Below are 57,671 nucleotides of genomic sequence, written 5' to 3' on the forward strand. Positions count from 1 at the left end.
GATTCAGAAAGCGATCACCTTCGCATTTCTGCGTCAGCTGCCGTCTTTCTCTCCGGTCAACTTAAAAAAGGATAAATAAAAAAAGTACCTAGCGACGTCCTACTTTCGCAGGGGGAGAGCCCCCAACTATCATTGGCGCTGGTGAGCTTAACTTCCGTGTTCGGCATGGGAACGGGTGTGACCTCACCGCTATCGTCACTAGGTTATTTGGTTCTGTCTTGTTAGGACATTTTGTATATTACTATACATTATGGTTACTTGGCAAGGGGTTCAGCGAATTTTTTCAAAAAAATTTTTTGAACGGATAAATTTCTCCCTTATCTTCTCCCAGCAATTCCATTATTGTATTTTAAAGATGCGCTGATCCAAATAAAAAAGTCCTGAAATACATTTGTTTTCAGGACTTTTTTTCACCTGGCTTTTTTTCTGCTTTTTGTTTCCTGCGTTTTACGCGTTATCTGCTTGTTTCTCTCTTGATCCTGCAGCACTGTCGGCTGGCGTCCATTCGGCTGTGCGTGCAGTCGGTGGAGTACTAGTATCTGCCATGTGTTCGCTACAAGAAGCGGTACGATTGCATTGATTAAAAATGTAAAATCATTTTCGCTTAAAGCTGGAACCCATTCAATCGTAGTTACTACAACCATAAAAAACAGCGTAGGAACGAAAGCAGTGAAGTTTGTGTCCTTTGACTTAATGTAGGCCACAATCAGGCCATAGGTCAGCAGCAGCAGCGGCATCCATGCGTAACCAAGCATGGACTCTCCTTCTTCTGCAAACAGAAGATGACGGAAAAACATAAGATCAAATAAAGCGAATGCAATAATAACGACCTGCACTTTATTCCATAAAGATGCCGTTTTGAAAATCCCCAGCCCGAAACGATGGATAGTTAAATACGCAAAAAAGCCCATTTGAGCAATAACTGTCCATATTCCAGCTGTTATTGCTATCATCGCAATACCACCAAAACGCAGGTTGCTGATATCATTTATATGTGTCTGAAAATCAAGAATAAATCCTATGAGAAATCCAAAGGTTGTTCCGATTAACAGCGTGGAATTAAATAAAAATACTACTTTTCTTGTATTCACGCTTGCTCCTCCTATCACGGATGTATCCAGCGTCTATTGTAGCAGAAGCACCCCATTCTATCTACTGTTTTCACTGCCTTGTCACATCTCCATTTGATCCATTGCTTCTCCAGGCTTCATTTTAAAAAGCTGCCCTGACAGTGTTATTGATTGTCAGAGCAGCTTCTTCATCTTATTTGCCTGTTTTGTTAATTACCTGTGCAGCGAGTTCCTTGTATAGCTGTCCAATTTGATGCGTCTCATCATAAATAGAAGGCGCAAACACTTCTTCATTATGATCCGGCTGACCAAGCGGCACCTGTGCCAGAACGCTTGTCTTCAATTCTTCGGCAAGCTTGTCGCCGCCGCCCTGGCCAAATACATATTCCTTTTCACCAGTTACCTTACTTTCAAAGTAAGCCATATTTTCTACTACTCCAAGAATTTCATGCTCTGTTTTTATCGCCATTGCACCTGCACGCGCTGCAACAAAGGCTGCTGTAGCGTGCGGCGTAGTAACGATAATTTCTTTCGACTGTGGAAGCATAGAATGGATATCAAGAGCCACATCCCCTGTACCCGGCGGAAGATCCAGAATGAGAAAATCTAAATCGTCCCACTCTACCTCGTTGAAAAAGTTATTGAGCATTTTCCCGAGCATCGGACCGCGCCAGATAATCGGTGAATTATCTTCTACGAAAAAGCCCATAGAAATCACTTGTACACCAAAACGGTCTACCGGGTGAATTCTTTCTCCGACTACTTTAGGACGCTCTTCAATTCCCATCATATCCGGAACACTGAAGCCGTAAATATCTGCATCAATAATACCAACTTTTTTCCCCTGACGAGCAAGGGAAACCGCTAAGTTTACAGAAACTGTGGATTTACCTACTCCCCCTTTACCACTTGTAACAGAAATAAAGGTGGTTTTATCTGTGCTGTCCAGCAGTGACTTGCTTTCTTCTTCGCCTGCTGATCCGTATTGTGCAATTACTTCGTCCGGCAGCTTTTCAAAACGCAGGCCTACAGACTCAGCCCCAGCTTCTTTTAAAGCGGTTACTACTTCCTGCTGCAGCTGCATTTGTTCTGCCGTTCCCGGCTGAGCAATTGCAAGTTTCAGACTTAACAGCTTTTCTTTTACTTTAATTTCTTTAATTGCATCAAGTTCAGTCAATGATGTATGCAAATGAGGATCCTGGACGCCCTCCAACACTTTACGTACCTGTTCTTCTGTGATCATGCGGACACCTTCCTTTATCGTGTGAGTTCGTTTACACCACTTGATATTATAACATATTCACTACTTCAATTAATCCTGTAAGACCTATACATTTACAGAAAACCTTCCACAGCCGCAAAAGAAAACCGCCAGCTGAATGATTCAAGCCGGCGGTTCTTAATTAATTCGTTATTTGTGCATTAGAGAAAGGGTAGAATACAACTGCAGAACGGCCGACAATATCCTCTTCCTGAATATGGCCAAGACCATTCCGGCTGTCCAGACTGTTATTTCTATTATCTCCCATTACAAAGTACTCGTCTTCCGGGAGCGTTACTTCTTCGATCGATTCTTCATACTGAGTCAAATCTTCGAGGTATTCCTCTTCAATTTCTTCTCCTTCTACATAAAGAGAACCTTCCTGCATTTCCAAAGTTTCTCCGGGTAAGGCAATTACTCTTTTAATATAATGGCGGTTATTTTCGCCTTCAATAATTATTACATCTCCCCGCTCGAATTCCCCGAGCCAGGTTGTAGTTTTGTTTACTAAAATTCGATCGCGATCATATAGAGATGGCTCCATCGAGGCTCCCTCTACTACATACGGCGCAATAAAAAATGAGCGCACCAGCAAAGCGACAGCTACCGCTACAATAATCGGCATCAGCCAGGAACCTTTTTTCTTTTCTTCAGCCACTTCGGCATCCTCCTTTGTTCATTTAGAACAAATAAATTTTACTACGTCATCATAGCATATTTTCTTTTGAAAGGCATAGGGAAAACCTCACACATGCAAATATTGACACTGCCTTCTTCTAGTTCTTTTCACAGAAGAAATCGGCCGCTTAAAACTTATTCTGCCGTATCATCGAAAATCCAGACGCAGGACAGCGTACAGATCAGGAAACGCTCCTGGAGCCGTCGCTGTCTGTTACTTCATTAAGTTATGTATTAAATCAACCTGCCCCATTTAATTGCAAATTCCTGATGATTAAAAAAAGAGCCTCCCTGCAAAATTAACCACTGCAGCAAGACTCTCCAGATATAGAAATATTTAAAATAAGTTCATGATGTCGGATTAAAGAAGGCTGATAATTAAGCTAATAACCACGAGCGCGCCAATAACCATAAGTATAGTACGTAACATAGTAGAATTCCTCCTTATAAGTAATTGTGTTTCTATACCACTTATAATTAAAGAATAAACCTGGCTGCATTAAAATTTATATTTGCTTTTTGAAAAAATTTCTACTTTTTATTTAGTTCCTGTGTCCTCTTCGTATAATATGTTTTTACAGCCTGGAATCTATTTACTCAACAATAATTTAATGACCTCTTCAGAATTTTTTCTGAAGAGGTCATTAATCAATTAATGCTTATTTACGTTTCATCCGCAGCAATTCGGGTCCCTGTCCTCTTAAACCATTGGCTTACAATTAGATTCGCAGCCGCTCTTTTTTTATATGTGGAGGAAGCAAACACGTCATCGGGAGGTTGAAACTCCGATTTGATTTTTTGATGGATCATTGCCGGGAATAAACTTCTTGTGGAAGCTTCCAAAAATAATTGTTCAGTTTCCTTCAGCCTCTTTGATACGGCATTGCCTCCGCCCGCCGCGATTCTTGCTTCAGTTACATCTCCGCTGCTGTTCATTCCTACATATCCGGAGACTGTTACTTGAGAAGGGATAAAGGTTTCTCTTCTCCCTGTTTTCATATAAAACTGCAGCGTATCATGCATAGTTATCAGCAATGGAATTTTTATTTGAACAAGAATTCTTGTTTCTTTATTTCTGCTCTCCAGCCACTCGTCCAGTGGTTCTGTGCAATACCCCAATCCGTCATACCAGCAGAGCTTCGCTTCGTAAATTAGCAGAACAGGCAGCGTATCCCCAAGTTTTGTTAAAATGTTTCCGCCCAAGGTTGCCTGATTTCTCACAGAAGGAGCTGCAATCCTTGCACAAGCCTGCGCCAGCAGAGGAAGTTCTTTACGCACTGTTACATTTTTCATTAATAAAGACAAACGTGCCAAGGAGCTGATGACAACTTCATTTTCACGAAGTTCAATTCCGGTTTTTAATTCAGCTATTTCATCCAGCGAAATTAACTGCGGCGGCTCTTCAGCCACAGCAGCTTCCCACTGCGTCCGCAGCCAAGTTCCACCTGCGACAAAACAACATTCTTCCTTGAATTTGTTTGAAAGCATCCATGCTTCCGGGACAGTTGCCGGCTTCCATACATGTTTTGTCTTTATCATCGCGTGAATCCTCCTTTTTATTTTTACAGTAAATGAATATAAACTTATGTAGGAAATAATATACAATGAAATAGTCAGAATTAATATATTTTTGTAAGTAAATCTTACTTACTTTTTATCTGTTTATTAATTCTATTCTCAGTAAGTGTAGTTTGGGGCAGGTTTTATACGCTGCTGCGCTCACAGCTAACTTTTCCTCTTTTTGCAAGGTCTTCTGCCCTATCATTTCCTTCTTTTTCCTTAGAAGCTTTTCACAAAAAGTTAACAAACGCTAATCCCATTTACTTATTTTGCCGGCGGAAGGTTTTAGGTTGCTCTTGTCAGGAAATATTACCTTCAATACAGTAAATAAGCTTTTGAAGGGAGGCGCTATTTTGGATACCACGGAAATTATTGAGAAATCCATGCATGAAAACCATGGATACACAGTAAAAGAGTATACGAACGATATTGATAAAATTATAAAAGTAGAACAAAAACGCAATAAAAGTTATGAGCAATCAAAACAAATTGCGAATGAATTCAGTCCGAAGATGGGTTAAATTCTTTCCTGCAGTGCAGGAAATGGTTTACGCATCCAGGCTGTTAATCATACATCTATATTTCTTTAAAGCTCTGTTCTTCCTAATATCAGGAAGAGCAGGGCTTTTTGGCTTTTTAATATTAGCTTTCTTCACGTTCAGAGATGACAGGAAAAAACTTCGCTGTCGCCGGCAGGCTAAAAGCGAAGGTATTAATTTTCTGTAAAATCACCCTGATGAAATTGATTCTGTTATAAAAATTTCGTTAGGGCTTCCTCTCTCCTTCAACATCTCTTCTAAATATTCGTTATTACAGTCCTCACCTTCATATCGAGATTAATTTATTATTTTACTTTGTTGGAAAATACCGTTTTGCGCGCTACAGCGGGAAGTCTCCCTGCCAGTAAACCGAACCGCAGCGAAATTTTATTGTAGTTATAATAACCTTTTAAAGCCATGAAAATAAATAAAGATTTTTACAGTTGCTGCTCCTGGAAGATGCAGCGCTGGTACTGTCCTTAATACAGGGAATTGATCGATTACAGCCCTCACAGTTCTTTAATTATTTTTCCACTGCATAAGAATGCATTTTTTTGAAATATATATGTTTTATCGAACGTCTTAGAAGGTATGGACTAGTATCTTATAGAATGAGGAGGTACGTTAAATGAATGATGTAGGTAATGAGTTTCAAAGTCTACTCGGAAATTTGATTAGCGGACTTGGCAACGTCGTCGTAGCTTTACTTCTCTTACTGCTTGCCTGGGTAATTGCAGTAGTGGCGAAAAAAGCTATCAGTAAGGGGCTTATCAAAGCCGGAGCTGATAAAGGGCTCGCAAAAACACCACTTGTGCAGAGTGAGGAACAGGGAGCGAACATTTTAAAGTCTATTGCAAATGTAGTTTATTTCTTAGTGTTCCTTTTATTCCTTCCAAGTATTCTTGACGCGTTAAACATGGAAGCAGTTTCCGGACCTATTACAAACATGATGGAAACGTTCCTGGCATTCCTGCCGAACATTTTTGCTGCAGCTATTATTCTTATTGTAGGTTATTTTGTAGCACGATTAGTAAAGGATCTTATATTTAATCTGTTAGAAAGTCTTAAACTGGATCACTGGTTTAATAAATTTACAAATGCAGATGGAAAAGAAAGTGCAAAAGGTTCCAGCCTGAAGCTTTCTTCTATCCTTGCGAATATTGTCTTTATCTTAATTTTAATCCCAGTTATTACAGTGGCGCTGGAAGCATTGAACATAGAAATGATTTCGGAACCGATTAATAACGTATTCAATATGATTCTCAGCATGATTCCAAACGTATTTGTAGCGATTGCGCTCGTACTGATCGGGTACTATATTGCAAAATTTATTGGCGATCTGCTTACAAGCCTGCTTGCCCGCACAGGAGTAAATCAGGTATTCAGCTTTTTCCAAATTGATGGACCGAAGAATAATTCTCTTCAGCCGTCCAACATACTTGGACAGACAGTAAAAGTATTAATTATTTTATTCTTTACTGTAGAAGCGTTAAGCGTTCTTCAGCTTTCTGTCTTAAATAATATTGGGGAAGCAATACTCGCGTTCCTTCCATTACTGATAAGTGCGTTAATTATTTTACTGCTTGGACTGTTTGGTGGACACTACCTTGGTTCTCTGGTCAGAAAATATGCAGACAGTGGATTTTATGCCGGACTTGTGAAATATACAGTAATCGTTTTTGCAGCATTCATGGCGTTTGATCAGCTTGAATTTGCTTCTTCGATCGTTAACAGTGCCTTCCTTCTTATTCTTGGGGCACTTGCTGTGGCATTCGCGATTGCCTTTGGTGTTGGCGGCCGTGAATTTGCAAAAGTAAAACTTCAGGAATTAGATAGTAAAATGAAGAAAGAAAGCAAAAAACCCGGCGATCCAAATGCCGTCCCTGAAGCTCCGAGTAAAAGCTCTGAACAGCCTTCCAACCCTACCGAGCCTGGAAAAGCTGATTCAACTCTCAGTGACTCCGGTATTCCGAGCGAAGACGAACGCGGTCCGGAATTCCCTGGACAAGATCCTAGCGATCCTACACCACCGCGTGAATAACACTTATTAAATATTTATAAATAGACACAACCACTGTCTCACTGGCAGTGGTTGTTTTTGTTTTCATTTTATAAAAATGCGCAGATGAATACGTGATTTACTTCGAAACTAAAAATATTTTTCCTCTGAGGACAGAGATGTCATGACTTTTGAATCGTGTAAATATACCTTACAGAAATTAGATTTTCCACTTGATGAGGACTTATATTTTATACTTATATATTACGCAACTCTAAGTATTTAAAAGATTCACTCGAGATTTTCAGCTTTCCTATTGTGAATATTACACTGCAGCATACATGTGACTTTCTTCTATTTTGCTTCTTAACCGGCGTTTCCGTGCTTAAATCAGGAGTATTTTCTTATTTCTGAAAATTCAATAGATTTATTTTGATAGAATATGTAAAATTCTAAATATTGAAAGTAAAATTTTCCAAAGGAGGATGGAGGTTACTATGTTTGCATAATTCATTTCAAATACATAATAAAGGGGAGAACCATGATATGAGAAGCAAAATTCGTTCTATGCTTGTATTTACTTTAATTCTGCTGCTTTCATTATCCGGCTTCAGCGGTATCGGTTTAGCTGAAAGTGCTGACAGTTCCGCCACTGCACATCTTGATATTGATCAATCCTCCGAAAAATCCGTTACAGTAATTGTTGAGTTAGAGGAAGTCTCTGTATTAGAAGCAAAGCAGCAAGGACAAAACCAATCCAAACAACAGCTCGAGAGTGAGCGGGAAAGAGTAATTGCTGCAGTAGAACAAGCTGCTGCTTCCAGTGAAGTAAATCAGGAATATGACCACGTATTCTCTGGATTTTCATTGGAAGTACAGCAAAATGAACTTCCAGCGGTGCTGGATGTTGAAGGGATTAAAGCAGTTTATCCCAACGAAACATATGAAGCTGAAAATCAGGCAGAGCTTTTAGACCCTGAATCTTTCAGTCCTGCAATGATGGACAGTGCGCCATTTATCGGTGCAGATGAAGCATGGGAAAGCGGATATACAGGAGAAGGGATTACCGTAGCTGTCCTTGATACTGGTGTTGACTATACGCATCCTGACCTTGCACATGCTTTTAGAGATTATAAGGGATGGGACTTCGTTGATAACGACAACGACCCGCAGGAAACTCCTGTAGGTGACCCGCGCGGCGGCTCTACGAACCATGGGACGCATGTGGCTGGTACTATTGCTGCAAATGGCCAGATTAAAGGGGTAGCTCCTGATGCTTCCCTTCTTGCTTACCGTGTACTTGGTCCAGGCGGCAGCGGAACTACGCAGAATGTAATCGCAGGGATTGAACGTGCCGTAGAAGACGGTGCAGATATTATGAATCTTTCTTTGGGTAATACAACGAATAATCCTGATTTCGCGACGAGCATCGCGCTTGATAATGCGATGGCAGATGGCGTCGTAGCAGTTTCTTCCAACGGAAACAGTGGTCCTGATAACTGGACAGTTGGTTCCCCGGGTACATCACGGGAGGCAATTTCTGTAGGAGCTACACAGCTTCCTTATGATTTATACAATGCAGACATTTTCACTTCTGAAGGTGTAAGCTATCCTTCTGCCAAGGTAATGGGCTTCCCTGATGCAGAAGATCTTCTTGCTTTAAATGAAGGAGAGTTTGAATTTGCGCATGCAGGACTTGGTGCTCCTGCTGATTTTGAAGGAACAGATTTCGAAGGGAAAATTGCACTTATCAGCCGTGGTGAATTTGCCTTTGCAGACAAAGCAGTAAATGCTGCTGCAGCTGGGGCTGTTGGCGTAGTAATGTACAATAACGTTGCTGGTGAAATCCCTGAAATTCCAGGAATGGCACTTCCAACGATTAGAACGACACAGGCTGACGGTGCAGTATTGCTTTCAGAACTGGAAGCTGGCAACAATACTATTTCTTTTAACATTGAATTTGACCGTGCTGTCGGTGAAACTATGGCAAGCTTTTCTTCCCGTGGTCCAGCAATGGACACGTGGATGATCAAGCCGGATGTTTCCGCGCCTGGTGTATCTATTGTGAGTACAATTCCGACTCATAATGCGGCCGCTCCGCATGGTTACGCATCCAATTCTGGAACAAGCATGTCGGCACCTCACGTAGCTGGTGCTGCAGCTCTGATTCTGGAAGCAAATCCTGACTGGAGCGTAGACTTTGTAAAAGCAGCATTAATGAATACAGCAGAAAATCTATACGATGCCGATGGCAATTTATATCCGCATAACTCACAGGGCACAGGCAGTATTCGTGTGCTTGATGCAATCAATGCAGAAGTGCTTGTAACACCAGGCAGCCATTCTTTCGGGATTTTCGAGAAAGATAACGGCCGGGAAGTAGAACGCCAATCGTTTACAGTGAACAATCTTTCCAATGAAAGAAAGCGTTATTCCATTGAATTCACTGGTCACCAAGGTATCAAAGTACAGACGAGCAACAACCTTCAAGTACAGCCAGGGAAAACGCAGAAGCTTAACTTCGGTGTACAGGTTGACACGAGCAATCTCGAGCCAGGGTACTACGAAGGTACTTTCCTTTTGAGCGATGGTGCACAGACAATTGAAGTCCCTACGATTCTTTTCGTACAGCAGCCGGATTACCCGCTTCTTAATTCTTTATCATTAGGATTAGCAGGTGGAAATCTAGTCGGCACGGTGCAGGTTCCTGGAGGTGCAGATACTTTTAATCTGCGCATTCGTGATGCAGCAACTGGGGAACTTTTAACTGAAACTGCCTTTGCCGAAAATCTGTCACCCGGCATGCACAGCTTCAGCTGGGATATGACAATTGATGGCGCTCCGCTTACTCCCCGCGGCTATCAGATTAATGCTTATGCGACATCTGGAGACACTGAGTTCGAACTGCCAGGCGGAGTTTTAACAATAACTCCTGAATAAAATAAAAGGCATTCCCGTTATGAAAATGGGAATGCCTTTTATTATGCTCTTACTTCATAAAAAATGCCCGGCGGAAATCCACCGGGCAAAAGTATTGATTAAAGCATCTGACTAATAGACTTTGGAAGCATATACTGCAGCAGATAATCAGGTCCGCCTGCTTTCGAGTCTGTACCAGAAAGCTTGAAACCGCCGAATGGGTGGTATCCAACAATCGCTCCTGTACAGTTACGGTTGAAGTAGAGGTTACCAACATGGAAGTTTTTCTTCGCATATTCCAGGTTCTCTACGTTATTGGAAATAACCGCTCCAGTGAGACCGTATTCTGTGTTGTTCGCAATATCAATTGCTTCTTCATAGCTCTTCGATTTGCAAAGAGCCAGTACCGGACCGAAAATTTCCTCTTTCATAATGCGTGCATCCGGCTTAACATCACCGAAGATGGTCGGTTTGATAAAGTAGCCTGTGCTGTCATCAGACTCATCACCAGTAAGAAGCTTGCCTTCTTTTTTACCAACTTTAATATAGCTTGTCACTTTATCATACGCTTTCTGGTTAATTACCGGACCGAGGTAATTATTATAGTTCTCTGTATCTCCGAGCGTCAGTTTTTCTGTTTCTTCAACTACCCGCTTTGAAATTTCATCGTACAGGCTTTCGTGAATGACTGCGCGGGAACCGGCAGAACATTTCTGGCCGGAGAAGTTAAACGCTCCAGTGACAATCGCGCTTACCGCTGTTTCTACATCTGCACCTTCATCAACAACGACCGTATCTTTACCGCCCATTTCTGCAAGAACACGCTTTAAGTGCTGCTGCCCTTCCTGTACTTTTGCTGCTCTTTCAAGAATACGGAGACCCGTAGCTTTAGAACCAGTGAAAGTAATGATAGAAGTATCTTTGTGATCAACAAGGTAGTCACCGATTTCGTGCGGCTCTCCCGGCACAAAGTTCAGTACGCCGTCCGGTACGCCTGCTTCACGCATAATGTCTACGAATTTCGCAGCAATAATCGGCGTTGGCTCTGCCGGCTTCAGCAGTACAGTATTTCCTGTTACAAGCGGTGCTACTGTCGTACCCATCATAATTGCAGCAGAGAAGTTCCATGGCGGAATCGTTACAGCTACCCCCGCTGACATATAAAGATACTGATTGCTCTCTCCATCCCGGCTCTCAATCTGCTTGCCGTCTTTCATTTCGATCATCTGACGGCCGTAGTATTCCAGGAAGTCGATACCTTCTGCTACTTCAATATCTGCCTCCACCCATGGCTTCCCTGCTTCTTTTACTACTGTCGCAGAAAGTTCATGCTTGCGGCGGCGCATAATTGCTGCTGCGCGGAAAAGAAGTTCTGCACGTGCAATATGGCTTGTCTGGCTCCACTTAGGGAACGCTGCTTTTGCTGCTTCAAAAGCTTTATCAATTTCTTTTGGAGTAGCTTTTGATACACTGCCGATCACTTCAGAAGTATCACACGGGTTCGTGCTTACAAGCTTATCCTTTGTAGTGATTTCTTCGCCTCCGATTACAAGCGGATATTCTTTCCCAATATCTTTTTTTACAACCGCTAATGCCTCGAGAAACTCTTTTTGGTTTTCTTCGTTCGTGAAATCTGTAAATGGCTCATGAGAATATACTGTATACATCAAACATCTCTCCTTTTTTTTAATAAATTATTTTGCAAGTGTCGTTTCAATGCGCTCCAGCGCCCAGTCAAGATCTTCTTCTGATATTACAAGCGGCGGCGCAAAGCGAATTACATTTTCGCGCGTTTCTTTGCATAAGAGTCCGGCCTGCTTCAATTCTTCGCAGTAGGATCTTGCCGGCACGGTAAGTTCTACACCGATAAATAAACCTTTTCCTCTTATTTCTTTTATCTTATCATTATCTATTTTCCGCAGACGATCCCGAAAATACTCTCCCAGCCGTCGCGAACGTTCCGCGAGCTTTTCATTTTCCAATACGTCCAGTGCGGCAATTGCGACTGCTGCCCCCAGGGGATTCCCGCCAAACGTAGATCCGTGGGAGCCCGGGTCAAAAACGCCGAGTACTTCTTCATTGGCTGCAACACAGGAGATAGGAAATACCCCACCGCCAAGTGCCTTGCCAAGAATATACATATCCGGCTCTACTTCTTCCCAGTCGCATGCAAACGTCTGGCCGGTTCTGCAGAGTCCTGTTTGAATTTCATCTGCAATAAATAAAACATTATGTTCTTTACATAAAGCCTGCGCTTCCCGCAGGAATCCTTCAGGTGGAATAACGACTCCGCCTTCGCCCTGAATCGGTTCTACGAGAAATGCCGCTGTGTTAGGTGTGATTGCTTCTTTCAATGAATCCAGATCTCCGTAAGGAATCGTCTTAATGCCGGGAAGCATCGGTCCAAAACCTGACGTATCATTCGCTTCTGCAGCGAGAGAAACCGCTGTCATTGTCCTGCCATGAAAATTACCGTGGCATCCAATTATTTCTGCCTGGTCTTTTTCGATCCCTTTTTGATGATAGCCCCAGCGGCGGGCTGCTTTTATTGCAGTCTCTACCGCTTCTGCCCCCGTATTCATGGGAAGTACAAGCTCTTTTCCTGTTAACGCACTTACTTTATCGTAAAATAAGCCGAGCTGGTCGTTATGAAAAGCGCGGGAAGTCAATGTTACTTTGTCCGCCTGATCTTTCAACGCCTGGATAATTTTGGGGTGTCGATGTCCCTGGTTCAGTGCAGAATAAGCACTCAGCATATCGATATAACGATTGCCTTCCGGGTCCTCTACCCACACGCCTTCAGCTTGAGAGATAACAATCGGAAGGGGATGATAATTTCTTGCTCCGTGTTTCTCTGTCTGCTCAATAATTTCTGAAGTACTTGTAGTTGCAGCCATTTCCTCACCCTTTCTTAAAAACTTACTTCCATCCTAAAATATAATGCAAAAACGATGCCAACTGTTTAACAGTGCTGCGAAAGTGTTTTCATTTTAATAAACGCAAAATTTTTTGTCTATCGACAAAATAGTAATGCTAATTTTTTTGCACCTGCAGTTTTTACAATTAATGCTTGCTGCAATGCAGATGTTACTCTCTTATCTTCTGAATACCAAGCTTCTTCATTCGATACTGCAGGCTTTGCCTGCTGATCCCGATCGCAGCTGCTGTTTCCTGCACCCTATAATTGTGTTCCTTTAATACTCTTTGCATAAACGTTTTTTCCTGCTGAAATAAGTAATCCTTTAACAGCGGGGTACTTTCTTCTTCGTGGAAAATCTCATTATGCTCCGGAGGACGCGGACGTTTCCTTTTAAATTGCAGCGGCAGATGTGTAAACTCAATATATTTTTCTTCCGTTATTAAGTTCATTGCCCCTTCAATTACGTGTTCAAGTTCCCGGATGTTCCCCGGCCAGTGATAGGATGCCAGCAATTTCCGGACTTCTGTGCTGATCCCCTCGACTTCCAGCTGAAATAAATCATTGTATTTGGAAATAAAGTATTCTGAAAGAGGGGCAAGATCCTCCATTCTTTCCCGGAGAGGCGGAACAAATAAAGACACGACACTTAACCTGTAATAAAGGTCTTTCCGCAGCCTTCCATTGGTAATCGCATCTACCGGATCTTCATTCATCGTTGCCAGCAGCCGGATATCAATTTTTCTTTCTTTGGTATCCCCGACTCTACGAACAGTTTTTTCCTGAATAACGCGGAGGAGTTTGGATTGCAGATCCGGGCTGAGAGAGTTCATTTCATCCAGCAGGAGCGTGCCTCCTTCCGCCTGCTCAAACAATCCTGGACGGTTTTCTGCTCCTGTAAAAGCACCTTTTGCTGTACCAAACAGGATTCCTTCAATCAAGCTTTCCGGAAGCGCCGCACAATTCTGCGAAACAAACGGACCTGCAGAACGGCTGCTTTCATTATGAATACTTTGCGCAAATAATTCTTTTCCCGTACCTGTTTCTCCAACTATGAGTACAGAAGAATTTGTTCTTGTCGCCCGCTTTGCATGTTCTATGACTTCCTCTAAAGGTTCACTTCTTCCGATAATATCCTGGAATCTGTACCGCCGGGTTCCATTATTCATATTTTCCTGTACGAGACGTTTCAGCCGCGTGATATCTTTCGTCACTTCCAGCGCACCGATGACTTCCCCGTGATGCATCACAGGAAAGGTATTATTCACTGTGGTGATTTCTACCCCTTTATTATTAAAGTATGTTTGCTTTTCGTCGCGGAAATCATACCCTTCGGTCATTGCCCGATGCAGCGTACTCCCCTGTCCTTCATTGAACTTAAAGACCTCTCTGACCGGCTTATGAAGCACTTCCTGCGGATTCATGTTTTCGATGTCGGAAATTTTTTGATTGTATATAACTGTTTTTCCTGAATCATCAATGGCGTGAATTCCAAGATCAATTTCAGCCATCAGTTTTTCGTACATGATTAATCGGCGCTTTTCCTCTTCCATAAAAACCCCCTCTTTAAAATGACAACTTTTTTGTCATCGTAACAAACCCTCAGCAGGATCGCAAAATTATTTTTCTTTCATAAGATTTTTGCACAAAAAAAGATGCTCTCCGAAGAGAACATCTTTTTCAACTGGCAATATTACTCACTGGAGCAGTCACCTATACATTACTTTGCAGCGTGTTCTTTTACCGGGAACCAGCCTGGAGTGTTTACAATAGCATTCCACAGCGGTTCCGGCACTGTGAGCTTTTCTCTGTCATCTACAGAAAGTTCTGTGCGGATTTCATCTTCTCTGCCGTTTTCTGCTTTTTCGACCCACTGCGGCTCTACAATGAGTTCTCTGCCGAGTGCGATCAGCGGAACTCCATTTTCCATCGCCTGTTCCACCTCATCCGGCGTATGAAGAGATCCTACACCAACCACCGGAATTTTTTCTCCGACGGTATCCTGAATCAGCTGGACACGGGAGCGTTTGTCCGTGTTGTCACGCATTGATCCTGCATGGAAATCCTGAACAGATACGTGCAGGTAATCAAGCTCCTGGTCCGCAAGTACCTCTACGAGCTGCAGCGTATCCTCCATCGTGATACCCGGCTCTTCCATTTCTTCCGGAGAAATACGGTATCCTACGAGAAAATCCTGCTCAGCTTCTGCCGCAGCCTCCAGTACTTCGTTAACAACAGCCAGCGGAAAACGCATCCGTTTTTCAAGTGATCCGCCCCATTTATCTTCTCGTCGATTGGAGTGAGGAGAGAAAAACTGTTGAATAAGATACGTATTTGCACCGTGTATCTCCACTCCGTCATACCCTGCTTTAACTGCGCGGCGGGTTGCATCTCCAAAAGCTTTAATAATTTCATCTATTTCTTCAAGTGAAAGTTCCCTCGGAGTGACAGAACCGTCCCGCAGTGCAGCTACTGCACTTGCACTTACCGGTGTTTCATCAGGCAGCAGATGAGGCGGGGCCATTCTTCCGCCATGGAAAATCTGCAGAATTGCTTTTGCACCTTCTCCTTTAATCGTATCAGCGAGTTCGCCAAGGCTTTCTATCAGCTCATCTCTCTCTGCACCGATTTCTCCCGGGAAACCTTTTCCGCCTCGCGTCACGTTTGCGCAGGCAGTGATTACTGCGCCCGCTCCCTGAGAGCGGACACGGTAATATTCTCTTTCTTCCGGAGTAGTTTCTCCATTGTCAGCGGAAGAAAAATTTGTCATTGGAGCGAGCATTACTCTATTTTTTAAGGTTATTCCTTTTTTAAATGTATAGGGCTGTAAAAATGTTCTCATTTTATGTACCTCCAATAATTTTTTATCATACCTTTCTTATTGTAAGTAGTTATTACGCAAAAAACGAATGATGTGCTCAAGAGATTATTTTTTGGAAGTTATTTTGAGAAACGTTTATTGATTTACAAATAAAATACAGTTAGGCAATTAGTTCAGTTCTGGAACAAAATTTCTAAGTAGAAGGAAAAAGTTTCATCTGTTAACTTTACATCTGCTGCTGGTGAGATTTGGTGATTTACTCTCATTGAATGGCGATTTACTCTCGCGGTATGGTGATTTACTCATTTTGAAAAGACTTTACTCCCGCGTTGCCTATTTACTATCACCCTGGACTGCCATTCACATTTTTTAAGTGCCAAATTTCTATTAATTCATTTTTCCAGCACTGGAATTCATTTTTACCGCGCGTACCTGTCGCCCTTCAGTAAACATAGATGTGAAATTTCATAGTATCCGTTGCAGCATAGCATACTGAAGTTGGAATAGGTCAGTGGTACGCTCCCCTTCCTACTGTGCAATCCAAACATTCAGGGCTGCCTGATCTTTTCAGACAGCCCTGAAGGAAACTGGATCATTTCCTGGGAAATATTTAATTATTCCACAAGGGAAAGTGCTTCTTTATCAGCAATAATCGTAATATCCAGGTGCTGCTGCAAAATGGTTCCTGGTATTTTTTCGGTCACTTCCCCTGTAATTACTTCCTTCAGCGCCTCTGCTTTTTCCGCCCCGCTTGCGAGCAGTATAATTTTTCTGCTGCGCATAATTGTAGCGATTCCCATTGTTATCGCTTGTTTTGGCACTTCCTCTTCCGCTTCAAAAAATCTGGCATTTGCATCTATCGTCGATGGCGCTAAATCTACGACACTCGTTTTTCCTTTAAAGGAACTGCCTGGTTCATTAAACCCGATATGCCCATTCTGGCCGAGCCCTAAAATCTGCAGGTCCACTCCAAGTTCCTCTACTAATTTTTCATATCTCTTCGCTTCTTTATCCGGATCTGCGGACATCCCATCCGGCAGAAGCTGCTGTTCCAGCGGGATATCCACATACTGAAAAAAATGTTTTTTCATATAAGCATGATAACTGTTTCTGTGATCTGGAGAAAGTCCGATATATTCATCCAGATTCACTGTGTACAGCCAATCCAGGGAAAGTGAATCCCGCTGTATCTCCTTAATAATCTCCTGATAGAACCCTATAGGTGTCCCACCGGTAGCCAGTCCCAGCACTTGGATTTGTTTTTCTTTTAATTCTCTATAAACCAAATCAGCCGCGCGTTTACTCATATTTTCGTAATTTGCAGCTTTTATAATCTTCATGAAGCACCTCCCTGATACACGACTTCACCTTTCACACTCGTCATCAATACATTGAATGCTTTATCCAGCATAGTAAAATCTGCGTCTTTTCCAATTGCGATACTTCCTTTTATATCCTCTATTTTCAGTACTTCCGCTGCATTAGTACTTGTCATCATGATAGCTTCCTCAATACTGCAGCCGGTAAATTGCATGATATTCCGAAAGGCTTCATTCATTTTCAGGACACTTCCTGCCAGAGTGCCATCTTTCAGAACAGCTTGATTTCCGGTTACCTGTACCTCCTGCCCCCCAAGCTGATAGGATCCGTCTGAAAGTCCTTTTGCCCGCATAGCATCTGTAATCAATGTGATTCTTTCCGCACCAAGCTGCTTATAAGTGTATTCTGCTGCTTCAGGTGACACGTGCACACCATCTGCAATTAACTCCGCTCTTATTTCCTTACTCATATACACTGCGCCTACGACACCCAGATCCCGGTGGTGAAATCCCCGCATTCCGTTGAAAAAATGAGTTGCCTGTGTGACCCCTTGATGGAAAGAAACTGCAGCCTCACTGTAGGAAGCGTCTGTGTGACCCATGGAAACAACTACTCCCTGCCGGCTCAGCGTTTTTATAAACTGATCCTTATCCAGTTCCGGGGCTGTCGTGATAATTTTAATTCTGTTCTGCGCTGCCTGCTGAAACTCCATAAATATTTCACGATCAGGAGGTAAAATAAATGCTTCCGGCTGTGCACCTTTTCGAACTGCATTGATAAACGGACCTTCTAAATGAATGCCAGCTGCTTCCGCTCCGCTGCAGGAAACGGCTGCTGCATTTTTTAAGGCACGAATAGTATCTTCCCTTGACTGCGTAAGGGTCGTCGGCAGATAGGAAGTTGTGCCTTCTGCCGGCAATGCAGCACTGATCTTCTTTATCGCTTCCGGGGTGGCATCCATCACGTCTGCTCCTGCTGCTCCGTGAATGTGCGTATCAATGAAACCCGGGACAATAATGGAGGAAGTTCCATAATCATATACTTCATCCACCTGTTCTCCTTTATAGCTTGTTAAGCTTTCCCATTTTCCGTCTTGATTGATACTCATCACAATATCATTAATTTTTCCTTTTTCTGTGTAAGCCTCTGCTTTCGGAATTCTTATTGTTTTCATTATTTTCCTCCTTTCTTCCTGTCTCAGGCTGCTGATATCCTTATTTTTTGGCTCTTTCCTTCATCGCAGCCGCGGTAGATCTACTGAGAATCTGTATCTGTCCGCTCTGTATCTGGAACGCACGACTTCGAGTGGTGTCCCCTCCTGTAAATACGTATGACGTTCTATCATTAACACCGGTGCGTCTTTATTTACTTTCAGCAACTCCGCTTCCTCGAACGAAATGATGGAAGCTTCCAGCATCTGCGTTGCTTCCCCGATCACTAACCCTGCTTCCTTTTCCAAATAATCATAGAGAGAGCTCTGCACTATATCTCTGTGTAAATCCGGCACAAATCGAGCATTCAGCCAAATGCTTTCTATTGCCATAGGCTGATTGTCAGCAAGTCTTACACGCTCAATTTCATATACATAATCTTCTTCAGTAAGATTTAAAATGTCTCTGATATCTTTCCTTGTGCAAAGTACTTTTTCAAACCGCAGCAGCTTGTTGGACGGAGTCAGCCCCCGCGCTTTCATATCCTCACTAAAACTGGTCAGCCCTCCCAATGTCTGATTAATTTTAGGCGCTGACACAAAGGTTCCAGTTCCTTTTTTTCGATGCAAAATTCCTTCATTCACTAAAGAAGTAATGGCTTGGCGTACTGTCATCCGGCTGATATCGTATCGATCTGAAAACTCCCGCTCTGACGGCAGCATATCTCCCGGTACGTATTCCCCTGCAGCAAGACGTTCTCTGATTAATTCTGCCAGTTGATAATAGATAGGTATGGAAGACTGTTTATTAATCAATATTTCCCCTCCTTAAAGCTGTTTTATATCGTAAGATCTATTCTTAACTGCCTGCTCCCGCTTTATTTTATGGAAAACTAAAATGTATTTTTCTTCTGTCCGAAAAAAAACCGCAGCTGCTTTTCCTGCTGTTAATTATTTATTTATCGGCATTTATTTAATTTTACCACCATATAAGAATAGTTGTCTATACCAGTTAATATAATATATATCTTTAGGTGAATTATCACCTATTGACTCATGTTTAGTCTTAAGGGAATCGGGAAAGTAATTACTACATTCTTTTTTAAACTCTTAAAGGAGGTCTTTTTCATGGCAGAGAATAACGGAACAGAAGATAAGACAAAAGGTAAATTAGATAAAGCTAAAGGTAAAGCAAAAAAAGCATTTGGTGAAGTTACTGATAATCAGGAACAGAAAAGTGAAGGCACCAAAGATAAAGCAAAAGGTTCTGTAAAAGAAGCAAAAGGTGAAATTAAAGATAAATAATTTTTTGACTGTCCTCCGGTCTCTGCCGGGGGGCATTTTTTTATGTATTCTTTTACTTCGCAACCAGGACTTCATCTAAGAAGTTCTGTTCCACTCATGTTAGGATGAAACGGTAAAGGAAAATAAATGTAAATCTGCAGAGGAGGAATAAGGAATGAAAGCAATTCAACTAAGTAAGTTTGGCGGTCCGGAAGTTTTAGAGTATACAGAAATTGAAAAGCCTTCCCCTGGAAAAAATGAAGTACTGATAAAAGTTTCAGGAGCAGGCGTAAATTACGCAGATACCATGCGGCGCCAGGATAAATACGTAATCGATACTCCTCTTCCTTTTATTCCAGGCTCCGAAGTTGTCGGTACTGTGGAAGATGTCGGAAGCAGCGTGACAGACATTGAGCCAGGAAGCCGGGTTGTTGCGCTGATCGGTGAAGGTGCTTATGCAGAGTATGTTACTGCAAATGCACGTACGTTAATTCCTGTGCCGGAAACAATCAGTAATCACGAAGCAGTCGCGCTTCCGCTGCAGGGATTAAGCGCTTATCATATTATTAAATCTATGGGAAGACTCCAGGAAGGCGAAACGATTCTTGTGCATGCAGCCGCTGGAGGAGTCGGGACAATTGCGGTGCAGCTTGCCAGACACTTCGGTGCCGGCAAGATCATTGCCACAGCAAGTACGGAGGTAAAGAGAAACCTTGCTCTCGATATGGGAGCCGATGAAGTCGTAGATTATACACAGGCAGACTGGCCGAAAAAAGTGATGGAGCTTACAGATGGTCACGGCGCAGATGTAGCACTGGAAATGGCAGGAGGCAAAATTTTTGATCAGACACTGGACTGCCTTGCTCCCTTTGGAAGATTGGTCGTCTATGGGGCTGCAAGCGGAGAGCTTCCGAAACTCAGTCCATTCCGTTTAATGGAGAAAAACCAGGCAATTATCGGCTTCTTCCTGCCGCAGATGATGGCTAAACCTGAATTGTTTCAATCAAGCTTAAAGGAAATCATTACCCTTGCTGCAGAAGGCAGGCTCCGGCTGACCGTTGGTGGTGTCTATCCACTGAAAGAAGCCGGGAAGGTACACGAGGATATGGAAAACCGCAGAACAAGCGGAAAAATTGTTTTGGAACCTTAAATCCCCTCTCTTTTAAATCATAATCCTAAAATAACATCTTAAAACGGCAGTGCTTTGATGCGCTGCCGCTTTTTATGTTTTTTAAAACTCCCTTCTTGTGCTTCCAAAAAAGAAGTGATAAGATATTTTTTGACCAATGATTTACTAATCATGACTACATAGTCAAAGGAAGGACTGCTGCTTTATTTCCCGAAAAGAAGCATTGTTGGAACAAGCTGCTGATTTGTTTCAGAAGCAAGGAATGCAAAACACTTCCATAGAAAATATCACCTCGGCCTGCGGGATATCCAAAGGTGCTTTTTATAAATATTTTCATTCAAAAGAAGAAATGGTGCTTGCACTGGTGGAAAAGTATTATGCAGAACTTTTTGCACCTGTCTCTGAGAAAGCCGACCCTTTGAAAAAGCTGGAGCAGCGTATTCAAAAAGAATTTGACCAGGCGGTCGCATACCGCTCTTTTATCTTCGAACTCACATTAGCTTTCCCTCCTGGAAGCAGCAGCTCCGTAGTAGCTTATTTGGAAAAACAGCATGATTCTCTATTCCAGTGGCGGAAAGATGCTCTTCTGGAAGCTTTCGGAGCAAGAGGAGAAGAAATGGCGGAAGATCTGCTTGTCCTGGCTGATGGAATGATTCACGGCTATCTGCGTCTGATGATCTGGAGGAACCAGGAGCTGCCGATCGATATTTTAAGCAGGTTTATTGTAGAAGCCCTGCAGGCAGTCGTAAATAAAGAGGGAAAGATCCGTTCCGTGCTTCCTGCTTTAAAGACACCAGCTGCTTCCCTTTCGCAGCTGCAGAACGAATTAATCAAGTTGCAGCTGCAGAAAAAAGAAGCTTCGGAAACAGCTGCATTGATTCTCGAAGAATGGAAAACAGAAACACCCCGAAGCATTCTGGTAGATGCTTTATTAAAACACCTGGAGGACCAAACAAATCAATCAAATGAAGTTATCGCCCTCCGTATTAAGTGGGCACAATGGAAAGGGGAACAACAATGAGTCACGTAGGTGGACCGGAAGATATTACAAAGAAACAAAAAATCGCTATGATTGGCGCGCTCTTACTCGGCGCTTTCATGGGGATTACGAACGAAACCCTCCTTGCTACTGCACTTCCGACGATTCAGGAAGTGTTTGGAGTAACACAGGGAGAAGTGCAGTGGCTTACCACCGTCTTCTTAATGGTAAATGGTATCATGATTCCCATTTCTGCTTTTTTAATTGAAAGATTTACTACCCGCCGGCTCTTTTTAACTGCCATTATTTTATTCGGGACCGGAACATTGATCGCAGCGCTTTCTCAAAGTTTTACAATGCTGCTGCTCGCACGTGTTGTGCAGGCGTCCGGCTCCGGGATTATGCTCCCTCTCTTAATGACGGTGCTGTTAATTGTGATTCCTGTAGAAAACCGCGGAAGAGCCATGGGACTGCTCGGGATCGTAATTGCTTTTGGCCCTGCAATCGGACCGACGCTTTCGGGCGTGCTGCTTGAATATTTTTCCTGGCGTGCACTTTTTATTGCCGTGCTTCCGTTAGTAGCGCTGACTATTTTTGTGGCAGTACTATTTATGCAGAATGTAACACAGCTGAGCAGACCAAAAATCGATATATTATCCATTGTCATGTCGACCGCCGGCTTCGGCGCTTTTCTTTACGGCTTCGGCGTAGCCTCCAAAGAAGGATTTACCAGCTTAACGGTAATTTCTATGGTGCTGGTAGGCGCTGTCATTATTGGATTATTCGTCCGTAGACAGCTGCGGCTGGAGCGACCTATTCTGGAATTCCGGATTTTTAAATATCCGATTTTTACCCTCTCTATCGGAATTACTCTCGTAGCGATGGTTTCTCTGATTGGTGCAGAAACAATGCTCCCGCTTTTCGTGCAGAATGTATTAGGATTCACTCCTCTTGAGTCCGGCCTGATGCTTCTGCCGGGAGCGATCGTAATTGGAATCATGTCGCCGATTGCCGGAGCTCTTTTTGACAAATACGGCGCAAAAGTACTTGCTATACCAGGCTTAACGATCGTGACAATTACAACTTTTATGTTTACAAACCTGTCACTTGATATGTCATTTGCTTTTTTAACAACAGTTTATGCTGTGAGAATGTTCGGTCTTTCTCTTACATTAATGCCTGTCATGACTTCTGCGCTTAACCAGATACCGAAAAAGTGGTACGCGCATGGGTCCGCGATGGCAAATACACTTCAGCAGATATCTGCTTCCATCGGTACTGCCCTTCTGATTACCTTCGTGGCAATTGGTTCACAGGTGTATGCACCCGGCGAAGGAACAACTGCCGGAACCGCGGCGCTTCTTTCAGAAGTAAACGGCTTCCAGTGGGGCTTCATGGGAAGTACAATTCTTGCTTTTATCGCTCTTGGCTTAAGCCTCTGGCTGAAATCACCCAAGCAGGAAGCAAAAATTATTGAAGAAAAAGCAGGTGCTTAAAGTATCATACGGAAGCCGGCGGAGAAACTTCCGCCGGCTTCTTAGAGTGTTTAAAGGTTTTTTCTATATAATTATACTTTTTTAAACTTTGTCTTCGAAGGTACGCGTTCCGAAGGGAACTCTCTCAGCTAACCTGCCTAGGCGGATCTTCGTTGAAAGTGAAGAAGCAATATGAACGTTCCTATTTTCAAAAAGCTGCCACCGCTGCGGAACGCTGGCGGGGACGCTGAGAGGAGCAAGCGCAGTCTGAGAATCCAAGTGACCTTCTGGGAGGTCACGAAGCACGAGCGGAATCGATCCTGGTTCTTAAAGACAGCATGGCGGTCTCTGCCCTGCTGTCTGCGGATCGATGGAAGCCGTGTGTTACGTCAGAGAAATTAGTCGAAGAGAAGCCCTCAAGCAAGCCTTCGCCGAAAGTGCAGGAGCAATTAAGAACGTTCCTTCCTTAATAAATAATTGTGCTTTCAAGATAGACTATCTCTCTCCTTTCTCAAAAGCATATAATAATAACTGAAAGAAGCTATCATGGCCGTTTGTGCTAAAATTGATATAAAAGGGAGAGGAAGTGTACATATGGCGATTGACGACTTAACTTTTTTAGATCAGCCAAACCAGCAGTTTCAAGGTTTCGGCTTTATACGCAGTGCAAAGCTTGCGCAGACAAAAAAAGGGGACCCTTTTTATAATCTGACGGTGGCAAAAGGAAAAAAGGAAATCCCGACAAAGGTATGGAATGATCAAATAGCAGGCAGGGAAGAAGAAGTGAAAGAAATACTTCAGGAAGGCCGAGTGATTTATTTAGAAGGAGAAACCTCTTCCTATCAGGATCAGCTTCAAATGACTGCCAGAGCTTTCCGGGCTGTGACAGAGGAAGAAGCGAATTTGGCGGACTTCCTAGAAATGGCTCCGGAGCCGATTGAAGACTTACAGGCAGAACTGGAAAGTTATATCTCACAAATTGTAGATCCTCTGCTCGAGGAAATCGTCTCTTCCATTTATACACGCTATAAAAAGCCTTTTTCCAACTACCCTGCAGCAACGCATAATCATCATTCCTTTATCGGCGGCCTGCTTTATCATACAGTTTGTATGATCCGGCTCGGACTGGATGTTTCCGCCCGTTATCCGAGTATTAATAAAGACTTCATCATCGGAGGCATTACGCTGCATGACGCTTCCAAAGTGATAGAATATACGAACCACATCGCACCGCAGTACAGTGTTCCCGGGGAGTTCATCGGGCACGTCTCCATGTCTTCCATGCTCGTAGACCGGGAAGTGCAGAAAATTTTGGCAGGACGCGGGGAGAAGGCCCAGCTCACCAAGCTGGAACAAGAAGCGGTATACCAGCTCCAGCACTGTATTCTCAGCCACCACGGCAGGCTGGAATGGGGCTCTCCTGTCGAACCTAAAACATTGGAAGCACACATTATTCACTTAATTGACATGATCGATTCACGGGTAAATATGATTGAACGAGGACTGGCTGATGCCCCCGAAGGCGCTTTTACAAAAGTTTTCCCCCTCGGTAAATTATATAAGCCAGCTAACGACGAATAGTTTTTCCTGTATAACCTTTGTTTAATTTTCCTTAAAAACAGGAATAGTCTGTCTGTAGGAAAAATCATTTGGCAAAGGAGCTTTTATTCATGGAACAACAGCAAGTAAAACAAAGAATTGAAGAAATTATTGACGATAACCTGATAGGTATCCTTTCTACTGTAGAAAATAATAAGCCTTACGCACGCTATATGACATTTTTAAATAAAGAGATGACGCTTTATACGCCAACAAGTAAAAAAACGTATAAGACAGACGAAATCGAGAAAAACAGCAATGTTCATGTGCTGCTTGGCTACCAGGGAGAAGGCTTTGGAGATGAATATGTAGAGGTGACAGGAAAAGCAGTTATTCGTGACGATCAGGAACTGATTGATTCACTCTGGTTTGATGATATGAATAACTGGTTTGAAGGAAAAAATGACCCCAACCTTGTCTTCATTGAAGTAAAACCCGAATCCGTCCGGCTGATGAATGGACGTGGTGAAGAGCCGCAAAGCCTGGATTTGTAAAATATTCGCATAATTTTTAAAGCCGGTAAGTCCTCTTCCAGGGGCTTACCGGCTTTTTCTGTATGCTTCAATTAAGGAGAAGAAAAGAGTTCCTGTATACCTGTTCCAGTGGAAATTTCACTAAACTATAAACTCTGTAAAGGCTCCTGTTCTTAGGATAAAGGGGCGCCTGTGGCTCTTTTTTCTTCGCTTGCCGCGGAGAAATCCTTCAGCTATTCCTTCGATCTTCACGTTTTCTTTTCCCGCAGGCATCTTGAAAAACCGTCTTGCCTGCGCTTATTTTTTTAGAAACTTCGAAATAAAAGCATTTATCTGCTTTGTTTACATAAATGGAAGAACGAAGCGGAGGAGGTCGTCTAAGTCAGGTCCGGATGGAGAGGAGTTTCTAATTACAACAACAACGAACGATCACAGCGACCTTATTCCAGAAAAAACTGCACTATGAAAGATAAAAATTAATACTGCTGTGCAACGAAGGAGAAGACGCACGAGCGCAGTTGGAGAATCCATTTTGGCGGACGTTCTTCTTGCCAAAATTAGTCGAGAACAAGCCTTTGGGTAAGCCTCTCCGAAAGTGAAGCAGCAGTATTACTTCTTTTTAGCAAAACTTTTATTTCAAGGCAGCCATAATATTTAAAATTTATTTTCCTATCAAAGCTCCGGAGCTTTCTCTTCGTATTAGTTCTGTCGGAATTACCATTTTCCGCGGCAGCTTTCTGTTGGATTCCAATCTTTCTTCCAGCATTTCCACCGCGCTCTCTCCCATATATTCCGGATAAGTTTTTACCGTAGTCAGTGAAGGATAGAGAAACCGGCTTACTGGCAGGTCGTGAAAACCGATCACAGATACATCTTCCGGAATACGGAGCCCCTGATCATGAAGTGCCCGCAGTACTCCGGCTGCCATCGTATCACTCGCTGCGAAAACAGCTGAAGGAGGTGCTCCTTCCTGCATCGCCGCTTTCATCAGTTCATATCCTTTCTCAGCTGTATCCGCCCCTATATAAATAGAATTTTCTTCGCTGGTAAAATATTCACGAAAAATCTCTTCCCTTTCTCCAGTAATGCTTATGTTTCCTTCCTCATATAAATTACTTCCTATATAAGCAATTTTTTTATGAGAATGCTCTTTCAGATGCTTCAGAACATTTCTTACAGCCGAATGGGCATCAATTATGACAGCATCGTGCAATCCATCCAACGGTGCATGATCTACAAACGTAATGTACCCTTCATAGCGGGAAAGCAGGTCTATTTCTTCCGCAGATAGTTCTCCAGTGACAATCAGGGCAGGAAGCCCCTCTATCTGGCTGAAATCAATTTTTTCATTTTGCCGGTAAATTTTTTTCAGCTGGATGCCTCTTGCTGCACACGCTTTTTCAATTCCCTGCCTTATAGATAAAAAATATGTATGATTGCTTTCTTCTGTTTCCGTAGTAAAACAGATCATTCCCACCGTTAACTGTGCAGGCATTTTTTTCGTATTCCGCTGCTGCTTTGTTTTATAATCCAGCTCTTCTGCGATTTCAAAAATGGTTTTTCTGGCTTTATCTGACACGGAAAGAGTATAGTCATGATTTAATACACGGGAAACCGTGGCAATAGAATATCCTGCCTTTGCTGCAATATCTCGAATCGTAGCCATAAATGACCTCCCTTTCTGTTTTGTTTACTAAAAACAATATAGCATACGCACTTACCAATCACCAAAAAAAGAACAGCCAGAAAAAATTTCTCTGACTGTTCTCCTCGTTACCTGTTTAAATATTCTCTTACATACACGTGCTCCTGCCGGATCTCATCTTTCAGGTTGCGTCCGAGCTGCTTAATAAAGTAATAGTTCAGTGTTCCGTTAATTCCTCCGCCAAGCAGCGGCACGGATCGCCCCATTACTTTCGCAAGATGTTTTTTCAGCTTTTGTTTACCAACAAGATCAGCTATCTTCATCGCAAGCTGGTACATCGTCTGGGGATCAATATTATCTTCACCTTTTTCTTCCTGTGTCTGCAGCGTCCCGATCGTTACGCCTTTTCCTCCTAGTCCGAGCACCATTGCTTTCATTAATTCAAGCTGGATAGAAGAAAAATATTCTTCATTATCAGCATGTTGATTATAGGAAAATGGATTTGGAAGCACTCCGTAAATATGTCCTAATTCCTGTGTCAGCAAAAACATGCGGCGGATATATTCTTCAATATCAATCACTGCCCCGCCGAACATTGCCACCGGTCCACCCGGGGCACCGACCGCTGCGCCGGTAGCAGCAAAGCGGTAATTGTGTTTTTTAATCACTTCATCTGCTGCTTTATCCAACTCCTCCATTTCCAGCGTGTATACTTGTTTTGGATGGGAAAGAGGCACATTATTTTTCTGCAGTTTTAAGTTTTTATAAGTTTCCATCGGCCGCACCTTATAGCCTGGCATCTGTCCTGCCTTTAAAATAATATTGGACAGCGTCGTTGTTAACTTATCCATGTTATTCCTCCTTCAAAGGATGTGTTCTTGTTCTATACCCAACAGGAGGAAATTTAAATGCATTCCCACAGGAAGATTTTCAAAAGGCATGCTGCTCCCTAAATTGTTTTCAGCAGTTCCCATACTTCTTCCTGCGTTTCTGCTTCCAGCAGCTGTCTTTTGAAATCATCATCTCTTAACTTTGAAGAAATCATCTGCATAATCTGCAGGTGCTCTTCTCCCTGATCTTCTGCGGGGGCAGCCACCATAAAAATTAATTTGACCGGCAGGCCATCGTGACTCTGCCAGTCCACTCCCTCAGTACTCCTCCCAAAGGCTACCCCGTGTTTTAACACAGCATCTGTTTTTCCATGAGGCACTGCCACTTCGTGTCCAACGCCTGTGGAAGATTCGGCCTCTCTTGCAAGAATCGCTTCTTTAAAGTCTGCTTTAGAATTAATAGCATTATCTTCTGCAAACAGCGCCGTCATTTCTTCAATAACTTCTTCTTTCGTTTTCCCCTCTAAATAAATACTAATTAGATTTTCTGAAAGCTGGTCTATTAATTTCATTATAGTCCTCCTCGTTTCCTTTAAACGCTTCTATGATTTCTATTGTATGTACCAGCGGCTGTATGCGCAAACAGTTTATTATTTATGAAAAAAGCCGTATGCATAGACGCATACGACTTTTCCATGTTTAAGGCTTTAAAATAAACTTAATGCTTTCATCTTCTTTTTTATCAAACATACGGTAGGCATCTGCTGCATCCTCTAACGACATTGGATGTGTAATAATATCCGTAGGGTCAATCTGCTTGTTTTCCACCATTTTATACAGGCTTGGCATCATATGGATCACTGGTGCCTGTCCCATCGTAAGTGCTACATTTCGTGTGAAGAAATCACCAATTGGGAAGTTGTTTGCTTCTGTCCCGTAAACTCCTGTCAGCTGCACCACGCCAAATTTTTGTACTGCCTGAGACGCAGTAATAATAGGGCTGATCGTACCAAACTGATTGTCTCCTTCTGAACCAAATTCTTCATTTGGAGGGACTGTTCCGTCCATGCCTACACAGTCGATAACTACCTGTGCGCCGCCTTTCGTCTGCTCATGAAGCAATTTGCCAATTTCAGGATTTTTATCAAAATTAAACGTTTCTACATTATTTGTACGGCGTGCGTGCTCCAGCCGGTATTCATAATGATCGACTGCGATAACACGTTCAGCGCCCTTCATCCAGGCGAATTTCTGCGTCATCAGACCAATGGGGCCACAGCCAAGTACAATCACTGTATCACCATATGTTACCCCGCTGTTTTCTACGCTCCAGAAAGCGGTAGGAATAACGTCAGATAAAAAGAGCACACTTTCATCATCCAGTTCGCTGTTTTCCGGCACTTTGAAAGAGGTGAAGTCGGCATAAGGGACACGAAGATATTCTGCCTGCCCTCCTGGATAGCTGCCAAAATCATCTGAAAATCCAAACAGTCCGCCCATTTCCGTGTGAGGGTTTGAATTGTCACATTGGCTTTCCATCTGATTATTACAAAAATGACAATCGCCGCATCCGATGTTAAACGGGATAACTACACGGTCTCCTTTTTTGAGTGTTTTTACTTCTGGCCCTACTTCTTCTACAATTCCCATAGGCTCATGTCCGATAATGTAATCTTTTGGTGCGGGAATCCCGCCCTTATATAAATGTAAATCAGATCCGCAGATGCCGGATGCCGTAATTTTCACAATCATATCCGAATCTTTTTCAATGGAAGGAGCCTGAACATCTTTTACCTGCATATTGTCTTTTCCCTGATACGTAACTGCGCGCATGTATTCATCATCCTTTCAGAATTGTAAGTACTGCTCTTCTGATTGACGTTTCCCCGGATAGTTAAACATTCAGCTTAACTTTTGAATACATTGTCCTATAACAATTTTATGCTGTTTCACCAATAAATCCACAAAAAAAACTCCCGCCGTATACTGATACAGCGGGAGTTTTTCAGATCATATTTAACTTTCGTAAAATAATTATAAGAGTTTACTCAGAAAAGCCTGTGTCCGCTCATTTTGCGGATTATCAAAGATATCCTCCGGCTTCCCTTCCTCCATAATTACACCTTTATCCATAAATATTACGCGGTCTCCCATTTCACGTGCGAAGCCCATCTCGTGTGTTACGACCACCATTGTCATGCCCTCTTTAGCGAGATTTTTCATAACTTCCAGCACATCTCCGACAAGTTCCGGGTCAAGTGCTGAAGTAGGCTCATCAAACAGCATGACTTTTGGATTCATAGCAAGCGCTCTGGCAATCGCCACACGCTGCTTTTGTCCCCCGGAAAGGCTTCCCGGGTAAGCATCTGCTTTATCAGAGAGCCCCACTTTTTCCAGCAGCGATTTCGCCTGCGTGGCAGCTTCTCCCTTTTTTACCCCGTTTACCTTAATAGGGCCGAGTGTAACATTTTCAAGTACTGTCATATGCGGAAACAAATTAAAGTGCTGAAACACCATTCCCACACGGGAGCGGAGTGCATTGATGTCTGTCTTAGGATCAGTGAGCCTGTCTCCGTCAATTTCCACATCGCCTTTTGTAATTTCCTCCAGCATATTCATGCATCGTAAAAACGTACTCTTACCAGAACCGGATGGACCGATTACACAGACTACCTCTTTTTCTTCTATCCGGGCATCAATTCCGCTTAATACCTCATTATCGCCAAAACTTTTATGCAAATTTGTAACTGTAATCATTTATACGTCCAACCTCCGTTCATATTGACGTAAAAGGACCATACATGGAATTGTAATAATCAGATAACCTAAACAGAGCATCACATACGGCATAAATGGATCACCGGTTGTTCCCACGTACTGCCTGATTAAGTAAGTCATTTCTCCAAGCGAAATAACTGCAAATATAGAAGTGTCTTTTAAGCTGACAATAAACTGGTTTCCAAGCGGCGGAATCATTCTTCTTAGCGCCTGCGGCCAGACAATGTATCTCATTGTCTGCGTAGCTGTCATTCCCATGGAACGGCCTGCTTCTGTCTGTCCCTTATCAATGGACTCCACACCGCCCCGCACAATCTCAGCTATATATGCTCCAGCGTTGATTGCGATCGCAATAATTCCTGCCTGCAGCGCGGTGAAATTGACACCAAAAAAATCTGAAACCGCAAAATACAGGAATAATGCCTGTACGAGAATAGGAGTTCCCCGCACAACTTCTATGTATACGGTTGCAATACCATAAACGAGTTTATTTTTTGTTAGCCGCATTAACCCTACTAAACTTCCGATAATAAAGCCAAAAAACACCCCTACAAATGTAACGATTAATGTCAGCTGAATACCGCGCCATAAAAATGGCAGGGTGTTAACAATAACATCGGGATTCTCGATAATATCTCTCAGGTTTTCAAGCATTCCCCTGACAACCTCCTCTGAAAAATACGTCCAGTGCAAGCGGCAAGCGTTGCACTGGACTTAAATAAGTTCATAACTCTGCTGATGGCTGTTTACTCTTCTTCGTTTTCTTCCGCATCATTTGCGTCAGCGTTATTGTCTACTTCCTCTTCGTCTACGTCTACATCTACTTCATTCTCATCTTCCATATCATCAGCTTCCAGATTCATAGCCTCTTCAGGACTGTCTGCAAGAGTATCAAGGTTTGGCTCTTCACCGAACCACTCTTCATAAATCTCTCCGTAAGTGCCGTCGTCCATCAGTGTCTGTAAAGCTTCATTTACAGCCTCTCTCAGCTCAGATCCTTCTGGGAAAGCAATACCATACTGTTCACCTGTAAGCGTATCACCTACAGTTTGCATCTCATCACCAACGCCTTCTGTATCAATGTAGTAAAGCACGTTAGGCAGGTCATAGATTGCAGCATCTACACGGCCGGCCTGCAGATCCTGGTAAGCATTTACAATATCCGGGAAAGCTACTATTTCTGCTTCTGTGTTTTCCTGCAGATACGTTTCACTTGTTGTAGCAGCACGCGTCGCTACACGAAGTCCATCCACGTCATCAATGCTCTGAATGTCTTCTTCCCCTTCCTGAACAGCAAGGATCAGACCGGCGCTGTAATAAGGGTTGGAGAACTCAAAGTTTTCTGCACGTTCTTCTGTAATTGTCATACCTGCAATACCAATATCATAACGGCCGGTTCCCATACCGGAAACAATACCGTCAAATTCCACGACTTCAAGTTCAATTTCAAAACCTGCTTCGTCGGCAATGGCATTAATTAAGTCAATATCAAAGCCTTCCATTTCCCCTGTATCAGTGTTGAGAAATTCAAAAGGCACATAGTTGGAGTCTGTAGCTACTGTATATGTACCGCCAATGTCCCCTGCAGCTTCGTTATCTTCTTCCGCATCATTTTCTGCATTCTCATTTACATCAGCTGCTTCGTTATCCGCGTTATTTTCTGCTGCATCGTCTGCATTATTTTCAGCATTATCTGCTGTGTTGTTCGCAGCGTTATTGTTTGCAGCATCATTTCCCCCGTTGGCATTATTATCGTCCCCATTGCCACATGCAGCCAGCGAAGCTGCTAACACTGTACCTAAAGCTAATCCAATTACTTTTCTTTTCATTTGTCCTACCCCTTTCGAATCTCATGATTTAGAATATTGAGAAAATATATTAATAAGAGAATATTAGCACAGTATTTGTCGATAATCAATATAGCGGTAAAACATTTCTACTACATATGTTGAATATTTCTGCGTACTAATAACTAGTTTACCTGCTTTTTTTCAGAGACTATTGGTTCACACTCTATGTTAAAACGTTTTCAACTAATATTAATTTTTAATGTCAGGAAATTTAACATACTTTATTTTATTAAAGCTGCCTTGAAAATAAAAAGCTTTGCTATAAAGAAAAAGAAACAATAATACTGCTTCACTTTCGGAGAGGCTTACCCAAGGGCTTGTTCTCGACTAATTTCTCTCAAAGGGCACGGCTTCCATCGATCCACAGACAGCAGGGCAGAGACCGCCATGCTGTCTTGAAGAACCAGGATCGATTCCGCTCGTGCTTCGTGACCTTCCAGATGGTCACTTGGATTCTCGAACGGCGCTGGTCCTTTGGGTGTCCTCTCCTTCGTTACACAGCTGTATTAATTTTCACCTTTCATGGTGCAGTTTCTTTCTGCATGAGTGTCTCTGTTAAAGTCTTTTGTTGTTAGAGCCTTCGAAATAGAAGCACTGCCCCGCTCGTCCAGCAGTTATTTTCACAAAGATCGTGAAGATAACTTCAAGATTACTTGGTCGGTTGCACAAATGCTTCCGGCGGTGAAAATTTACACAGCCCCTGGAAGAACGAGCTGGGAAAATCCTGCAGCGCAGCGAGGAAGCGGAGAAGCTCGCCCACCGGAGGTCCGGTTGGAGCGGAGTTTCTACTGAATAATAACAATGAACGTTCACAGAGCCTTTATTAAAAGGGGTGCTTTCAAACAATTTAAGATCTGAAATTTTTGCGTTTCTCACACTTAACCGCACTCAAGAGGAGCACAGAATATTCTCTGTGCTCCTCTTGAGTGCGGTTATTAAGTAAGTAAATTATACTTGTCTGACTTTTCCAGATATAAAGTTTCCCTCGGCTTATCAGCAGCTCTCCTGCTCGTTTCCAGCTATGGCTGATGAACCGGGGCTTCGTCTTCCATCCTTGCTGCAGTCTCAGAAAGTACACTTATAAACAGTTCAATAGAACTGCAGGATCGGTCCTGGCTTCTTGTTAAGATTTAGTCGTCCGAAACACCAGCCTATGCTTCCTGTAAGAACGAGTATCTGTTTTTCCCGGCTTGCTTTGCGTGGTACATGGCTTTATCCGCATTTTGTATCAGCACTTCAAACGTTGCACCATCCTGCGGATAAAGACTAATGCCTACACTCGTTGTTACTTGTAGTACCGTCCCGTCAGCGTTTACCGGCTCTGCTACTGCTGCAGTGATTTTGTCTGCAGTTTTCTCGACTTCTTCTATGTCTGCTTCCCTGAGAGAGATCACAAATTCATCTCCTCCCCACCTGCCGATCACAGCTTCTTTTCCTGCTGCACGCTTCAACCTTTCCGCTACTTCTGTTAACAATATGTCTCCTGCTTCATGCCCATACTTGTCATTCACTTCTTTAAAACGGTCAATATCCAAAAAGAAAATGCTCAGCTCCGCTCCTTCTGCAAGCCACGCTTCTACTTCATCTGTAAAGTGCCTGCGGTTAGAGAGACCGGTCATCTGGTCTATATAGGCGAGTCTGCGTATTTCCGTTTGAGATCTTTCAATAGAATCAAGCATACTGTTAAATCCGTGCTCTACGATCCCTATTTCATCATCAATCTCTACTTTCTTCCGGCGAGACAGATCATTCGTTTTCTCAATATAATCATAGTCTCCAGCTAATTTACTAATCCGTGAAAAAATCAGCTTATTTAGAAACCAGATAATTCCTCCAACTACCAGGACACTCGAAACAGCATATACACTATAAAGTACAGTGAGAATATGCTGTCCTGCCTCATAAAGTTCCCGCTCCACCTGAAATTGAAATTCGATACTGTTGCTGCTGTTTGTATAAGGGATATTTACGTAGCCCCTTAACCATTCTTCATTTATTTCCTGAAAAGAGTATGCCCCTTCTGCACTGCTTACTTCTCTTAATTCAAGAGGGAGCTGCACAGCCTGGCTTGCCTGTGCAACAAATGTTTCATCCACCGGGGTCCCTACAATCATCGTACCATTGCTTTCTTCTCCTTCCAGGCTGGGATAAATCCGGTGCGAAGCAGTCAGATAAGGACTGCTCTCCAGTTCCAGCAGGGCACTATTATTTTCCTGGAAAAATAAGGACACTTCTCCATCGGCATCTTCCCAGAAGTCTGCTGCCATTTGCAGCTCTTCCGTTTCCGGATTAAATTCCTGTGCAAAAAGAATGTCCCCTTCATTGTTTAAAATCACGACAAATTCAATGTCGTTAATTGCATAAGTATCCTCTACAAAGTTACTATTTAAATATGCATCATTTTCGTTTTCAACAAAGGAATACGTATCATCCCAGACCGAATAGTCCCTCACAAATCGAGTTAGATTAGAAAGCTCATTTTCTACCTGGTATTCCACCCGTTCGATATGCTCTTCCATCAGATTTTCTTCCAGATAGGCATATTGTTCCAAAAGCAGGGGATTGATTAAAAAATAAAGTATAGAGAAAAATAAAAAGATACTAATACCGGATATAAAAAGCACTTTGGATATAATTTTCATAGAATCACCCCTGTAAAATACACTCTTGGGAATATAAGACAAAATACTTAATTATTAATATATATACTATTATTATAGTCCTAATTATAGCAGAAAACAACTGAATTAATTCACGAATTAAAAATAAAACGAATATTAATTAGTCATATATACCTATTAAATCAAGAGGGACGAATCATTTTTTGTGAATGAAAAATATCAATGAGAATGAAAGCGTTCACCTCCCGACGTTACCAGTTATTTCCGTCTCCTGCTGTATTTTTCTGTAGATGCAACACTCGCCTTTTCAGGAAGGATCTCGGCACTTCCACACACGACAGCCCCGGGTCTAAAGCAGCCCCGGGGCATTAAATATTATTCCTGCTGTATTTTATCATTTTATATAATTACTGCCCAATCGTTTCCGCTAAATGAGCAGTATATTTTTCTTTTTCTTCCTGAGAAAACAACAAAAAACGAATATGTTTTATTTGACGCAGTGATCCAATTTGCTCAAGCACTGTGCCGACTGCTGTTTTCATTGCTTCATGGAATGGATATCCGAAAGCTCCTGTCGAGATGGCCGGAAATACAATACTTTTCAGCTTTTCTTCCTCTGCTCTTTTCAAAGAATTTATATAGCACTGAATCAATAGTTCCTCTGCGGGATGATCCTTTCCATATACCGGCCCCAGGCAGTGGATCACTTTTTTATTCGGCAGCTGAAATGCCTCAGTGACCACGGCTTCTCCCGGAGAAATAGGTGCATATTTTTCTCCTGCCGCAGCAAGCTCCGGACCGGCTGTCCTGTGAAGTGCGCCGGCTACGCCGCCTCCCGTTTCCAGTTCGGCATTTGCTGCATTTACGACTGCTTCCATATCTTCCTGTGCTGCAATATCTCCTCGTGCTGTTTCAATAGTAATATCATTTATTCTCCATTCCATTTTTATCTCTCCTTAAGCAACATTCTATTCATCCTATTACTACCTTTTACGTGCAGAAATATTCCGTCCGAGAAAAAGAAACATATCTTCTTCCAGAAAAAAGCTGCGACAACAAACCGTTATCACAGCGCAGATTTCTTTAGACAGCTGCAGTTAATCTTTATTTACTAATTTTTTACCTGCTATTATCACGAAAATTATTGCTGCTCCGCCGATAAGCAGAATAGCCAGCGGCTCGCCCATAAACTTCTCTCCTTTATTTTCACTCTAGAAATTCTTTGATCAGTCTGTTCACGATAGCAGGCTGTTCATGCATCACCCAGTGCGTCGCTTCATCCACCAGAATCATCTCTCCGTCAAGACAATACTTTAAACTTTCTTTGGCTGTGGAGGGATGAAGAAACTGGTCTCCGAGCCCCCAGATTATCCGCACCGGCACCTGGACCATCGGTGAAGAGATTTTTGTCTGGAAAAGGGCGCGATACCAGTTCAGCATTGCAGTCAGGCTTCCTGGCTGTGCCCATGCCTCTTTATATTTCTGTAGATCTTCCTCCTGAAAAGCTCCAGGTTTCGCAGTGGCAGTCAGTGCCTGTTTCATATTCTCCCAGCCGTTTGTCTGTAAAAGTTTTTCGGGGATATCCGGTAATTGAAAGAATAACATATAACTGCTCTTAAATAATTGAGGCGGGTATTTTAAAGCTGCCTGCTTCATCGCTCCAGGATAAGGAATATTCACTGCAATCAGCTTCTCCACATATTCGGTGGCAGTCGCAGCTGTATGCCATGCCACTGCGCCTCCCCAGTCGTGACCAATAAGAATTGCTTTTTCTCTTCCTGCCCCTTTGATTAACCCGAGAATGTCATCCCGCAGCGTATCTATCTTATAATTTTCGCTGCCTTCAGGCTTATCGCTTAAATTATACCCGCGCTGATCAGGGATCAGCACTCTGTAACCAGCTTCTGCAAGCGGCTCAATTTGTTTCCTCCATCCATACCAGAATTCCGGGAATCCATGCAGCAGGATGACAAGTGGTCCATCTTCCGGTCCGGCAGCGGCTGTATGCAAAGTAATATGATTTGTTTCTCTGTATTCAAACTTTACTTTATCAAGCACAAGATCGCCCCTTCCTTATTTTGTTAATTCATTACCCGTAATACTAGGAAAATTAACATACACGCTGTACTTTGTATCAGCGATTCCTTTGGCTGTACCGAATAATTCTCATCAATTTCTAATGTGGAGTTCATCTCTGTCTCATCTCCCCGGGGTAGGATAAACATTGTAGACAAAATAACGAAAGGAATGATAGAAATGAAAAAGCTTATCACTGGAGTTTCAGCTTTAACACTTCTCGCAGCATGCGGGTTGAACGAAGTAAGTCCTGAAGAAAATAACACAGAGAGCGTGGCAGATACCCAGACGGAAGCAGACAGTGGAGAGAGCGCACAGGATAACATCGATGAAACCAATGCTGCAGAGACATCTGCCAGCGACGAGCAGACTGAAAACTCTGCGGAGGTAAGCGAATTTGATCTGCAGATTGAATTTACCAACAGCGAAGAATGGGAATTTGAATATGAACGGGATGATTACGCAGATACCGAAATTGAGCGTGATGGAAAAGAAACAGTAACAGGGGAAGAGGCTGCTGCGGAAATCGAAGCAGTACTGGAGGATCTTCATATCACTGCCGGCAGACCGGTGCAGGAAATAAAGGACGAAGTGCTTGAGGTACTCGGCCTCAGCACCAATGACGTTCAGGAGTTTGATTTGGACATTGAATTTGACACCGGAGAAAGTATCGTACTTGACCACGAGACTTCTGACGGGGATCGCGGTGCTGTGAAAGAACTGGACCTTGATATTGATTTTGCAAACAATGAAGATCTGGAATTTGAGTTTGATGCAGATGACCAGGAAGCAGAAATAGAACGCAGGGATGGTTCTGAAATAGAAGGCGCAGAAGCGTTGGAAGAAATAGAAGCCCTGCTGGAAAGTATTTCTATAGCAATGGACCGCTCTATTGCAGATATGAAAGCTGAAGTGCTTCAGGAACTCGACCTTGATGAAGACGAGGTATCAGAATTTAATATTGATGTTACCTACGAAAATAATGAATCAGTGAAATTTAAACATGATACGGAATAAAGTGTTTCATGCTGCGTATATTTGAATCTTAAAAAGGACCGCTCGTCCATTAGAGCGGTCCTCTTTTTCGTACATATTATCATAGACGCTGCAAAACTATGGCTTGAGCACCACTTTAATACAATCGTCTTCTTTTTTATCAAAGATATCATAAGCATAGGCCGCATCTTCCAAAGGCAGTTTATGCGTAATAATATCTGTAGGATCAAATTCATTGTTTTTCACTTTCTCAAATAACTCCGGCATGTAATGGATGACAGGTGCCTGTCCTGCTTTTACCGTCACGTTGCGGGTGAAAATAGAATGTAATGGGTAAGCTGTTGCCGGAGCCCCGTATACCCCAGTTAACTGAATAGTTCCGAATTTTTTTACGCAGTCTGCAGCCATAATAATCGGGTCAATGGTTCCCGCCTGCCCGGTAAGAGTTTTCAGATGGTCTTTCATCGTTGTATCTCCATCCATTCCTACACAGTCAATAACAACTTCAGCGCCGCCCTTCGTAATCTCATAAAGATACTTGCTCATATTTTTAAACTCTTTGAAATTATATGTTTCCACGTTATTCGTCCGTTTCGCATGTTCCAGTCTGTAAGGGATATGATCTACTGCAATTACCCGCTCAGCACCCTTCATCCAGGCAAACTTTTGTACCATCAGCCCAATCGGGCCAGAACCAAGTACAATTACAGTATCTCCTGCTTTCACTCCGCTGTGCTCCACGCTCCAATAAGCTGTCGGCACCACATCAGAAAGGAACAGCACACTTTCATCCTCCAGCTCCGTATCTTCAGGGACAACAAACGAGGTGAAATCTGCAAACGGAACTCTTAAGTATTCTGCCTGTCCACCCGGATAGTCACCAAACAGCTTTGCAAAACCAAAGTATCCACCCGTATTTTTATCGAAGTTATGCGGGTTCGAGTTATCACACTGGCTCTCCATCTGGTTCTGGCAAAAATGACACTCTCCGCAGCTAACATTAAAAGGAATCACTACTCTGTCTCCCTTTTTCACCTTCGTTACGCCGCTTCCAACTTCTTCTACAATACCCATAGGCTCGTGCCCTACAATATAATCTTTTTGTGCCGGGATGGTACTGTGCAGCAAATGAAGATCTGAACCGCAGATAGCAGTCGAAGTAATCTTTACTATCATATCCGTATCTTTTTCAATCGTTGGCGCCGGCATATCCTTTACTTCTACTTTTCCTTTTCCCTGGTTCGTTAAAGCCTTCATATTCAAGCCACTCCTTTTACGGATGTTATTACACATCCGCTTCTTTTTAAATTTCCTTTTGCAGAAAGAATAAAGTAATTTACAAGCAAGCAGGACCGAAGCAGAAAAATGTAACAAAAGCAGCGGGGTTCCATGCCCCGTATGCCCAAAACTGCTAAAGTGAATATCCTAATCATTTTACTTATTAAGGAAATACACCTCTCTTCATGATTTCCCACATACCTCTGGGACAAAACGCTTTTTCAGATATTTCAAAATTCTGTATTGCTATCTGAAAAAGAAAATTCTTACAAATATAAAAAGGACCGTCCCCTGAATGGTAACGGTCCTTTTGGAAATCAAGCTGCTTTCTTGCAGGCTTCCGCACACTGGAAGCAGGCTTCTGCACATCTCTGGCAGTGTTCATGATCATGTTTTTTACACTCATTGCCGCAGTCTTCGCACATCTTCGCGCAGACTGCAGCCAGATCTGAAATATAAGGACTGTTTCTGGAGATCGCCTGTTCCAGGTACCCGCACATATCTGCACATTCACGGTCCAGCCGGATACATTCCGCCATCATTTTCACATCATCTTCCTGCAGGCAGGCATCAAAACAGTGGTTGCATTCCTCCATACACTTATGAAGAGCATTAAGTAAATCGCTGTGTTCCTGGTGAACCATGTTATTTTCCTCCTTAAAAGAATTTTACAGAAGCGTTTCCCCTTTTACAAAAACGTAAACTAACTTATACTGATCAGCGGAATTCTCCAAACGTATAATCTACCGCTGCCATATAATAAAATTTTCTTATTTCTGTTTATGGGAGGCTCAGCCTTTCCTCGCTCCAGACAGCTATCTTTTCCACCAGCCCCAGGGTAAGCAGACCGTTTCCTTCGGCAGTTAATGGATTTCCGAGCGGTGTCGTCCTCCGGATAATCTGCGCATACATTTCTGCCTCGGATATCTTACGGTTAAATCCCGATTCCGCCCAATTCGTCACTAATGCCAGGGCCCCCGACACATGAGGCGCTGCCATGGAAGTTCCGCTTAACTCCGAGTATCCGCCTTCTAAATATGTTGATAAAATATGTTCCCCCGGCGCCATTAAATCCAATTCATCATTCGTATTTGTAAACTGGGTGAGCTGGCCCTGGAAATTGACAGCACCGACCTGAATCACTTCATTATAAGCACCCGGGTATGCATGCTCGTCTGTATCGATATTTCCGTCGCCTTCATTTCCTGCCGCGCATACTACAGAAATATCATTTGCCACTGCGCGTTTAATAGCTGCGTGCAGCTCCGGGATATCCTGCGGCCCTCCGAGCGACATGCTTATTACTCTTACTCTTTCGCCGTTATATCCGCGCCAGTTGATGGCATGATGAACTGCATCGATTACATTGAGCATATCCCCTCCGCCCTGTCCATCCAGCGCTTTTAAAATCAGCAGCTGTGCTTCCGGCGCCACGCCGACAACCCCGCTTCCATTTTCCGCCGCAGCGATCGTTCCTGCAACATGGGTTCCGTGTCCATTGTTATCTTCGAAATTTGCTTCGTCACCGCCGTAATCATCTGTGAAGTTTTTACCATCAATAATCTGCTCTACCAGATCCGGGTGATACGATTCACAGCCTGTGTCAATAACCGCGATCACCTGTCCGGCACCTTTATTTGATTCTTCCCAGAAGAAAGGAGCTTCCACCATTTCTACCCCTGTAGGGACATCTGACATTGCGGTAAATCTGTTCTCGACTTTAAACGGGATCAATGAAACATGACTCATAATACAACCACTCCTTCACAAACTGCTTACACCTATATTGAAAATTTAAGATATCTGAGGATATTTTCCAGAAAAGCAACCAGTTTATCTGAAATTTCAGTTAATACTATAACTTTTCCCCTTTGAAGAAACTGGTAAACAGCAGGAAAGTACCTTCTTCCTCTCAACTATCGTCCTAAAATGACCGCACCGTTTCTTTATGCAGAAACAAACCGGGGAGGAGCCTGCAGTAGAGAAGCAGACAAACCGCACAAAATTTACAGGTTTAATAAAAAGAGTCCTGCGCTGTAATCTGCGCAGAACTCTCTTTTCTTTTAAAGCTGTTTTTCTTTTAAAGCATTCCGTGCCTGCTCCGCAGCTGCCTGCATGTTTTTCAATGCTGCCACAGTTTCTTCCTCTGTGCGTGTTTTCAGTCCGCAGTCCGGGTTCACCCAGAATAATTTTGCAGGAAGCACCCCAAGAGACTTTGTAATGATTTCCTGCATTTCCTCTGCCTCGGGAATTCTTGGGCTGTGTATATCATATACGCCGAGCCCGATCCCTTTGTCATATACATTGTTCTCAAAAACTTCAATTAATTCCCCGTGGCTGCGAGAAGTTTCAATGGAAATAACGTCAGCATCCATGGCACTGATGGAGTCGATAATATCATGAAATTCACTGTAGCACATATGTGTGTGAATCTGCGTTGTATCCTTCACCTTCTCTGCAGAGGCCCGGAAAGAGTTCACTGCCCAGTCAAGATAATAACAGTGATCTTCCTGCTTCAGCGGCAGTCCTTCTCTGAGGGCAGGTTCATCAATCTGGATCATTTCAATTCCTGCTTCCTCCAGTGCTTTCACTTCTTCCTGCAGTGCCTGCGCTATCTGAAAAGCGGTGGTCTGCTTTGGCACATCTGTACGTTCAAAGGACCAATTTAAAATCGTTACCGGTCCAGTAAGCATTCCTTTGACCGGTTTTTTCGTCAGCGTCTGGGCATATGCTGTTTCTTTTACAGTCATCGGTTCTGCAAACGTTACATCTGTGTAAATAATAGGCGGTTTTACGCATCTGGAACCGTAAGACTGTACCCATCCATTACGTGTCACTGCGAACCCGTCCAGCTTTTCTCCGAAAAATTCTACCATGTCGTTTCTTTCAAATTCTCCATGCACGAGCACGTCGAGTCCTATTTCTTCCTGAATCCGGACCCAGTCCGCTATTTTATCTTTTACCATTCTTTCATAATGCAGGGTGGAAAGAGAACCCTTTCGAAAAGCCGTTCTTGCCTGACGCATTTCCTGTGTCTGCGGAAAGCTGCCGATCGTAGTAGTAGGGAGCAGTGGAAGTCTCCATTTTTTCTCCTGGACTGACTGCCTTTCACTGAATGGCACAGGACGCATCGCCATTCTCACTTCTTCATTTTTCTCCAGCTTTTGATATGTTTCCCGGAATTTTTTCAAACTGCTCTGATGATCTTCCCAGCTGCTATCTACGGTATTCGCATAATTATTTTTCAGCAGCTGCAGTTCCTCCAGCTTTTCTTCCGCAAATGCCAGCCCGCTCTTTAATTCGGCGGGAAGGTTGACCTCCTGCTTTAAAGAAACTGGAGAATGAAGCAGGCTGCAGCTCGACTGAATCCACACTTCTTCTGCTTCTGCAAAGCCTGGCTCAAGTTGCTGCAGCAAATGTTTCTGCGCTTCTAAATCTGTTTTCCAGACATTTCGTCCATCCACAACCCCAAGGGCAATGACCTTTCCTGCAGGAATTTGTTCCTGACGCAGCTGCTGCAGATTTCTTTCTTTTCCATGCACCAGATCAAGTCCAATCCCTTTTACCGGAAACTGCAGGAGTGTTTTTACATGGTCGACCGATTCAAAATACGTCTGCAGTAGTAAGGAGGCATCCGGTACAAGGTTTGCCAGATTTTCATATGCCTGCTTTGCCAAGTGGAATTCTGCTTCAGTCTCTGCCTGTACCAGTGCCGGCTCATCTATTTGAATTACTGACGCTCCTGCTTCCGTCAGTTCGCTGATCACCTTTGCATAGAGAGACAACAAGATATCCAGGTACCGGGAAAATTCTGCTTCCGGAAAACCTTTGGATAGCTTTAGAAAAGTATACGGACCTACTAATACCGGCTTCCCCTCAATTCCCAGGCTTTCTTTCGCTTCCAGGTAATCAGCAAGCGGCTTGTTGTGAGCTACTTTCGGAACCCATCCTTCTTCTATTTCCGGCACGATATAATGATAATTTGTATTAAACCATTTCGTCATTTCACATGCCCCGGCACCCTTTGTTCCCCGCGCCATAGAAAAGTAGGTATCCAGTGCGCTGCCTGGCTGTGAATCCGCAAAACGTGCCGGAATAATATCGAACATTACCGCCGTATCCAGCATATGGTCGTAATAGCTGAAGTCCCCTACGGGAATGTAATCCAGCCCTGCTTTCTGCAATTGTTTCAACCTTTCAAGACGAATATCTTTCATTTCTTGTTCAAATTCCGCCTCCGTTTTTTCTCCTTTCCAGAAACTCTCTAGATTTCTTTTCCACTCGCGCTGTTCTCCAATCCTGGGATACCCTTGAATACTCGTTTTTATTTTCATCCTTATACCTCCTGTTTTTTAAAGTACATACTTTCATATTTCCTAAAGCTCTTCCGTGGTCTTTGAAAAAATAAAAAAGGTATTTCCCTTTTACATAAAAGAGAAATACCTTATGTCACCAGCACAAACGAAGCGTGATGACGTTAATAAACGAAAAATCACGCGCGGCAAACGATATTCCACCCCCTATGACCCGTAGGTTAATGGTAATAAAAAACAGGCAGGTCTCCTGACTCGAAGATATCCATATTTACTCCTTCCCAAGCTGCGCTCAGTGGATATGTAAATATTAACTTCTTACAGTGGCGGGACCGTTCCGGACTTACACCGGATTCCCTTTTAAGAAATGAACGAGCAAAAGTTCATTTCACCTGAATTTTGTAATTATTAAGTTGTATGCATCTTAGCTTGAAAACATAAAATTGTCAATCTTATTTCCGATAATTCTTATCAGATTACATCAATTTATGAAGTATTATTGATTTTATCTAATAGAGGCTTACTTCCTTCAGAAAAATTTCTTCAACGAATAAAGCGGCATTATCATAAACATGCTTCTATTAATAGATGGATGTTTTATTTATATATGGCAGGGTATCCCCCATATGAGTGAATAGTGAATTCTCTTCCTTAATATAGGAAAACAATTTTATATAGGTGGTGTTTTTTATGGGCGATAATAAAGATAAACAGGGGAAACTCATCGATTATGCTATTTTTCTTCCCTCTTTATTAATTATTATTGCTATTAGTATACCTCTGGCTCTCTATGAAGCTGCGGCGATGGAGACTTTAAATTTCGTATTTGATACGATTGTAGAAGTATTCAGCTGGGGGTATATCTGGTATGCAATTATTCTTTTAGGCTTCGGTCTCTATCTTTCTTTTTCCAAATACGGCAAAGTAGTACTTGGAAATCCTGCAGAAAAACCAAGATTCACTTTATTTCAGTATTCATCCATACTTATTGCCATGGGGCTTGGTTCTACAATTATGCGTACTGGAATGATTTCCTGGGCGGATGTTGCGGTAGATCCTCCATTTGGCATGGAGCCAGGTTCTACCGAGGCACTTTTAATGGGAAACGCCTACAGTATGTTCCTTTGGAGCTTCCAGGTGTTTGCAATCTTCGTCATGGCCGCGCCGGCAATGGCCTACATTTTACATGTAAGAAAGCGCCCGCTGATGCGGATTTCCGAAGCCTGCCGCGTGATATTCGGCGATCGGTTCACGGATGGATTCGGCGGAAAAGTACTTGATATCATATTCCTGATCAGCATTCTTTCCGGAGCCGCAGTAACACTCGGTCTCGGTGCTCCAATTGTCACTTACAACCTGGCACATTTATTTAATACGGAAGTAACCTTCACCTTAACGTTAGGTGTTACACTCGTATGGGTAATTATGTTTTCTGCAAGTGCCTATGTAGGTATTGACCGCGGTATAAAACGGCTGAGTACGTTTAATATGTACCTCGCAGGTTTATTTGCACTCTTTGTAATGATCGCAGGACCAGGGGTATTCATACTCGATTACTTCACTGACAGTCTGCGCGTGCTGCTCACAAACTATGTTGGCATTTCACTTTATACAGATTCTCTTACTTTCGGTGAAGCTACCTTTATGCAGAGTAATACGGTATTCTGGTTTGCCTACAGTGCTACCTGGGCGATGCTTCACAGTATTTTCGCAGCAAAAATTTCGCAGGGGCGCACGATAAAGGAAATGATTCTTACCTATCTGTTAGCTCCGACACTGCTTTCCTGGCTTGCGACAGGTGTTTTAGGAGGGCTTGCCGTACACCGTCACCTTACAGACCAGGTGCCGGTACTTGATATTATTGAAAATGAAGGCGGCATGGCCGCTATTCCAGCCATTCTTTCTTCCTTGCCTTTTGGAGAAATGGCCTTAATCATCTTTGTGATTGTTTCTTTAATTTTCTTAACGACAACGCTTGATTCTACTACGTATACAATTTCTGCATATACAAGCACACGTGATATGAGTAAAAATGAACCTTCCCGTAAGCTACGCATTCTTATCGCGATGATTATCGCTGCGGTCGCTCTTGTCTTAATGAGAATTGGAGGACTTGGTCCGCTGGAAGTTGTATCCGGCCTCATGGGACTTCCAATTATCGTTATTCAGTTCCTGACGATATACGCAGCAATTAAAATGATGAATCAGGATAGAGCATGGGTAAATAACGTGAGGAACTAATTTCACAGTATCTGAAAAAAGGAGCTGAATCTGCTGCATGCAGTTCAGCTCCTTTTTCATTTTCTTTGGTCCAGCTGAAGAACTGTTTCTGCCTTGTTGATCCATTCACTCTTTCTAAAAGAAAAAATATGTAAATACTGCCCCGGCACTTACGAGCACCCTGATCGGTTTCGTAGATATCATAGATCCCGCCTTTACAATTCTTTTTCAAACATCAGCATATCCAGCGTGCGGATTCCGTTCTCATAGATTTCTCCTGAGTAGCCGCTGAAATAATTCTTTTTAACCGAAAACATTCTAAATCCCGCTTTTTGATAAAATGCAATGTTTTCCAGACTGGAATTTGCTGTCCCAACTATCATTCGCTGCAGTCCGCGCTTCTTAAACTGCTCCATACTTACATGCAGAATACGCTTTCCAATGCCCTTTCCTCTATACGCCGGATCGAGCGCCATATTCCTGACTTCTGCCTCACCTTTTTCAGGAAAGGTAAAAAGAATCACCCCTGCCGTTTTATTTTCATAAGAAATGGAAAACATTTCTCCATCAAACAAATAGCGGTGCACTTCATCTTCACTGCTGTCGGCCATCAGTAAATAAGGAAGCAGGAACTTCCTTTCGGAAGCAGGAACAGACATTAATCTCAGCTCGGAATATTTCATTATGGATTCTTCCTCCTCAACCAATTTTTCCAATCATCCAGCATACTGCCTTTAAGATGAATTTCGTTTTTAATCAGCAGAATTCAAAACTGTGCCTGCTCTGTGCTTTCGCTTCGGCATCTGGTTATGAATTCACATTAATATCAGGCTTACCATTTGTCCAGTGCAGATTGGTTTCGCCTTGGACAACCTTGATTGAATTAGTGAAGTGGAAATTACTTTTCCTAATCACGCGGCGCAAAGCAGCATAGTCAGAAGCTCTTGCGTCTGCCGTCATTAAAAACAAGCATACGGATATGGTTTTCTACATTTTTACGCAGTACCCTTGGCATCATATGATGATCAGAATGATATCCGCGGTAGCTGCAGCCATATTTTATTCCCTTCTTCGGATCCTCTGTACGGATCTCCCATATTTTCATCTCTGCCATCTTCATTTGATTTCTTGTCTGGTGAAGGTGCTCTCCGTTTTTCCGCTCCAGCTCCGAAATCCACTCTTCATATATTTCCGGGTACTTGAATTTCGCTTTCGTTATTTTCTCCTTATCCCGCTCCAGTACCTGCTTTGCCCAGATTCCGTTAATGTATCCGTATAGAATTTCTTTTTCATAGTCAGTCATCAGGACATTCATTGTACTCACCTTCCGTAATGGGAATGTATGTTCTCATTAAAACATGCGAGCAGGCTTTCTGACAATATAATTTTTCTTTTTACTGATTGACGCGATACGGGGAACCTTCTTTAAGTGTGGAATGTAAAATTGATGATGCCGTTACCTTAACAGGGTGAGAGAAGCACCGCCTGCATTAAAGTCCGTAGAATAAACCGAATTCATTCTCATGTAACAGTGCTTAACTTTCGGAGAGGCTTGCCCAAGGGCTTGTTCTCGACTAATTTTGACGGAAAGAACGTCCGCCAAAATGGATTCTCCAACTGCGCTAGTCCTTTGGGCGTCCTCTCCTTCGTTACACAGCAGTATTAATTTTCATACTTTATGGTGCAAAAATTTTGCATGAGTGTCTCTGTTAATGCTCACTGTTGATAAGAGAAAACTTCGCGACAACTCGGCAGGCTTGCTGTGGACGAGGTCCTCCGCTTTCTCGCTGCGCTGCGGGATCTTTCCAGCTCGCTCTTCCTAAAGCGGTGTGCACTTTCACCGCGCACTGGCGCAGCCGACCAAATGATCTTAAAGTCATCTTCACGCTCTTTGTGAAGATGACTGCTGGTCGAGCGGAGCAATGCTCACTCTCTACACAGGCGTCCGCCGGTTTTGCGCTTCGTTCTTCTCTTTGCGAAACAAGAGAAAGAAATTGTTTTTTTTACAAGCTTTTCTATCCATAAAACGAAGACAAAGCGATTTTCAAGACGCCTGCGGAAAAAGAAAGCGTGAAGATCATCCCGGACAAAAGGGAGGGATAGCTGAAGGATTTCTCCGCGGCAAGCGCAGAAAAAGGAGCCGCAGTCGTACTTTTCTTATATCAACATCAGAGCTAATTTATAAAAAGCAATTACTCTCCAACCAATATACTTTACTAATTTTCCAATGCCGGTATTTTGATTAATTCATCGTTTCAACTGCATTAACTCTCAAATCATCCACCCCTCTCCTCTCACGCAAAAAAAGCCGGAAGCATCTGCTCCCGGCTCTGTGACAGCTTATTCTTTTTTATCCTCATCTTTATTGGACTTTTTAGATCTTTCAAGCAGTCCTTCGAGAATTTTTACCATTTCATCTTTCGTAAATTCTTCCTCGTCTGATCTGCGGAATGCTGCATCATCTCTTTTGTCCGCATCTTCCGTCTCGATCTTTACAGGAAGATTCGTATCATCTGTCGATTCATCGAGACTTTTCTGTTCCTCGTGCGTTTCTCTTCCTATCGGAAGGTCCCGCTGATAAATCACCTGGCCGTCCGGCGTCATATATTTCTTATTCATATTTCTCGTTGTTTTATCAAAAAAGCTGTAGATAACCGGAATGACGAACAGTGTAAGAAGCGTACTGCTGATCAGGCCGCCGATAATTACAATCCCCATCGGCTGAATAATCTCTGCGCCTTCACCGATACCGATCGCAAGCGGTACTACCCCCAGAATTGTGGTAAGCGCCGTAATAATAATCGGCCGTGTACGGTCTTTTACACTCATGACAATCGCATCTGCCGTCGGATAGCCCTTTTCTTTCTGCTGATTAATATAATCCACCAGCACGATGGCATTGTTTACGACAATACCTGCCAGCACGATTACCCCGATAATTGCCATTACGCTGATCGGGCTCTGTGTCACAGTAAGTGCGAGCATTACCCCGATAATAAACAGCGGTACTGTAAACATAATAATAAACGGATACTTAAATGACTCAAACTGCGCTACCATTACAAGATATATGAAGGCAAGTCCAAGCATGAAGGCAAGAAATACATCGTCTATTACGTCATCAAGCATCGCCTGATCGCCGCCGACAGAATACTCTGCTTCGTCTGCAAGGTCAATATCTTCAATCACATCATCTGTAACGCTTGCTGCTTCACTTAAATCGCTGTCAGAGTCGTAAAGCACAGTGAAATCAATACTCGTCACCATATCGGCCCGGTTTATCGCCGCCGGCGCCTGTCCTTCTTCGACTTCTGCTACTTCGGAAAGCGCAACATATTCTCCCTCTGGAACAGGAATTGTAATTGCTTCAAAGTTTTCCACACTGCCGAGCACATCCAGCGGATAGCGGACGTTTACGTTATATGTTTCATTATCCTCGGTCTGCAGCGTTGTTGCCATTGTGCCGGAAGTTGCCGCATTTACAGAGCTTGCAATCTGTGCCGGTGCGAGTCCCAGCTCCTGCGCTGCTTCCCGGTCAATAGTAAATTGAATTTCCGGCGCAGTCTCTTCCTCGGATGTTGTAACACTGCGGATAATATCCTCTTCCTCCAGTGCTTCTACAATTTCATCTGCTGTGTCAGTTAAGCGGTCCGTATCTGGATCAAGGATGGAGAAAGTATGGGTATTCGGATCACCCCCAAATCCTGCCTGGGAAAACGCCTGGACTTCAATGTCTGCTTCTTCATCCAGACCTTCGATGTCTCCGTCAATTTCATCAATAAATTCGAAGGTTCCTGTATCTCTATCCCCCGGGTCCACCAGGGTAACCATAATTTCTGCAGTATGACTCTGGGAAGTAAATCCGCCCTGCTGCATGGTGGAACCGATCGTGCTCAGGTAGCTCTCTATCTCGTCATATTCCTCCAGTTCATCTTCAATCAGCTGAATTGTTTCTTCTGTCCGGTTTAAAATTGTTCCTTGTTCATGTTCCACCGAAATCAGAAATGCTCCTTCATCTGAATCTGGAATAAATTCTACTCCCGTCGTTGATAACCCGAAGGCTCCAACAACCAGGGTGAGCAGTGTAATTATCAGGACAACCGCTCTTCTTCTCAGTGTCCAGCGGGAGGCGCTTTCGATTCCCCGCATAAACCGGGAGTTCTTTCTTTTTTCTTCTACATCTTCATCCGGTGCTGTAAGTATTCTGCTCGCAATCATCGGCACTATGGTCACTGCGATGAATAAAGAAGAGAATAAACTAAACGCAACTGTAATAGAAAGCGGTGCGAAAATATCTCCGACAAATCCGGTAATGAAAACTACCGGCAGGAAGATAGACGCTGTCGTCAGTGTAGAAGCAGTAATTGCTCCTGCCACTTCTTTTGTTCCTTCCGCTGCTGCCTGTCTTGGTGACTTCTTCATGGATAAGTGCCGGTAAATATTTTCTACCACTACAATCGAATTATCGACAAGCATCCCGATACCGAGCGCCAGTCCACCGAGCGTCATCAGGTTTAAGGTAATATTGGTGAAAAAGAATAACGCAAAAGTAGTAATAATAGAAAACGGAATTGCGATTCCGATAATTAATGGTGTTTTTAAGTTGCGAAGGAAGGCAAACAGCACAACCATCGCTAAAATCCCCCCGCTGATCAGCGCGACTACTACACTGCTGACAGCCTGGTTAATCACGTCTCCTTCATCATATAAAATAGACGCTTCCAGATGAGCATATTGATCTTCTTCCAGCAGTTCTTCCAGCTCCTCGTTAAAATCATTGGAAGCCTGCGTGGTGTCCGCTTCTGAAGTCAGCATCACGTCCAGCTGAATAGAACTTTCCTGATTAATACGCGTGATTACTTCTTCCTCTTCTGTTTGCAGAGAAATATCCGCTACATCTGAAATTAAAATTTCATCGCCCGTTTCCGGATCCAGTGTAACAACAAGTTCTTCTATCTCTTCCGGTGAATTCAGTTCACTGACAAGACGGGTGGAGATAGATTCTTCCTCTTCCTCATCAGTAATGATTCCTCCCGGTACGACGATATCATTCGCCTGAATGGTTTCCACAATATTATCCTGTGTTAAACCGGCAGCTTCCATTTCTTCCTGATCCACAACAATTTCATATTGTTCTGTGAGCGTTCCTGACTCTGAAATGCTTGCAATACCCTCGATGCGGGAAAGCTCTCTCTGCAATTCAGCCACGTCTTCCTGAAACTCGGTGACACTTTCATCGTCTGAGGAAACAGCCAGCTGAATGCTTGGAAACATGGAAGGGTCAAACTGCAGAAATGCAGGGTTTCCGGCGCCATCCGGCAATTCTGTCTGGTTTATCGTAGTAACAATTTCATTTTCCACGTCGCTGATGCTTGTGTTCGCAGAAAATTCCATGACCACGATAGAGGAACCTTCCGTCGTCTGCGAGGTCAGCTGATTTAATCCAGAAATGGTGGATAAATCTTCTTCCATCTCTTCAGTAACTTCATTTAACACTTCTTCCGGCCCTGCACCCGGATAACTTGTTACTACTGCAGCGACCGGAGCGTCTACATCCGGCAGCAGCTGAATCGGCAGCCTGGTAAGAGAAACTGTACCGAGCAGCAGTAATACAAGCATAATTACAATCGTAAATTTCGGACGCTTAATCGAAAAATCCCATATCTTCATTTTAAAATTCTCTCCGTTTCTTTGTCGGTGGATTCCTTTTGTTCTTGCAGATTTTCCTGTATGTAAACACCTCAACCTAAAATCCAACAACCTGTTGTCTTAAAAAATACTATCATAGCAATATCAAGGTATCAAACAACAAATAAAGCTTAAGTGTTGGTTCAAATAAAGTTTTTATTGTAACCAACACCCTGTTGTGTAATAATTTTCACCAGAGGTGATCGGCATGAAAAAAAAGCCTGAATCAACAATGCAGACAAAACAAAAGATTATAGAAGCTTTTTGGGAACTTTACTGTAACAAATCGATTGAAAAGATAACGGTAAAGGAGATTACAGAAAAAGCAGGATATAACCGCGGTACGTTTTATGTATACTTCAAAGATGTATATGATGTGCTGGAACAGATTGAAGCGTCGCTTCTCCCTACAGAAGAAGAGTTCGATGAATTGTTTCAATGCCATGTGCATAATATGAGTCTGGAGAAAAATTCTTCCCAATTTTATGAAATGTATCAGCAGCATGGAGAAAAACTGATCGTCCTCCTCGGTCCGAACGGAGATCCTCATTTTGCGCACCGTATTAAAGAAACGGTCAAAGGCTACCTGATGAAAACAATGGATCATTTATCGGAAAAAGACAGAATCAAATTTGACTATATTTTAGAATACGAGCTTTCTGCCAGATATGCGCTTATGAACAGATGGTTTGAAAACAAGGACCTTCCGCTTGAAGAATTTGCTGCTCTTTTCTACCATATTTCTACGAACGGCACCTTTAATACGTTTCAGTCTATTGTAAATAAAACGAAGCAGTAATTTTCCTTTGAGGAGGCAACAAAAAAGGGTCCCGATAAAGGGTCCCTTTTACTTTGTAAGTGAGGCTTTTATTTATGGTACAGTTTGCGGCTGATAAATTCATCAGTCGTTTCATTTTCTCACAGGATTTTTTATAAACATGGAAATAATAAAGCCAATAAACGCAAGACCTGTGGCCACCCAGAAGGAAATGTTTACTCCCTGGATCATTGCCTGGTTTGCAGTTACACCATTTGCTGCGGAAGACGCACCGACTGTCATCATCGTTACGAGAAACGCCGTCCCGATAGAGCCGCCTACCTGGCGCAGTGTATTATTCATCGCAGTGCCGTGGGGAATTAACCGTTCAGGCAGCTGATTGAGTCCAGCCGTTGTGATCGGCATCATTACCATCGCAAGGCTCAGCATACGAAATGCGTGTACTGTCGCCATATACGCAAAGGATGTATCTTCCGTGAGCCTTGTGAATAAGAAGGTCATCACGGTAAGAAGCCCCATCCCTGAAATTGAGAGCCATCTGGCACCCACTTTATCAAAAATACGCCCGGTGATCGGATTCATAATCCCCATCAGCAATGCTCCCGGCAGCAGCATAAGTCCGGACTGAAAAGCACTGAATCCAAGCATATCCTGCATATAAATCGGCAGGATGGTTGCTGCGCCGATCATTGACATGAAAAGTACAATCCCGATAATGTTGGATAAAGTGAAAATGCCGTAGCGGAACACCTTAAATTCCAGAATAGGCTCCTTCAATCGAAGCTGACGAAGAATAAACCACGTGAGTGAAATACCGCCAATAATCATCGAAGCAATAACTTCTCCGCTCACCCAGCCTGCAGCTCCGGCGCTGCTGAATCCATACAGGAGCCCGCCAAAGCCGAAGGTGGAGAGCATTATAGACACAATATCCACCTTAGGAAAAGTCTGTTTCGTTACATTTTTTAAAACGAAATAAGCAGCGATTAAATCAAGCAGCGCAATAGGAAGTACTATGTAAAAAAGAGCTCTCCACGGATATTGGTCAACGACCCACCCGGAAAGTGTCGGACCGATTGCTGGTGCAAAAGCAATCACCATACCAACGAGTCCCATTGCCTGTCCACGTTTTTCCACTGGAAAAATCATAAAAAGCACCGTCTGCATCAGCGGAATCATAATTCCTGCACCGCTAGCCTGGACAATGCGTCCTAAAATAAGAATTTCAAAGTTAGGGGAAACAGCCGCGATCAACGTTCCTGCAGCAAAAAGCCCCATTGCCGTCATAAACAGCTTTCTCGTTGTAAATTTTGCGATTAAAAAAGCGGTAATCGGAATCATAATTCCGTTCACCAGCATGAAAATTGTGTTCAGCCACTGAGCAGTGTTGGCATTAATTCCGAGATCTCTCATAATTGGGGGAATCGCTGTAACGAGCAGCGTCTGATTCAATATCGCTACGAACGTTCCCGTTAATAAGACCGCAACAAGCGGTACTTTGTTTATATTTTCCGGCACGGCAGTTCTCCCCTGTTCACGTCCCCGTTTGGAACTTCTTCCTTAAGTTTATCATAGCTTAATTATGTAGAGAGACGAAAGGAATCTGCTTTACACCATAAGAGACAGCGTATCTTCAAAGACGTTTTAGATAAAGGCTCTGTTAAAGCTAGTGTTGATATAAGAAAGGTACGCCTAAGGCTCTTTTTTCTTCGCTTGCCGCGGAGAAATCCTTCAGCTATCCCTTCCTTGCGTCCGGGATGATCTTCACGCTTTCTTTTTTCGCAGGCGTCTTGAAAAATCACCTTGGCTTCGTTTTTTATAGAGAAGAAAGTATGAAAAAAACAGTCCCTCTCTTTTGTTTTACAAAGGAAAGAACGAAACGAAAACCGGCGGACGCCTGTGGAAGAAGGATGTCGGAAGATCCCGGAAGACGTTAGTCTACCCGGAGATCTCCTCCACGGCAGGTCAGTTGCAGCGAAGTCTTCTATTATTATCAACACTGAACATTAACAGAGCTTAGATAAAAAAGAAGGCGTTCCGGAACTTTTCCGAGAACGCCACTCAGGAACTATTTAACTTTCTTCCGGTAAAAAAGCACGGATAGCATCCCAAAATTCGGTGTTCACATGCATATCGTTGTGTCCTCGGTTCGGAATCCACACTGTCTCAGCTCCTCCCTCTCTCTGCGCAAGAAGGGCCCGCGTCCGTTCTCCCGGGATCACTTGATCCTCTTCTGCAGCAATCACGAGAAGCGGAGCTGATATATCGTTAATTTTTTCTTCGGACGGAAAGGTATAGCGAAGCAGCAAACTCACCGGGAGAAACGGATAATGATGCCCAGCCACTTCTTTAAAAGAATCGAACGGAGAGACGAGAATCACATTATCCGCGGTCCTTTCTGCAGCTGTATTTACGGCAACAGCGGTACCGATACTTCTTCCCATCACCGCCAAAGTTTCTATCGGATACTGCGCCTGAATTTCATCATGAATCAGCAGGGCATCCTCATACATTTTTTCTTCATCCAGACTTCCTTCACTCGCCCCATAGCCGCGGTAATTCACGAGCAGTACAGACCAGTTTTCCAGATGTTCTGACATCATGGGAATCTGCCCGGAAAGTTCTTCTGCATTTCCGCCGTAATAAATCAGCAGCCGGTTCACTTCTGCCTCCGGGGAAGCATGCACGAGCCAGCCGTGCAGTGCAGTTCCATCTTCCGCAGTAAAGGAAATTTCTTCTGCATTCGGGTAGCTGTCTGCCACTCTTTGTACTTCTTCTTCTGTCATCGTCTGCGGATAAAAAATAAGACGTTCCTGAAAAAAATACAAAAGTCCAAGCAGGAAAATCGCAAGAAGACCGGCGATTCCCGCGCCTGTGATCCATTTATTATGAAAAACAGCCAGTATACTCAGCATGCTTCCCGCCTCCTTTCAAAAATTCATCCAATTAAGCTTCAATTGTTTTTAATGCCTCGTATATCTTTTTGTATCGGGAGAAAATTTCACGGTACGTCTGATACGCTTCTGTATCAAAGACAATTTTCTCTTTCATCGGAATAGAACTTGTAATATCTTCGTAGGAAGAAGTGATTCCAGCTGCCATCATACTGCACCATGCTGCGCCCCAGGCAGAGCTCTGGTAAGAAACCGGAAGAGATAATTCACTCCCGAATATGTCAGCTGTAATCTGCAGCCAAAGGGGAGAACGGGAAAACCCTCCACTTGCGTAAAGTGCTTTTTCTCCATCTTCAACAATCGTTTCGAGATGTTCAAATACTTCGCAGACACTGAAAATAACACCTTCCAGTACTGCCCGGGTGAAATGCTTTTGTTCATGCTCAATCGATAGTTGGACAAAGCTTCCTTTGGCGCCAGGATCCCAGATTGGCGCACGTTCCCCCTGCAGATAAGGTAGAAATATAGGGTTATGCACATCGACCGGTACGTCTGCTGCTTCTTGCAGAAGCGTTTCCAGATCTTTTTCTTTCATTGCTTTTTGAAGCCATTGCAGCGCAATACCGCCATTATTCGTTGGACCGCCGACGACCCACATACCTTCGTCAAAAGCGTAGCAGAACGTCTGCTGGTTATCACCCAGCGCGGGTCTGCTGGTAATTTGACGGACGGCTCCGCTTGTCCCGATCGTCAGTGCAGTTTCCCCGGGCTGAAGCGCTCCAATTCCAATATTCGCTAATGCTCCGTCACTTCCGCCAGCTGCGAAAACGACACCTTCCGGCAGACCAGCTTTTACTCGGATATCCGGACCAAGTTCCGGCAAAATGTACGTGGGAGCTACTGCTTTTGATAATCTTCCTTCTCCAATTTCCAACATTTCCAGAAGTTCTGCATCCCATGTTTTCGTATGAATATTAAACATTCCTGTCGCCGAGGCAATAGAGTAATCGACGACTTCTGCTCCAAACCAGCGGCGCAGAAGAAATTCTTTCACAGATACAAACGCAGCACTTTCCTCATACAGCTTCGGTTCATTCTTTTTCAGCCAGAATAACTTCGTGAGCGGCGACATTGTATGAACCGGTGTTCCTGTCCGCTGATAGATTGCGCCAGCCTGCCCGGAATTTAAGAGCTCTTCAGTTTCCAGTGTACTTCTTGTATCTGCCCAGGAAATAGAATTGCTCAGCGCCTCCCCCTCTTCATCTATACAAATCAGTGTATGCATGGCAGCGGAAAATCCGGCTGAGACTACATGATACTTTTTTGTATCCAATCTGCTTAACGCCTTAAGCGCCGCTTTCTCTATTTCATACGGGTCCTGTTCTGAGCACCCGCGAAACGAATGAATCAAATCGTAACCTTCCTCTGCTTCATCCACGCACTCCCCGGTGTGCGTAAACAATACAGCCTTTGCACTCGTTGTTCCTATATCCAATCCGATTGAACACGCTTCCATATTTAACCTCCAGCATCTGTGTTTTTATAAGATGCTTCACCGCACCTTAAAAAATCTCCTGCCCTTTTTACGTTTCCTTCTGCCTCTTCAGTATAAGCTACAAGTCAAAATCACACAGCTGGAAACTGGATTTATAAAGTATTTCTATCCTTTCAACAGGTTCTCCTGACAACAGTTTTAGATTTTCTATAAAGATCTTTGCTTAAAAATGCAGGCGTTCTTTACTTTTATGTATTATGAAAAGCTTGAGTCCCCAAATTTAGGAGACTCAAGCTTGTTGCTTTATTGGTTATCAAGCTGCTTGTTTTTACAGCACTGGTGCTTTTCTTTTTTTGGTCGCCTGCTCATAGGCATAAGCAAGTTCAATCAGCTTTGGTTCACTGAATGCCTTCGCACTGAAGGTAACGCCCACCGGCATTCCTTTTTTCGTATAGCCGGCCGGCACAGTAATAGATGGATAACCCGCTTTTGCCGGAATTGCTGCTCCCAAGTTGTTTTCGAACAGCAGGGCGTCCAGCATATGCTCTTTCATTACTGCATCAATCCCCTGCGTTCCAGCATTTCTAACGTCTTTCGCCCGATGTTCCAGATACGTTGGATCTTCAGGATCTCCGCTCATTTTATCGGACTGCTCCAGAAGCTTTTGCCCAAAAGGCAGCATTACCTTTGCGTTGCTTTTATTATAAGCAATCAATTCCTGAAGTGAAGAAACCGGCACTTTGTCAGAAGTGTTCCTGAGATACTCATCCATACTCAGCTTCATTTCATACCAGAGAACTTTCGATTCAAAGTCTTCGTTTGGAACCTTCACTTCTTTAATCACTGCCCCCGCGGCTTCCATATCTTTTATCGCTTCTTCCATTACTTTTCTTTCCTGTGAGCTTTTTTTACTGAAGAAAGATTTATCTACGCCAATGACTGCTCCCTTTAATCCATCTTTGTTCAAATTCTTAGTATAGTCAAACATGGCACATCCCTGACTCAGCTGTGTCACCGGATCTTTTTCATCAATTCC

43 protein-coding genes, 1 rRNA gene, 1 pseudogene and 1 riboswitch (1 of these 46 running past the window's edge) are annotated in these 57,671 nt (G+C 43.2%); of the genes and pseudogenes, 12 read left to right on the forward strand and 33 right to left on the reverse strand.

Translation table 11 applies throughout. The features are described 5' to 3' along the window. Positions 1-86: 86 nt before the first annotated feature. From rrf to BLP92_RS08395, 5 genes are all read right to left on the reverse strand, one after another. Positions 87-203: ribosomal RNA gene (gene rrf / locus BLP92_RS08375) — 5S ribosomal RNA — on the reverse strand. A gap of 207 nt (positions 204-410) precedes the next feature. Beyond that, positions 411-1,091, reverse strand: coding sequence for a KinB-signaling pathway activation protein (locus BLP92_RS08380; RefSeq protein ID WP_090842495.1), 681 nt, complete (start codon positions 1,089-1,091; stop codon positions 411-413). A 172-nt stretch (positions 1,092-1,263) separates the two neighbouring features. Further along, a complete protein-coding gene (locus BLP92_RS08385; RefSeq protein ID WP_090842497.1) occupies positions 1,264-2,313 on the reverse strand; it encodes a P-loop NTPase in 1,050 nt (349 codons plus the stop codon). A 160-nt stretch (positions 2,314-2,473) separates the two neighbouring features. Then, positions 2,474-2,989 (reverse strand): signal peptidase I, encoded by a 516-nt coding sequence (lepB, locus tag BLP92_RS08390; protein WP_244516735.1) that lies wholly within the window; start codon positions 2,987-2,989, stop codon positions 2,474-2,476. 683 nt (positions 2,990-3,672) lie between these two features. Beyond that, a complete protein-coding gene (locus BLP92_RS08395) occupies positions 3,673-4,548 on the reverse strand; it encodes an FAD binding domain-containing protein (protein ID WP_090842498.1) in 876 nt (291 codons plus the stop codon). 374 nt (positions 4,549-4,922) lie between these two features. Between BLP92_RS08395 and BLP92_RS18005 the strand changes: the two genes are divergently transcribed. The 3 genes from BLP92_RS18005 (at position 4,923) to BLP92_RS08405 (ending at position 10,047) form a co-directional block, all read left to right on the forward strand. Next, on the forward strand, positions 4,923-5,090 hold the full coding sequence (locus BLP92_RS18005; RefSeq protein WP_175444222.1) for a YuzK family famiily protein: 168 nt from the start codon (positions 4,923-4,925) through the stop codon (positions 5,088-5,090). A 646-nt stretch (positions 5,091-5,736) separates the two neighbouring features. Further along, on the forward strand, positions 5,737-7,149 hold the full coding sequence (locus tag BLP92_RS08400) for a mechanosensitive ion channel (protein ID WP_090842500.1): 1,413 nt from the start codon (positions 5,737-5,739) through the stop codon (positions 7,147-7,149). 504 nt (positions 7,150-7,653) lie between these two features. After that, positions 7,654-10,047, forward strand: a complete 2,394-nt coding sequence (locus BLP92_RS08405; RefSeq protein ID WP_090842502.1) for a S8 family serine peptidase — start codon at positions 7,654-7,656, stop codon at positions 10,045-10,047. Between the two features lie 98 nt (positions 10,048-10,145). On the opposite strand, the gene pruA is transcribed toward BLP92_RS08405, so the two are convergent. The 7 genes from pruA to BLP92_RS08440 form a co-directional block, all read right to left on the reverse strand. Beyond that, complete coding sequence (gene pruA, locus BLP92_RS08410; RefSeq protein WP_090842504.1) at positions 10,146-11,693, reverse strand: L-glutamate gamma-semialdehyde dehydrogenase; 1,548 nt, start codon at positions 11,691-11,693, stop codon at positions 10,146-10,148. 27 nt (positions 11,694-11,720) lie between these two features. Then, a complete protein-coding gene (locus BLP92_RS08415; RefSeq protein WP_090842506.1) occupies positions 11,721-12,923 on the reverse strand; it encodes an ornithine--oxo-acid transaminase in 1,203 nt (400 codons plus the stop codon). Between the two features lie 190 nt (positions 12,924-13,113). Further along, complete coding sequence (locus tag BLP92_RS08420) at positions 13,114-14,496, reverse strand: sigma-54 interaction domain-containing protein (RefSeq protein ID WP_090842508.1); 1,383 nt, start codon at positions 14,494-14,496, stop codon at positions 13,114-13,116. 167 nt (positions 14,497-14,663) lie between these two features. Further along, the gene (locus BLP92_RS08425) at positions 14,664-15,785 is read right to left on the reverse strand and encodes an NADH-dependent flavin oxidoreductase (RefSeq protein ID WP_090842509.1); all 1,122 of its coding nucleotides are present in this window, start codon (positions 15,783-15,785) and stop codon (positions 14,664-14,666) included. 593 nt (positions 15,786-16,378) lie between these two features. Next, positions 16,379-17,104, reverse strand: a complete 726-nt coding sequence (gene nagB / locus BLP92_RS08430; protein WP_090842510.1) for a glucosamine-6-phosphate deaminase — start codon at positions 17,102-17,104, stop codon at positions 16,379-16,381. After that, complete coding sequence (nagA, locus tag BLP92_RS08435; protein ID WP_090842511.1) at positions 17,101-18,258, reverse strand: N-acetylglucosamine-6-phosphate deacetylase; 1,158 nt, start codon at positions 18,256-18,258, stop codon at positions 17,101-17,103. Before nagA ends, nagB begins: the two co-directional genes overlap by 4 nt. A gap of 60 nt (positions 18,259-18,318) precedes the next feature. After that, positions 18,319-19,050 (reverse strand): GntR family transcriptional regulator, encoded by a 732-nt coding sequence (locus tag BLP92_RS08440; RefSeq protein WP_090842512.1) that lies wholly within the window; start codon positions 19,048-19,050, stop codon positions 18,319-18,321. A 312-nt stretch (positions 19,051-19,362) separates the two neighbouring features. Here BLP92_RS08440 and BLP92_RS08445 point away from each other — a divergent pair, with 312 nt between their 5' ends. The 6 genes from BLP92_RS08445 (at position 19,363) to BLP92_RS08470 (ending at position 25,194) form a co-directional block, all read left to right on the forward strand. Further along, positions 19,363-19,539: a CsbD family protein gene (locus tag BLP92_RS08445; protein WP_090842513.1), complete on the forward strand. Its 177-nt coding sequence runs from the start codon at positions 19,363-19,365 to the stop codon at positions 19,537-19,539. A 154-nt stretch (positions 19,540-19,693) separates the two neighbouring features. Continuing rightward, a complete protein-coding gene (locus BLP92_RS08450) occupies positions 19,694-20,668 on the forward strand; it encodes a quinone oxidoreductase family protein (protein ID WP_090842514.1) in 975 nt (324 codons plus the stop codon). Positions 20,669-20,873: 205 nt separating this feature from the next. Further along, positions 20,874-21,668 carry a TetR/AcrR family transcriptional regulator gene (locus BLP92_RS08455; RefSeq protein WP_090842515.1) on the forward strand — a complete coding sequence of 265 codons (795 nt, stop codon included), beginning with the start codon at positions 20,874-20,876 and terminating at the stop codon, positions 21,666-21,668. After that, positions 21,665-23,122 carry an MDR family MFS transporter gene (locus BLP92_RS08460; RefSeq protein WP_090842516.1) on the forward strand — a complete coding sequence of 486 codons (1,458 nt, stop codon included), beginning with the start codon at positions 21,665-21,667 and terminating at the stop codon, positions 23,120-23,122. The genes BLP92_RS08455 and BLP92_RS08460 overlap by 4 nt, the downstream gene beginning before the upstream one ends. Before the next feature lie 573 nt (positions 23,123-23,695). Beyond that, positions 23,696-24,682 (forward strand): 3'-5' exoribonuclease YhaM family protein, encoded by a 987-nt coding sequence (locus BLP92_RS08465; protein WP_090842517.1) that lies wholly within the window; start codon positions 23,696-23,698, stop codon positions 24,680-24,682. An 89-nt stretch (positions 24,683-24,771) separates the two neighbouring features. Beyond that, positions 24,772-25,194 (forward strand): pyridoxamine 5'-phosphate oxidase family protein, encoded by a 423-nt coding sequence (locus BLP92_RS08470; RefSeq protein ID WP_090842518.1) that lies wholly within the window; start codon positions 24,772-24,774, stop codon positions 25,192-25,194. Between the two features lie 640 nt (positions 25,195-25,834). On the opposite strand, the gene BLP92_RS08475 is transcribed toward BLP92_RS08470, so the two are convergent. From BLP92_RS08475 to BLP92_RS08520, 10 genes and pseudogenes are all read right to left on the reverse strand, one after another. Then, the gene (locus tag BLP92_RS08475; protein WP_090842519.1) at positions 25,835-26,839 is read right to left on the reverse strand and encodes a LacI family DNA-binding transcriptional regulator; all 1,005 of its coding nucleotides are present in this window, start codon (positions 26,837-26,839) and stop codon (positions 25,835-25,837) included. A 107-nt stretch (positions 26,840-26,946) separates the two neighbouring features. Then, on the reverse strand, positions 26,947-27,669 hold the full coding sequence (locus BLP92_RS08480) for a hypothetical protein (RefSeq protein WP_090842520.1): 723 nt from the start codon (positions 27,667-27,669) through the stop codon (positions 26,947-26,949). Positions 27,670-27,767: 98 nt separating this feature from the next. Next, positions 27,768-28,220, reverse strand: coding sequence for a PTS sugar transporter subunit IIA (locus BLP92_RS08485; protein ID WP_090842521.1), 453 nt, complete (start codon positions 28,218-28,220; stop codon positions 27,768-27,770). 127 nt (positions 28,221-28,347) lie between these two features. Beyond that, entirely contained in the window at positions 28,348-29,481 is a 1,134-nt protein-coding gene (locus tag BLP92_RS08490) for an alcohol dehydrogenase catalytic domain-containing protein (RefSeq protein ID WP_090842522.1), read from the reverse strand. Positions 29,482-29,682: 201 nt separating this feature from the next. After that, the gene (locus BLP92_RS08495; protein WP_090842523.1) at positions 29,683-30,405 is read right to left on the reverse strand and encodes an amino acid ABC transporter ATP-binding protein; all 723 of its coding nucleotides are present in this window, start codon (positions 30,403-30,405) and stop codon (positions 29,683-29,685) included. After that, positions 30,406-31,080 (reverse strand): amino acid ABC transporter permease, encoded by a 675-nt coding sequence (locus BLP92_RS08500; RefSeq protein ID WP_090842524.1) that lies wholly within the window; start codon positions 31,078-31,080, stop codon positions 30,406-30,408. 245 nt (positions 31,081-31,325) lie between these two features. Next, a pseudogene (locus BLP92_RS08505) lies at positions 31,326-32,255 on the reverse strand (transporter substrate-binding domain-containing protein); the annotation flags it as partial. Positions 32,256-33,427: 1,172 nt separating this feature from the next. Further along, complete coding sequence (locus tag BLP92_RS08510; protein ID WP_090842525.1) at positions 33,428-34,918, reverse strand: sensor domain-containing diguanylate cyclase; 1,491 nt, start codon at positions 34,916-34,918, stop codon at positions 33,428-33,430. Between the two features lie 386 nt (positions 34,919-35,304). Beyond that, positions 35,305-35,841: a macro domain-containing protein gene (locus BLP92_RS08515; protein ID WP_090842526.1), complete on the reverse strand. Its 537-nt coding sequence runs from the start codon at positions 35,839-35,841 to the stop codon at positions 35,305-35,307. 262 nt (positions 35,842-36,103) lie between these two features. Continuing rightward, positions 36,104-36,955 carry an alpha/beta fold hydrolase gene (locus tag BLP92_RS08520; RefSeq protein WP_090842527.1) on the reverse strand — a complete coding sequence of 284 codons (852 nt, stop codon included), beginning with the start codon at positions 36,953-36,955 and terminating at the stop codon, positions 36,104-36,106. 198 nt (positions 36,956-37,153) lie between these two features. On the opposite strand from BLP92_RS08520, the gene BLP92_RS08525 reads away from it, so the two are divergent. Continuing rightward, positions 37,154-37,990: a YusW family protein gene (locus BLP92_RS08525; RefSeq protein ID WP_175444227.1), complete on the forward strand. Its 837-nt coding sequence runs from the start codon at positions 37,154-37,156 to the stop codon at positions 37,988-37,990. Positions 37,991-38,086: 96 nt separating this feature from the next. Here the strand turns inward: BLP92_RS08525 and BLP92_RS08530 are convergent, their stop codons facing one another. The 4 genes from BLP92_RS08530 to metE all read right to left on the reverse strand — a co-directional run bounded on the left by BLP92_RS08530 (position 38,087) and on the right by metE (position 43,581). Next, positions 38,087-39,226, reverse strand: a complete 1,140-nt coding sequence (locus BLP92_RS08530; RefSeq protein ID WP_090842529.1) for a zinc-dependent alcohol dehydrogenase — start codon at positions 39,224-39,226, stop codon at positions 38,087-38,089. 338 nt (positions 39,227-39,564) lie between these two features. Further along, complete coding sequence (locus BLP92_RS08535) at positions 39,565-39,891, reverse strand: four-helix bundle copper-binding protein (RefSeq protein ID WP_090842530.1); 327 nt, start codon at positions 39,889-39,891, stop codon at positions 39,565-39,567. Between the two features lie 136 nt (positions 39,892-40,027). Next, positions 40,028-40,996, reverse strand: coding sequence for a S8 family peptidase (locus BLP92_RS08540; RefSeq protein ID WP_090842531.1), 969 nt, complete (start codon positions 40,994-40,996; stop codon positions 40,028-40,030). A gap of 314 nt (positions 40,997-41,310) precedes the next feature. Continuing rightward, positions 41,311-43,581: a 5-methyltetrahydropteroyltriglutamate--homocysteine S-methyltransferase gene (metE, locus tag BLP92_RS08545; protein ID WP_139148937.1), complete on the reverse strand. Its 2,271-nt coding sequence runs from the start codon at positions 43,579-43,581 to the stop codon at positions 41,311-41,313. Between the two features lie 202 nt (positions 43,582-43,783). Further along, a riboswitch (cobalamin riboswitch) is annotated at positions 43,784-43,971 on the reverse strand. Between the two features lie 279 nt (positions 43,972-44,250). Here metE and BLP92_RS08550 point away from each other — a divergent pair. Continuing rightward, a complete protein-coding gene (locus BLP92_RS08550) occupies positions 44,251-45,801 on the forward strand; it encodes a BCCT family transporter (RefSeq protein ID WP_090842532.1) in 1,551 nt (516 codons plus the stop codon). A gap of 194 nt (positions 45,802-45,995) precedes the next feature. Here the strand turns inward: BLP92_RS08550 and BLP92_RS08555 are convergent, their stop codons facing one another. From BLP92_RS08555 to BLP92_RS08565, 3 genes are all read right to left on the reverse strand, one after another. After that, complete coding sequence (locus BLP92_RS08555) at positions 45,996-46,463, reverse strand: GNAT family N-acetyltransferase (RefSeq protein WP_244516739.1); 468 nt, start codon at positions 46,461-46,463, stop codon at positions 45,996-45,998. 251 nt (positions 46,464-46,714) lie between these two features. Then, positions 46,715-47,095 carry a YhjD family protein gene (locus BLP92_RS08560; RefSeq protein ID WP_090842533.1) on the reverse strand — a complete coding sequence of 127 codons (381 nt, stop codon included), beginning with the start codon at positions 47,093-47,095 and terminating at the stop codon, positions 46,715-46,717. A 1,025-nt stretch (positions 47,096-48,120) separates the two neighbouring features. After that, the gene (locus BLP92_RS08565) at positions 48,121-51,450 is read right to left on the reverse strand and encodes an efflux RND transporter permease subunit (protein WP_090842534.1); all 3,330 of its coding nucleotides are present in this window, start codon (positions 51,448-51,450) and stop codon (positions 48,121-48,123) included. A 226-nt stretch (positions 51,451-51,676) separates the two neighbouring features. On the opposite strand from BLP92_RS08565, the gene BLP92_RS08570 reads away from it, so the two are divergent. Beyond that, positions 51,677-52,267, forward strand: coding sequence for a TetR/AcrR family transcriptional regulator (locus tag BLP92_RS08570; RefSeq protein WP_090842535.1), 591 nt, complete (start codon positions 51,677-51,679; stop codon positions 52,265-52,267). Positions 52,268-52,378: 111 nt separating this feature from the next. Here the strand turns inward: BLP92_RS08570 and BLP92_RS08575 are convergent, their stop codons facing one another. From BLP92_RS08575 to BLP92_RS08590, 4 genes are all read right to left on the reverse strand, one after another. Beyond that, positions 52,379-53,764, reverse strand: a complete 1,386-nt coding sequence (locus BLP92_RS08575; protein WP_090842536.1) for an MDR family MFS transporter — start codon at positions 53,762-53,764, stop codon at positions 52,379-52,381. A 554-nt stretch (positions 53,765-54,318) separates the two neighbouring features. Next, a complete protein-coding gene (locus BLP92_RS08580; RefSeq protein WP_090842537.1) occupies positions 54,319-55,161 on the reverse strand; it encodes an alpha/beta hydrolase in 843 nt (280 codons plus the stop codon). Positions 55,162-55,192: 31 nt separating this feature from the next. Then, complete coding sequence (locus tag BLP92_RS08585; RefSeq protein WP_090842538.1) at positions 55,193-56,656, reverse strand: gluconokinase; 1,464 nt, start codon at positions 56,654-56,656, stop codon at positions 55,193-55,195. A gap of 307 nt (positions 56,657-56,963) precedes the next feature. After that, positions 56,964-57,671, reverse strand: partial view of an amidase family protein gene (locus tag BLP92_RS08590; protein ID WP_090842539.1) — the 3' portion only. 849 nt of this gene lie beyond the right edge of the window; only the last 708 of its 1,557 coding nucleotides appear in the window; its start codon lies beyond the right edge, outside the window; it ends in the stop codon at positions 56,964-56,966.

This window comes from Alkalicoccus daliensis, assembly GCF_900103955.1.
Lineage (GTDB): Bacteria > Bacillota > Bacilli > Bacillales > Salisediminibacteriaceae > Alkalicoccus > Alkalicoccus daliensis.

Coding starts and splice junctions, on each gene's coding strand:
- nagA (WP_090842511.1), bottom strand. CDS start 18,258: ATGAAAACAATAAGAATTCCGAAAGCAGAGGCTTACACAGAAAAAGGA.
- pruA (WP_090842504.1), bottom strand. CDS start 11,693: ATGTATACAGTATATTCTCATGAGCCATTTACAGATTTCACGAACGAA.
- BLP92_RS08585 (WP_090842538.1), bottom strand. CDS start 56,656: ATGGAAGCGTGTTCAATCGGATTGGATATAGGAACAACGAGTGCAAAG.
- BLP92_RS08485 (WP_090842521.1), bottom strand. CDS start 28,220: ATGAAATTAATAGACCAGCTTTCAGAAAATCTAATTAGTATTTATTTA.
- BLP92_RS08465 (WP_090842517.1), top strand. CDS start 23,696: ATGGCGATTGACGACTTAACTTTTTTAGATCAGCCAAACCAGCAGTTT.
- BLP92_RS08550 (WP_090842532.1), top strand. CDS start 44,251: ATGGGCGATAATAAAGATAAACAGGGGAAACTCATCGATTATGCTATT.
- BLP92_RS08400 (WP_090842500.1), top strand. CDS start 5,737: ATGAATGATGTAGGTAATGAGTTTCAAAGTCTACTCGGAAATTTGATT.
- metE (WP_139148937.1), bottom strand. CDS start 43,581: ATGAAAATAAAAACGAGTATTCAAGGGTATCCCAGGATTGGAGAACAG.
- BLP92_RS08530 (WP_090842529.1), bottom strand. CDS start 39,226: ATGAAGGCTTTAACGAACCAGGGAAAAGGAAAAGTAGAAGTAAAGGAT.
- BLP92_RS08555 (WP_244516739.1), bottom strand. CDS start 46,463: ATGAAATATTCCGAGCTGAGATTAATGTCTGTTCCTGCTTCCGAAAGG.
- BLP92_RS08460 (WP_090842516.1), top strand. CDS start 21,665: ATGAGTCACGTAGGTGGACCGGAAGATATTACAAAGAAACAAAAAATC.
- BLP92_RS08475 (WP_090842519.1), bottom strand. CDS start 26,839: ATGGCTACGATTCGAGATATTGCAGCAAAGGCAGGATATTCTATTGCC.
- BLP92_RS08445 (WP_090842513.1), top strand. CDS start 19,363: ATGGCAGAGAATAACGGAACAGAAGATAAGACAAAAGGTAAATTAGAT.
- nagB (WP_090842510.1), bottom strand. CDS start 17,104: ATGAAGATTATAAAAGCTGCAAATTACGAAAATATGAGTAAACGCGCG.
- BLP92_RS08495 (WP_090842523.1), bottom strand. CDS start 30,405: ATGATTACAGTTACAAATTTGCATAAAAGTTTTGGCGATAATGAGGTA.
- BLP92_RS08405 (WP_090842502.1), top strand. CDS start 7,654: ATGAGAAGCAAAATTCGTTCTATGCTTGTATTTACTTTAATTCTGCTG.
- BLP92_RS08425 (WP_090842509.1), bottom strand. CDS start 15,785: ATGAGAACATTTTTACAGCCCTATACATTTAAAAAAGGAATAACCTTA.
- BLP92_RS08580 (WP_090842537.1), bottom strand. CDS start 55,161: ATGCTGAGTATACTGGCTGTTTTTCATAATAAATGGATCACAGGCGCG.
- BLP92_RS08415 (WP_090842506.1), bottom strand. CDS start 12,923: ATGGCTGCAACTACAAGTACTTCAGAAATTATTGAGCAGACAGAGAAA.
- BLP92_RS08480 (WP_090842520.1), bottom strand. CDS start 27,669: ATGGATAAGTTAACAACGACGCTGTCCAATATTATTTTAAAGGCAGGA.
- BLP92_RS08385 (WP_090842497.1), bottom strand. CDS start 2,313: ATGATCACAGAAGAACAGGTACGTAAAGTGTTGGAGGGCGTCCAGGAT.
- BLP92_RS08560 (WP_090842533.1), bottom strand. CDS start 47,095: ATGAATGTCCTGATGACTGACTATGAAAAAGAAATTCTATACGGATAC.
- BLP92_RS08395 (WP_090842498.1), bottom strand. CDS start 4,548: ATGATAAAGACAAAACATGTATGGAAGCCGGCAACTGTCCCGGAAGCA.
- BLP92_RS08515 (WP_090842526.1), bottom strand. CDS start 35,841: ATGGAATGGAGAATAAATGATATTACTATTGAAACAGCACGAGGAGAT.
- BLP92_RS08510 (WP_090842525.1), bottom strand. CDS start 34,918: ATGAAAATTATATCCAAAGTGCTTTTTATATCCGGTATTAGTATCTTT.
- BLP92_RS08525 (WP_175444227.1), top strand. CDS start 37,154: ATGAAAAAGCTTATCACTGGAGTTTCAGCTTTAACACTTCTCGCAGCA.
- BLP92_RS08450 (WP_090842514.1), top strand. CDS start 19,694: ATGAAAGCAATTCAACTAAGTAAGTTTGGCGGTCCGGAAGTTTTAGAG.
- BLP92_RS08540 (WP_090842531.1), bottom strand. CDS start 40,996: ATGAGTCATGTTTCATTGATCCCGTTTAAAGTCGAGAACAGATTTACC.
- BLP92_RS08470 (WP_090842518.1), top strand. CDS start 24,772: ATGGAACAACAGCAAGTAAAACAAAGAATTGAAGAAATTATTGACGAT.
- BLP92_RS08535 (WP_090842530.1), bottom strand. CDS start 39,891: ATGGTTCACCAGGAACACAGCGATTTACTTAATGCTCTTCATAAGTGT.
- BLP92_RS08420 (WP_090842508.1), bottom strand. CDS start 14,496: ATGGAAGAGGAAAAGCGCCGATTAATCATGTACGAAAAACTGATGGCT.
- BLP92_RS08490 (WP_090842522.1), bottom strand. CDS start 29,481: ATGCGCGCAGTTACGTATCAGGGAAAAGACAATATGCAGGTAAAAGAT.
- BLP92_RS08500 (WP_090842524.1), bottom strand. CDS start 31,080: ATGCTTGAAAACCTGAGAGATATTATCGAGAATCCCGATGTTATTGTT.
- BLP92_RS08565 (WP_090842534.1), bottom strand. CDS start 51,450: ATGAAGATATGGGATTTTTCGATTAAGCGTCCGAAATTTACGATTGTA.
- BLP92_RS08570 (WP_090842535.1), top strand. CDS start 51,677: ATGAAAAAAAAGCCTGAATCAACAATGCAGACAAAACAAAAGATTATA.